Below are 56,183 nucleotides of genomic sequence, written 5' to 3'. Positions count from 1 at the left end.
AATCCGCTGAAGAGGGCGGAGTGCATGCTGTCGCCGCCCACCTCGTCGTACACGTTCAGGACGATCTCGCGAAGGATCATCTCGTCCCGGGTCTTGATCGCCATTCCGGTGATGTAGAAGGGGAGATGGCGGAAGAAGTAGTGACACTCGCTGTACATCAGTCGTTCTTGTTCGGGGGAGAGTCGCGTGGTCCGATAGGCGTTCAGGTACGGGTGCTCGACACCGCGGTGCCCGGCGATGCGGGCCAGCATGCCGTCCAGGTATTCCTTGATCGCCGGGTCCTCGACGGCTATCCGGCGGCGGATTCCCGGTTCGACGTTATCGAAGTGGTCCCAGACAGCTGTGGCGGAGGAGCCCGCACTGTTCAGCTCGGTCATGGTCGTCTCCTTCGTGGGCGGGAAGCGGAGTGGGATGCGTTCACTTCTTGATGGCGGATGCCGCCGAGACGCCGGCGTTGTCCCACCACCGGTCATCAGCGTCAAAGTTGCGCGTCAGGTCCCGGTCTCCTGCCCACGTCATGTTCAGGATGATGCGGGTGGCGTCCTCACGAAGCGGAATCGTGCGGTGCAGAGTGGTGTCGGTCCGCAGGAAATACACGTCTCCCGAGCCGAAGTGATAGGTGTTGATGGGGTTTTCGGCGAGGTAATTGTTGATTCGTGGTGACGCCTTGTCCCATGCGGTGTGGGGTACGCACTGAAGCAGGCCGCCGACGTCGATCGGCGGTGCCAGGAGCACCCAGATGAGGGCGAAGCTGAAGTCGCCCCAGTGCCATCCGTGCGTGTCCCCGCGCTGCTCCTGGCGAGTGATCAGGAACTCCTCGTCGGCCTTGGGGCAGGGGTGTAACTTCTCGCCGGCGAGGGCTTCGAGCGCGCGTATGAGGTCGGGGTTCGAGTAGACCGAGGTCACCAGTTCGCTGTTGGCCGCGATCATCTCGCTGGGCACCACGGACATGGAGCGGCGGGTGTAGCCGGTGGTCTCGAGGCGCAGATCGCGTCGCTCGGCGTGCTTCTCGAGGAGACGCTCCGCTTCGGCGCGCACCAGTTGACGTGTGTGCGCTTCGATCAGGTCGGTCACGGTGGCGATGCCGTACCGGTGGTATTGGTGGGTCATCCGGCGGATTTCGCTGTTCTCCAGCGGGACGCAGATGTTCTCGGATCCAAGTCCGTTACCGCTCACGAGGGGTCTCCGATGCTCGACTGGTGAATGCGGGATCGGCCGCAATGATCAGAGGCGGTGCCTGGTGGAACGCACGGTCGGACCGTAAGTGCGTCTCCTGGGCCTGATCAACCACGCAATCGTTGGGGTCGTGAATTCCGGTCAACTGCGGAGTCACATTCGACGCGTGTTATGGCTGATTGAAGGGTGGGGCTGACCTGAGGACGCAATAATCGCGGTGATCGAGATTCGAGGTAGGAGCAGGCGGGCGTTCGAGATTCGACATGATGGATCTTCCGGCCGCTCAAACGGTCGTCGTTCCATCAACGTGGCGCGAATCGAATGACGGCCGATTCGCCCTCTCGACTGGCCGGCGAGCGCGTTCTATCGGGAACACATTGCGCCACACTGACCACTCGCCTACTCGCCTACTCGCGCGAATAATCAGCGGGGCATACTGTGGGGCCGACATCCACCAGGCTTCTCATGCTGAGCATTGACGGCTGTCCCGTCGTCACCCCGTGCGCAGCCAGCATCAGGCGCCCGTACACCCCCGCGTGCGAAGACGCTGCTCTGCCTGGCCCTGCCATTCCCCGTCCCGGCACCCATTCTGACATCGGATATGGAGACGTGATGCCCAGCACAGCGCTCGACCCGAGGTTCTCCGTCGTGGATGTTTCCGCCTTTTCCAGACGGCACATCGCCGATATCGCTGCGCGCAAGCTCGCCGCGGCCCGCATTCCCGGCTGCTTCGACCGGGCGGCACTCGACAGCATGACGGCCGCACTGCACCGTCTGCCCACGGTCGACTACCACCCGGTCCGGGTCGCCATGACGAGGTTCGGCCCGGCCCTCAACGACTACCGCACCCCCCAGGGGGTGCTCGAGGCGGAGCGCTACTGGGCAGCCGCCGACGCCGCGGAGCGGATGTGGCGGGAGGCCGCCATGGAACCGGACCCGGCCCGGATGTCGCTGGACATGCTCGGCAAGGCATGGGGCGCGAAGGTCACAGCCGCCACCATCGGTGGGCGGCCCGCCTTCGTGGGGATGATGCGCGAGATCAACGCGGGCACCCTCCTGCACTACGACGACATCCACCTCGAATACCCGGCCGGCCTCTTCGACCAGGAGATCGTCTCCCAGCTCACCTACAACGCCTACCTGGCGGTGCCGGAAGAGGGAGGCGGGACGCGCCTGTGGCAGCACCGCTGGGAGGCGTCCGACGACACGCATCGCCAACGGTATGGGTACGACCCCTGTGTGGTGGACGGCTGTCGGCGCGTCACCATTGCCCCCGGCCACGGTGACGCCCTGCTGTTCAATCCGAACCACTACCACCGTGTACTGCCCAACGGGCAGGGTGAGGAGGGCCGGCGGCGCGTCACCGTGACGTTCTTCCTCGGTCTCACCCCAGCAGGCGATCTGGTCGCCTGGTCCTGAACTCCGCCCTGCCACCCGACCCAAGGAGCCGAGGCCCCATGGACGTCATGACCGCGATCGTGACCCGCAGGAGCGAGAAGATACGTACCGAACCCGCCCCGGGCGACGAAGAGTTCCGCTACCTCCTGCGCGGCGCGGCCGCAGCGCCCGATCATGGAAGGCTGCTCCCCTGGCGCTGGATGCTGGTGCGCGGCGAAGCGCGCGCCGCTGTGGCCCGCGCGGTGGCCCCAACGGGATCCCGCGCCGTCGAGAAGCGTCCGAACAGTCTCCCGGAGCCGCTGCTACGGGCCCTCCTGGTGTTCGCCCCCGTTCCGGGACACAGGGTTCCCGGAGGGGAGCAGCTCGCCGCGAGTTGCTCCATGACGCACGCGCTGATGATGCTGCTGCACGCCCGTGGTGACGGCAGCGTCTGGCGCACCGGGCAGCTGTGCACCAGCCCCGGCTTGCGCGTCCTGTTACCCATGGCTGAAGGGGAACGATTACTGGGCTCCCTGGACATCGGTACGTCTCCGGAGGGCCTGCGGCAGCGCAGACCGCTTCCCGACATCTCGCACCGGGTCTCCGACGTCGAGGCCTTGACCGGCGTGCGGCCTGCGCACGGACTCCGGGAAGCCGTCGGTGCCGAATGAGCGGCGGACTTCTCGTACAGGCCGGGGTGTTGCTGGCCACAGCTCTGGTGCTGGGGCGGCTGGCCGTACGCGTCGGGATGCCGCCCGTGGTCGGTGAACTGTGTGCGGGGATCCTGCTGGGCCCCTCGGTGCTCGGGCACGCCGTCCCCGCTCTGTCGTCCTGGCTGTCCCATGCGGCCGCGCCGCACGGCCCCTTGGACTCGATCGGACAGCTGGGCGTCGTGCTTCTGGTGGGCACCACCGGTATCGAGATCGACACGAAGATGCTCCGCCGTAGAGGAGTGGCGACCCTGACCGTAGGCGCCACCGGGCTGCTGGTACCGCTGGGCCTCGGGGTGGCGGCGGGGTTCCTGCTGCCGTCGTCGCTGGTCGCCGAGGGCAGCGGGCAACCGATGTTCGCCGCGTTCCTCGGCGTGGCCCTGTGCGTCAGCGCCATCCCCGTGATCGCCAAAATCCTCGCCGATATGCGCCTGCTGCATCGCACGGTCGGGCAGCTCATTCTCGGGGCCGGCATGGTGGACGACGCCATCGGCTGGTTCCTGCTGTCGGTGGTGTCTGCCATGGCCACCAGCCAGATCCGGGCCGGCCACGTCCTCCTGTCGGTCGGGTACATGGCGGGTGTGGTGATCCTGGCACTGACCGTCGGCCGGCCCTTGGTGCGCCGGGCACTGGCCATCGCGGAGCGGGCCGACGATGCCGCGCCCACCATCGCCGTGGTCACGGTGATCCTCGTACTGGGCGCCACCGCCACGCAGGCGCTCGGGCTTGAGGCCATGCTCGGAGCGTTCATCGGCGGCGTTCTCATCGGCTCCGGAAGCGACGTCGACCTCAGGAAACTCGCTCCGCTCCGGGCGGTCGTCATGGCGGTGTTCGCCCCCCTCTTCTTCGCCACCGCGGGCCTGCACATCGACCTGGGCGCCCTGGCCCATCCGGTGATGGCGGTCGCCGCACTGGTGGTGCTGGCGGTCGCCGTGCTCGGGAAGTTCGCCGGAGCGTTCCTCGGGGCGCTGCTCGCCCGGCTCGGCGTGTGGGAAGCGCTGGCCATGGGCGCCGGGATGAACGCGCGCGGTGTCATTCAGATCGTCGTCGCCACGGCGGGCCTGCGCCTGGGCGTACTGACCCCGGCCACGTACACCATCATCGTCCTGGTCGCGGTCGTGACCTCGGTGATGGCTCCTCCCGTCCTCCGCATGGCGATGCACAGGATCGAACAAACCGAGGAAGAGGAACTGCGCCGCCGCGACCTCGCCGCGTTCTCCGAGCCGAGCCTCAAGGGCCCGCCTCCTCAACGTCAGTGACCCGGCTCAGCCGGTTCCTCACAGGTCGGCGCGGGGTCTATGGGCTCGTCTTGCGGGCTCCCGATTCGGCGGCCAGGCAGGTGCGGCGAGGCTGGCGCCCGTCGAGCGAGTGCTGACCGCCCGGTGATCTTCCCGTCGACGGCGGGGACCTGACTGCGCCCGACCTGTCGGGAACGAGCCATGACCGCGCGGACATCCAGGAGGGTAGGGACGTCCGCGAGCCAGGGCCAGCCGGCTCAGCGCGCCGACGCGCCGACGCGCCGTCCGAGGGCGAGCGGCGGGACAAGGGATCCCCCGACCTACCCCCGGTGAACACAGTCGGCCACGCCACACCCTTCGTCGCCTGTCCGGGCCACTACGCGGCTTGACGCTCGAAGGAGTGGAGAACGGGGCAACGGGCGTGGGGTCGCATAGGTGCCGGTATGCAAAAAGCATGACTCTCGACTACGGCACTCACGTGACAGAAGAAAAGCTGGTCTTCGACGGCCGCCGGTTCGTGGTCCGCACCGCTACCGCGGGGGCCTCCGCGACCGACCCTCTCATCGTGCTCGGCGGCTCCTCGCAGGACCGGTTCTCATGGCAGCGCTACGAACGATGGCTTCTGCCGCACACCACCGTGCTGACACTGGAACTGCCCGGCTACGGGGAGGGCGACCCGCTGCCCGTCGAGTACGGCATGGACTTCCTCGCGGACACCGTCCGCCATGCCGCCGAGGCCCTCTCCTTGGGCCGGGTGAACATGTTCGGCGCCTGCTTCGGCGCGTCCATCGCCCTCCGCTTCGCCCAGCGCCATCCGGATCGGATCGCGCGTCTGATGCTGGGAGGCACTGCTGCGGATATTTCACCCGAGTACGCCGCAGCGGCCCGACGATGGCGCCGAATGGTGGACGAGGGGCTGTTCGACGACATGGCCCAGGACATGGTCGAGCAGTTCATGGCCACGCCCGATCACGGAGTCGTGCGCCGCCGGGCCGCTGTCGCGCGCCTGATGCGCCAGAGGTTCGCGAACCTTACCGAGCGCGAACTGGCGATGGACATCACCCACCACGAGCGTCTCCTGACACACCCGTGGAGCCGGCCCCACCCGGCTGTCACCGCTCCCGTGCTCGTCTTCACCGGCGAACACGACACCATCACCCCGCCCCCGGAGGGTCGGCGCGTCGCCAAGGACCTTCAGGCCCGGTTCACCACCATCAAGGAGGCCGACCACCTGGTTCAGATCGAACGCGACAACGACCTGGCAGACCTGATGGCCCGCTTCTTCACCGACCAGCCCCTCGACGACCTCCCCTACCTCAACCCGGTCGAGCGCTTCGGCAGCCGGTAAACAAGCGGTGTGCTGCTGAACCACAACCGTGTCCCAGATGGTGAGGTTGCGGAAGCGCGCTTGTAGCAGGAGACGGTGGCGTACAGCCCGAGAAGGGCCAGGTAGGGCACTGTCCTGGGGTCGCTGCCTCGGCGAGCACCGCGCCGTTCGGCCGGCCGGCCCTTGGTGCGATGCACCGAACTCGTCAGCCCGCCCACCCACGCCCACTCCCCTGCCAACGGTCCTACGCATGCACCGCCCGACTCCGAGGCCGACGATCGGCACCTCCCCGACCCCGTCACATCCGAGGTGACCCGGCGTCACCACACGTGAGGACGGCCGCGGCAAGGGCGGAGGGCCGTGCCGGCAGCGGCAAGCACTCCACCGCGTACGCCGACAACACGTCAGCCCTGGGCCGGATGGCGATACCGGGCTGCCGGATCCGTGAAGATCGTCGTCAAGGCCCGGTCCGCACGGCGGCCGACAGGCGTGACGACGCCGGGAACGGCAAGACGATCGGTGTGATCACCGCACACTTCAAGGGCAGGCAGAAGCGCCTGCACTGGGCACATCAGTGACAGACGAGCACGACGAGATCGTGGAACAGCAGGCCGACATCACGGGCCTGCTGTTCCCTCACGTTTACGCCCCTCTCCTCGATGACCAGCACGTACGGGGCGTCCTCCCCGTACCTCCCCCTACGGACGCCGTGCGCGTGGTCCTCGGCGACAAGGACGAGTACGCCCCCGACCAGCTCACCGCCTACGAGATCCCCCTCCGCACGGGCGACGAACTGCGCACACCGCACGACGTCGCCGCCCTCCTGCGCACCGTCCACACGGGCACCCACATCTACCCCAGCAACAGGGTCAGCACCGTCATGGGAATGACCCTGTTCACCGTGGACCCCGCGACCGTGACTCCAGCCCCTTCACCAACGAGGACTGGACCTTCACGCTCCTGCGCTGCCTGGCCTTCCCGTCCACCGAAGAACGCCCACAGGCACGCCTGTGCGGCTTCCTGTTCCTGGCCCCGGACCGGCTCCGTCTCTACCTCGACGCCGAGGAGGTCCGCCCCGGGACAACTGCCGCCGACGTACGCCCCGGCGGCGCCCTCACAGCGCTGCTGGCGGTCCTGCCATCACTGCTCGACGAACAACGGCTCACCACGACCGACGCCGACGACCCGCACTGTTCACACGTGGTCGACCTCACCGACTGGTGACCCCCGGCTACAAAGGGGCCCGCACCCGCTGAAGACGAGGTGCGGGGTGATGCATGTCGATGGGTGCGGGGCAGGCCAGCGCCTCGCGCCTGCGGCGACCGGGTTGCCTGCCCCCGTCCGCTGCCTTCAGGGCGCCGTGAAGAGGGCTGGGAAGCGGGGAGCGAGCATGGGCTTGCGGCCCCAGGTGAGGATGTGGCCGCGGGCCATGGCGCTCCACTGGTTGCGGCGGCCCAGTGCCATGAGGAGGAAGGTCACCGGCTCGGTGGCGATGGTGCAGTCCGGGCGGGCCGGCGGCTGCACGCCCACGGACACCGCGCCGTCGGTCACCGTCACCCCGAATCGCGTACCACCCCACAGGCGGATCGCGTAGCGGGCGGTCAGACCGGCCGTGCGGGCGGTGTCGGTCACCCGTGGCATGGCCGTGATCATGAACGGCAGGGTCAGCTCGACGCGGGCGCGGTTGATCATGTGTGGACGGCCGAGTGCGTGGGCGAGGTCGTAGCCGTGGCCGAGCATGTGCGTGAGCAGGTAGGACCCCAGTACGGCCTGGCTCATCGGTCCCAGCGGGGTGATGACGGTCTCCTCCGCGGTGCTTCCCTGCACCGCCTTCAGGTAGGCATCGGCCTGCGCCACGATCATCGCCGCCAGCGGCTCGGCGCCGCGCTCGTCGAACGCGGCGAGCGCTCGCTCATTGGCCGCGGCGAGGCTCTGCGGCGTGCCGTCACCGTAACGACGGGCATGCCCTGCGGCGATATCGGCCATCAGCTCGTTGGCCTGCGCCAGATGCGCTGCCGCCTCCCCGACGTTCCACTCCGACCCGGGTATCGGAAGGTCCATGTCGGTTGCCTCGCGCAACAGCGCGGCGATCTCTTCGGCGGTCTCGCGGACGGCCGCGCCGAGCCCCTCGGGCAGAGTGCCGCGGATGTCCTGCCCGGCCGCTGATGCCACGCCGCTCTCTCCTCCGCTGTCCCGTGTCGCTGTCGACTGTCCGTAGCCCTGCCGGCTGCGCGGGCAACCGGACCGCGTACGCGCGACGGGTTACCAGGGGTACAGAAGACCAGGCAGCGGAGGCTGAGACAAGACCTTGAGCCGGGTGCGGTGGAGGTCACCGGGCGGCAGGCAGGCGGCAGGGGCGGACAGCCCCGACACCGGATACCCGACCCTGCCGTCGTGGAATGTTGCCCAACTGCGGTCAGAGACTGAAGATCCATCGTGCGTTGCCGGACAGAAACTGCTCAGTGGCTTCCTCGTCCAGGCCCAAGTCCCCGAGGTGTTCCAACGTCGCGATGCTCAAAGGCCACACCCGGGGACACAGCAGGTGGCCGGCGCTCACTCAGCGGGCCCCGTTTGACCTTGACACAGTGACAAGGCCTTCACTGCTCACCAAGGAGGTGGTCACGATGACGATCACGAGACAGGACCCGGATGCCGTACGAGTGCTCCAGGGATTGGAGGACGGCCGTTCGTCCGTGCGGCTGCGGGCTGCCATGGCGGTCGGCACGACGCCTGACCCGGGCTTCGTCGACAAGCTCATCGAGCGATGCGCGATCGAGCCCGAGTTTCTCGTCCGCGACATGCTGACCTGGGCGCTCACTCGCCACCCGGTGGCCGTGACGCTTCCCGAGCTGCTCCGCGAAGTCCGCTCGGAGCGTGCGCAGGCACGGAGCCAGGCGTTGCACACGCTGTCCAAGATCGGGGACCGGCAGGCGTGGCCGGCGATCACACGGACACTGCTGTTCGACGCCGACGAGGAGGTGGCGCGGAGCGCCTGGCGGGCCGCGGTCGTGCTCGTGCCGGAAGGTGAGGAGTCCGCGTTGGCCACGGTGTTGGCGACGCAGCTCGGTCGCGGTGGGCGGGAGACACAGCTGAGTCTCAGCCGGGCGCTGGTCGCCCTCGGTGAAGTGATCGTGCCGGCTCTGCATGCCGCAACGACGGCCCCTGAGCCGCACCTGCGCGCGCACGCGCTCGCCACACAACGGCTGCTGCGCGACCCGGACGCAGGATTCGATTTCGCGATCGAGGAGGCGAAGCGCATCGTGGCCCTCGGCGGGTCCGGCAAGGAGGGGCGATAGGGCATGTTGATCGGCGAGGTGGCGCGACGGTCCGGGGTCAGTTCCCGCATGCTCCGGCATTACGAGTCGCTCGGTCTGGTGCGTCCTTCGGGTCGTACCGGCTCCGGCTATCGGGAGTACTCCGGGGAGGACATCCGGCGGATCTTCCATATCGAGAGCCTGCGGTCGCTGGGTCTGTCGCTGCGTGAGATCGGACGCGCCCTCGACGATCCCGGCTTCACGGCCTCGGCTCTCGTAGGCGACCTTGTCCGTCAGACGCGCGAACGCATCGCGGCGGAGACCGAGTTGCTCACGCGGCTGCGCCGGATCGATGCCGCGGAGCCCACCGGCTGGGACGACGTCCTCCAAGTCGTGGCGCTCCTCCAGGCACTGGGGTCGAAGAGCCCCGACGCGCGCCAACGCGCAGCTCTTTCCGCGGCCGACGAGGTCCCGGTGCCGGTGGAGGCCTTGGCCGAGGCGGCCCTGAGCGAGACGGAGCCGAACGTGGCCGGGGCCCTTCGATGGGCGCTGGCTCGATCGGGCGACGGCGGCACGGCACTGCTGGCGGAGGGCCTCGGCTCACCGGTGGCCGCGGTGCGGGAGCGTGCCGTTCAGTCCCTCGCCGAGATGCCCGGTGGCGAGGCCACCGCGCAGCTGCGGGTTGCTCTCACGAACCCCGACGTCGTGGTCCGGGGGTATGCGGCTTTGGCGCTCGGGACACGTGGGGTGGCCGATACGGTCCCGACGCTCATCGACATGATCGTGGAGGGACGGAACGACACCGATGCAGCCGATGCGCTGAGCGTGCTGGCGAGCGACAGTGTGACGGCGGATCAGATCGCGACCGCGCTCGTCGACCGTCTCGCCCACGACACCGCTGAAGCGCCCGCACGCGGGCGGCTGACCCAGGCGCTGGCGGGCATCCCGGGGACGAGGGCGTCACGTGCCCTCGTGGAGCTGTCGCATGACGGGGAGCGTGCCGTTGCGCTAACTGCGACGTACCTTCTTCGGCTACGCGACGCACAGTGACGGGGCTCCCCCGGGGTGCCGCGTACGCGGCCTGCGGGGCCGGAGGGGCCGGACCTACCACCGTCCGCTGAAGGGGGACGGTGGACCTCCTGGCAGGGTGTGCTTGGAGCCTCAGTTGAGGCATGCGGAGGAGGCAACGTCCCCTGGCAATGGGCACTGCAGCCGCACCCACCGGCGGCGGCCCCGTGCGCATGCCGGTCACTGGCCTCGTGCGCATGCCGGTCGCCGGCCTCGTCCACACGCTGCCCGAGGAAGGGCTGCGGGACCAAGCGCGCTACGGCGAAGTCCTCCCCGCCTCAGCCCTTCACCGAGCAAGTGCGGGCACCACACCGGGCGGGCATCTCGTGCGCCACGGCTGAGGCGATCGTCGAACCAAGGCGTGGCACCCTCTTGCATGTTCTATGCCATACCCCATAAGTTACCGACAGGTAGCTGGTCCTGGTGGACCGCACCGGCATCGGGAAGGGTGGTGGCAGGTGAGCCCGCGCAGGAGCGACAGCCGTGACCGCATGATCCTCAGCGCAGCTGCTCTGCTGCGCGAGTACGGGGCGAGCGCGACCAGCATCGACCGGGTCCTCGCGCACAGCGGAGCCCCTCGAGGCTCGGTGTATCACCACTTTCCCAGCGGGCGGACGCAGCTCATCGGCGAGGCGGTGGCGCTGGCGGGGGACTTCATCGCGGGCCTGATCGACGCCGCCATGCAGGCGGATGATCCGGTGGAGGCCATCGACGCGTTCTTCGTGCTGTGGCGCGACCGGCTCCTGGAGAGCGGCTTCCGGGCCGGCTGCCCGATCGTGGCGGTGGCCGTCGAGACCAACGATGACGCCCCCCAGCTTGCCCGCGCTGCAGCCGCTGTCTTCGTCCGCTGGCAGGACGCCCTCGCGGCCCTGTTCGTCCGACACGGGCTGCCCGAGGAACGCAGCCGGAGGCTTGGTGCCTTCATCATCGCGGCGGTGGAAGGGGCGGTGATCATGTGTCGGGCCGAGCAGAGCACCGCCCCGATCGAGGCAGCCGCCGCCGAGATCCACGACCTGCTCCTCTACACCTTGGGTGACCGCCCCGGTGCCGCGTCCGGGCCCCGGTCGTAGTCCGCGGCCGCCTGCCCCACTCAGCTCAGCTCGAAGGAGTCGCCATGCCCTCGCTCGACCGACAGGACAACCTCTTCGTTCTCGACCTCGGAGACGGAGAGAACCGCTTCCACCCCGACTGGCTCACCGCAGTCGGCGCCGCGCTCGACGAGGTGGAGAAGGCAGAGGGGCCCCGGGCCCTGGTCACCGCCGCCACCGGCAAGTTCTACTCCAACGGGCTCGACCTGGACTGGCTGTTCGCCCACGCCGACCAGCACCAGGACTACGTCGTCTCGGTCCATGAGCTGTTCGCGCGCATGCTGTCGCTGCCGGTGATCACCGTGGCCGCGCTGCAGGGGCACACCTTCGCCGCCGGCGCGATGTTCTCCCTGGCCCATGACTTCCGCGTCATGCGCGCCGATCGCGGCTACTGGTGCCTGCCCGAAGCGGACATCAACATCCCCTTCACCCCCGGCATGTCCGCGCTGATCCAGTCCCGGCTGGCGCCGCAGACCGCGCACGAGGCCATGATCACCGCCCGACGCTACGGCGGCTCCGACGCTGCGGCCGCAGGCATCGTCGACCAGGCGGTCAGCGAGGACGCCGTGCGCGCCACCGCCATCGAGATCGCCCAGGCGCAACTGAACAAGGCCGGCGACACGCTCGGCACCATCAAGGCCCGGATGTACGCACCGACTCTGGCCACCCTGCGCGACGCCACCAACCCCCTCGGCTGACCAGCACCTCACTGACCGCACCACCCCGCGCCCCGGGCACCTCGCCCCGGGGCGCGGGCTGCCCCAGCTGCCCACCGCATGAGGAGACAGGGCCGATGACAGCCGACACCGCCTGGCACAAGAGCGCGTGCATCCTGTGCGAGAACAACTGCGGCATCCGGATCCAGACCGACGGCCGCCGCTTCGCCAAGATCCGCGGTGACAAGGAGCATGTCGCCACCGCCGGCTACACCTGCAACAAGGCCCTGCGCCTGGACCACTACCAGAACGGCGGAGCCCGGCTGACGACACCACTGCGGCGGGAGGCGGACGGCAGCTTCACCCCCATCGACTGGGACACCGCCTTCCGTGAGATCGCCGCCCGGCTGAAGTCCGTGCGGGACACCCACGGCGGCGAATCGATCTTCTTCTACGGGGGCGGCGGACAGGGCAACCACCTTGGCGGCGCCTACAGCGGCGCCCTGCTGCGCGCCGTTGGTGCCCGCTACCGCTCCAACCCGCTCGCACAGGAGAAGACCGGCGAGGGCTTCGTCGACGCCCATCTCACCGGCGGCCACACCACCGGCGACTTCACTCGCGCCGAAGTGTCCCTCTTCCTCGGCAAGAACCCCTGGCAGTCCCACGGCGTCCCGCGGGCCCGCACCGTGCTCAAGGACATCGCCAAGGACCCTTCCCGCACCATGATCGTCATCGATCCGGTGCGCACGGAGACCGCCGACCTCGCCGACATCCACCTCCAGGTGAAGCCCGGTACCGACGCCTGGTGCCTGGCCGGCCTCCTCGGCGTCCTGGTCCAGGAGGATCTCCTCGACCACGCCTTCCTCACCACCCGCACTACCGGCGCCGAAGCGGTGATCGAGCAGCTCAAGACAGTGGACGTCACCCGCTGCGCGCTGACCTGCGGCGTGGACGAGGATCTGCTGCGCCGGACGGCCCGCATCATCGGCACCGCCTCCAGTGTCTCGACGTACGAGGACCTCGGTGTGCAGCAGGGGCCCAACAGCACGCTGGTGTCCTACCTCAACAAGCTGACCTGGCTGCTGACAGGGAACTTCGCCAAGCCCGGCGCCATGCAGCCGCATTCGTGGGTCGCCCCGCTGGCCGGCTACTCAACCCGCCCGCGCCGCACCCCCGTCACCGGCGCGCGGATGCCCGGCGGCCTGGTTCCCTGCAACGTGATCGCCGAGGAAATCCTCACCGACCACCCCGCCCGCTTCCGGGCGATGATCATCGAGTCCGCCAACCCGGCGCACTCCCTGGCCGACTCCGCCGCCTTCGCCCAGGCACTCGCCGCGCTCGACCTGGTCGTTGTCATCGACATCGCCCTGACCGAGACCGGCCGCCAGGCCGACTACGTGCTGCCGGCGGCCTCACAGTTCGAGAAGTGGGAGGCGACGTTCTTCACCTTCGAGTTCCCGCACAACACCTTCCACCTGCGCGCCCCGGTCCTCGACCCGCTGCCCGGCACTCTGCCCGAGCCCGAGATCTACGCCCGCCTCGTCCGCGAACTGAACGCCGTCCCCCGCAGCAGGCTGACCCTGCTGCACACGGCGGCCCGCCTGGGCCGCACCCCCTTCACGCTCGCCTTCGCCGCCTTGGCCGCCATCGACAAGAGCACCTTCGCCCTGGCCCCGTATCTGCTGTACGAGACCCTCGGCCCGACCCTTCCCGCGGGCGGCCGATCCGCCGCGGTGCTGTGGGCGCTCGCGCAGCGCATCGCCAAGGAGTACCCGACCGCCATGCGCCGGGCCGGACACCGAAGCGCCGATGCCCTCTTCGACGCGATGCTGGGCGGCCGCTCCGGCATCACGTTCACCGAGGACGAGTACGGCGACGCCTGGAACTACGTGCCCCACCCCGGCCACCGCATCCCGTTGCCCATCCCCGAACTCCTCGGTCTTCTCGCCGACTTGGACACCACACCGACCGTGCACACCAGCGACGACTTCCCGATCGTCCTGGCCGCCGGCCAGCGTCGGGCCTTCACCGCGAACACCATTTTCCGCGACAACACCTGGCGCAAGCGCGACCAACAGGGCGCCTTGCGCATCAGCCCGCACGACGCCGAGCAGCTCGCTCTGTCCGACGGCGGCCTCGCCCGGATCACCACGTCACGAGGTACCGCTCAGGCGGTCGTCGAGATCGACGACCGCATGCAGCCAGGGCACGCGGCCCTGCCCAACGGCTTCGGCCTCGACCTGCCCGCCGACGACGGCGCCACCGAACGCTCCGGCGTTGCCCTCAACACCCTCACCGACCTCGCCTGGCGCGACCCGATCGCGGGCACCCCCTGGCACAAACACGTCCCCGCGCGCATCCAGCCCCTTCGCGCCTGACGACACCCCGCCCCGCGCGCCGGTGTCACCGACCATCAGCACCAGCACCCTGCAAGGAGAACGACCCGTGACGACCACCGACTTCACCACCATGACCGGCCTGGAGCTGATGCGCTGGGTGCAGACCGAACGCCCGACCGACATCCCCTCCATCGGCAGCTTGCTCGGTATGCACTTCGACGAAGTCGACCACGGCCGCATCGTCATCTCCCTCGACACCCGCCCCGACTTCGCCAACCCCCTCGGCAGCGTCCACGGCGGCATCGCCGCCACCCTCCTCGACTCCGCCATGGGCTGCGCCGTCCACACCACCCTCCCCGCCGGCGCCGGCTACACCACCCTCGAACTCAAGGTCAACTACATCCGTGCCGCCCGCACCGACGGACAGACCCTCACCGCCGAGGGCACCGTCATCCACGCCGGCCGCCGCACCGCCACCGCGGAGGGAAAGGTGCTGGACGACCAGGGAAAGCTGATCGCCCACGCCACCACCACCTGCATGATCCTTTGAGCCGTACCCCCGCGAGAGCAGCACCAACGGACGCACCTCAGCTCCGAGTTGCCGGGTCCGGGGGTGGCGTGAGCGGGCAACGCGAGGATGGCGGGGCGCTGACGCGAGCGGCGTTATTGAGGGCGAGCCGCCGGACGGCACCGGCCAGGCCGGCGGCCGGCCAGAAGCCTCAGCAACACCGAGCAGTCAAGGCCTTCCCCCCTCCAACTGCGCAGCCGCAGCTCGCTTGGGGAGCCGCCGATCGCACCCCCGCAGGGCCGTACCGGGAGTGGCAGCGCCGGGCCACACGTGACACGAACGGGGTGCTGCGCCAGCGCCTATTGGCGCTGAGCTTGATGTATGGACTGACGCCCGAAGGCATAAGACAAGGTCAATATCCAGCCCCTGGGTAGGGTTGTGGCCATGGCCAAGGGAATGGGGCGGCGGCACAAGGTGGGTCTGGACAGCGGCGTCGAGGACGCGACGCTGCTGATCCTGGAATGGCTCGGCGAGCAGGGTGTCAGTGCCATGATCCGGGTCGACGCAGAGCGCCTGCGTCACGGTCAGCCGGCGTGGACATTCGCAGCCTCTGGTGGGCCCCTGGATGGTGGGATGAGGGCCGACGGCGCCTCGGCAGCCGAGTGTATGGGCAGGGCATTGCTTGGATTGCGAGAAGCCGGGCTGGTCGTCCCCCTCTGAAGCCGTGTTCACCACCTGAGCTGGCCGTGTTCGGTGACGCTTTCGGGGCGTCTGGGGTGCTTGACGACGTCGTAGCGGGCGCCGGTTCTTCGAGGCGAGCGGCCGCCGGAGCCGGACGGGGTTGGGTTTGGGCGCGCCGACCGGACAGGGCAGGTTCGGGCGGAGGTTCTACCCCCCTGGGGGTCGGGGCCGGGGCCGGGGCGAGCATGCCGGGCTCGGCCGGCTTCTCCCTAGGACGACGAAGGTAGGCGACGGGGTCACCATCGGGCTTCTGGAGGGCCGGGGGTGCGAACCACTGCCCCCCTTCGAGCCGTCTTCGGCCGACTCAGGGCTCAGCAATCCGAGCGTCAGGCGGTGCTCCCATCCTGCTTCCTGACTGATCGGCGCTTTGCCCCGTAGAGATCGACCGAGGGAGACGCGCCGTCGGCCACATGTCGGGACTGTCGGCGCGATATAGGCAGGCTGTTGGCGGGGGCCGGGAGCCTTTCCAGGATCTGCCGGGTGCCTATCCGGCAGGCGTGCGACATGTAAGGAGCTCCCATGCCCACCCCTGTCACGATCATCGGCGCCGGACTCGGCGGCCTCACGCTGGCCCGCGTCCTGCACGTCCACGGAATTCCGGCCACGGTATACGAGGCGGAGCCCTCCCCGACCGCCCGCGCGCAGGGCGGAATGCTCGACATCCATGACTACAACGGTCAACCGGCCCTTGAGGCGGCGGGCTTGATGGACGAGTTCCGCGGCATCATCCTGGAAGGCCGCCAGGCGATGAGGGTCCTCGACCGGGACGGGACCGTCCTGATCGACAAGGCCGACGACGGCACGGGTGGCCGCCCCGAGGTGCAACGCGGCGAACTGCGACAGATCCTGCTCGACTCGCTCCCCGCGGGCGCCGTCCGGTGGGGCCACAAGGTCAGCGCTACCCGCTCCCTCGGCGAGGGCCGTCATGAGGTGACCTTCACCGACGGCACCACCGTGGTCACAAGCCTGCTGGTCGGCGCCGACGGCGCATGGTCACGAGTCCGACCACTGCTGTCCACCGCCACGCCCGAGTACACCGGCACATCGTTCGTCGAGACCTACCTGTTCGACGGCGACGCCCGCCACCCTGCCGCCGCGAAAGCCGTCGGTGGCGGATCCCTGTTCATCCTGGATCCGGACGCGAACGCGAACGGGAACGGGAACGGGAAGAAGGTCGGGGCTCACCGGGAGAGCGGCGGGAACCTCCACACCTACGTGATTCTGTCCAGGCCGCAGGACTGGTTCGCCGCCATCGATTTCACCGACCCCGCCGCAGCCACCGCGCGGATCGCGCAGGAATTCGACGGCTGGGCACCGGAACTCACCGCCCTGATCACCGACAGCGATACCCCGCCGGTCCTGCGCCCCCTCCACGCCCTGCCGGTCGGGCACCGCTGGGACCGGATACCGGGGGCGACCCTGCTCGGCGACGCTGCCCATCTCTCGCCCCCCGACGGCGAAGGCGCCAACCTGGCCATGCAGGACGGCGCCGAACTCGGCACGGCCCTCGCCGCACACCCCGACGACATCGAGGCCGCCCTCACCGCATACGAGCAGGCCATGTTCCCCCGCAGTGCCGCATCCGCCGCCGAAGCGGAAGCCATCAACCACCTCACACCTCAGGACATGATCGACTTCTTCGTCCACCCCAAGCAGACCTCATGAGCCGCCCGCAGACGCCATGGGCCGCCCGGGCCAGTCTGCTGCAGGCGGTGCTCCACGACATCAAGTTGCGCGATCACCCAGTCAGACGGACTCCCGCCGGCCGGAGGCGGAGCCCCTGCTCGGCGAATGCGGATAAGGACCGGAGCCGGGAAGGATTCCAGCCCGGGATCCTCTCCAGGGCGTCCCGCCTTTCCTGACCTTTGAGCAGGAATTACTCAGCTCCGGCTGGACGACATCGGCGAAGATTCCGTAAAGCGGCTGACATTGCACGTGAGGTGCTCTGCGGACGCTTCAAGAACAGAAGGTCTCCATGTCTCTCAAGAAACGCGCCGTTGCCGCATTGGTCACCACGGCCGCCTTGTCCGTAACACTCGGAACCGCCACTACGGCGGCGGCCGCGCCGGGATACCAGCACATGGATACGTGCACTGGCGAATACCAGCTCGTGAGCGTCTTCCACAACGCCCTCTGGCACTACAAGATCGAGTATTCAATTCGCGGCGGCGCCAATGACCATGCCGAATGGTACGAAAATTCGCTGGCCATTCCGTTCCATGATTCCGGTGAATTCAACACCTGGGGCGACGTACTCATCCTCCCTACTCCTTCCGCATGGGTCTACATAAAATGTGCGAAGGGTGCCGAAATCTACTCCCGGGACTCCGTCAATCACGTCTGACCAGTGTCCGTGATTGACCTCTGATCCGTCCGGAGCGCGACCGGTTGTTTTTCGCGTTCGCTCTTCCTGCCGCATGAATCACAGCGACCACTCCCGGCCAAGGCCCCGGACGGACTTCGCGACATCGCATGACCAACGGCATCGGCACCGCACATCGAAAAGGAACACCCATGAGGAAGCGCACTCGCATCAGAGCCCTGCTCACCACCGCAGTGGTGGGGACCGGCATCCTGCTGGGCACAGCCGCACCTGCCCAGGCCGCCGACACGGAGGGAAAGTGCACCGGCGGCTGGGCCTACGCCGGCGACTACCACAATCTCGCGTGGGCGTACTTCGCCACCGCATCGTCGTCCGACGACAATGCCGAATGGTCCTACATCTCCTTGGCTGCTCCCTTCTACCAGCAGGGAAAATTGGTAGGAGCAACGCACATCATTTTCCCGCCCACCCCGGCCGCCACGCTGTCGGTGAAGTGCGCGGCAGGCGAGACATTCTTCGTTCAGAATCTCTGAACTTTTGGATGTGGACGCCGTACTGAGCACCGGCTGAAACGAGCAAGCGCGCCCGGCCGGGCCGAGGGGGGCGGTCCTTCTGCTGAGGACCGCCCCCCTCGGGGGCAGGGAGAGCCCGGGCCCTCCCTGCGTGCGCCGGGGGACCCGTCAGGCGCACGCAGGGCGCGGCGCCGCAAGCAACCAAGACCCACCGGTCTGACGTAGAAATCTCGGCCCTTGCCTTGCCGCCCTCACCACCACAATGCCCGCACACGCCGCCGAGCCCCTAAGCCTCCACGACGCCATCGAAGCCCTTCCCCCGAGCCGCAGAAGTACGAGGGCTACGAGCGCACCCAACCGTCGGAGCCGTCCGCAGGCGCCACGCCCACACCGACCAGCTCGGCGCCGAGCTGGTCGAGTACCTCACCCGGCACTTCGGATCTGGCTGGACAAGCTGGAGAACAGCGTGGAAGAAACAACTCAAGAGGGCCCGAAAAAATCGCGGGGTGAGACAGTCGCAGACAACATCGGAGCGTCCCCGCCCTCTTCAACTTCCTTGCGTTCCTCGGCTTCTTCCTCGCCGAAACGCAAGAAGGCGAACACGGGGAGTGGTACATGTACTCCGCCGGCTGGGTACCGCCCCTCGCCATGCTCACCAAGGCGGCCATCACGCGGAAGAAGCCCGAAATGGGCACCCTCGTAGGGGTCGCACTCCTCGTCATATCCGGCCTTCTGTTCTCGTTCACCCACCGGGATTCATTCCCGTTCTGAAGGCACTGGGTCAGCAGCGAGCCCCGCCGGACCTGGCCATCGACGCAGACGAACGCACCGCGCTTCAGGAGCTGGCCACCAACTGCGCCGAACGGCGGCGGAGTTCGAGCTGGTACAGCTTCGCTGCTGTCTGCGATGACAGTCAGGTAGGCGTAGCCGCTGTACGTCTTGATGCCCTTTCAGCAGGGTCTCGGCGGCTGGCACTTGCCGCCCCATGACGTTCCGCTTGCCGACTCAGTGGCGATGCTTGCGCCGGCGGCAGCCCTTTGAGGAGAACCGGGTTGTGATGAGAACCGGTTCACGCGGCGGCGTGCTGTGTGTGGGTCGGAGCCTCGGCGGTGGTGCCGTGCTGCTCGCCATCGGGGCGTCCCTGCTTGGGCAGCAGGAAGGTGATGGCCAGGAACGTCATCAGCAGACACGCCTGGACGATCAGCGCACGGTGGAAGCCGCCCGTGAAGTCACCGGTCTTGGCCTGCGCGAAGAACACCGAGCCGAAGATCGCCACGCCGACGGAGCCGCCGACCGCCTGCACGGCCGACAGGACGCCGGATGCGGAACCGATCTCGTCGTCGTCGACCGCGGCGAGGATGAAGCTGAACAGAGCGGCGATCACCATGCCCGCTCCGACACCCGCCAGCGCCGCCCCGGGAACGATGTCCCCCATCGAGAACGAGCGGGCGTCCAGCTCGAACCACAGCACAGTCGCACCGACCAGCTGGACCAGCGGGCCGATCTGCAGCACCTTGCGGCCGATCTTGTCGGCGAGGAACGCGCCGCTCACGGCTCCGCCGATCGCCGTGCCCACTGCGAGCGGCAGGTTGCCCAGGCCCGCCTCTCCGGCGGTGAAGTGCTGTCCGATCTGCAGGAACAGGGTCAGCACGAGCTGTGTGCCGATCAGTCCGCCGAAGAACAGGGCGATGCCGCCGAGACCGACGGTGAAGGCGGGCTTGCGCAACAGGCCAAGGGCGACCAGCGGTTCACGGCCCGCCGCGGCCGTACGGCGCTGCTGTACGGCGAACAGGGCGAACCCGATCGCGGACGTGGCCATGCACAGCCACGTCCACAGCGGCCAGCCGTCCTCCTGCCCCTGGTTCAGAGGGAGCACCAGCAGGGCGCACGAGGCCACGACCAGGCCCGCACCGACCACGTCGACCCGCACGGTCCGGTCGCCCTGCTTCCTGGGCACGAACTTCGCGGCGACGATCAGGGCCGCGATCCCGATGGGCAGGTTGACCAGGAACACCGACCGCCAGCCCAGACCGAAGAAGTCACCCTCGATGAGGAAGCCGCCCAGAACCGGGCCGATGATGCCGCCCAGGCCGAGGACTGGGCCGAAAATCGCGAAGACCTTGGTGAGTTCGGGCCCGGAGAAGTTTTCCCGCAGCAGGCCAAGGCCCTGGGGCAGGAGCATCGCCCCGGCGGTGCCCTGCAGCAGCCTGAAGGCGATCAGTGACCCGATGCTCGGCGCGGACGCACACAGCAGCGAGGCGGCGGTGAAGGCGGTCAGGCCGAGCAAGAACATGCGGCGGCGCCCATAGCGGTCGCCGAGCCGACCGCCGAGCACGAGCCCGGCCCCCAAGGTGAGGGCGTAACCGCCGATCACCCACTGCAGGCCAACAGAACCGGCACCGAGAGATTTTTCCAGGTCCGGCCCGGCGACGTTGACGATCGAGGCGTCCAGGAGATCCATGATCTCCGCGACGATCATCGCCACCAGGATCAGCCATCGCCATCGATAGGGCTCAGTGGACTCGACGGTGGTGGGGGACGGGTCACGCACGTTCGATACCTCCATGGTGAAGTAATTCCATCATGAAGGTAAAGTGATGGCGATAGGTTGTCAACGCGGGCTGCCGACGTGGACCGCGCGGCAGGAGTGAAAGGTGGGCAAGCCTCCATGGAGGAAGCGATGCGCGACGGCGTTGCGGCGCAGCGTGAACGGCTGATGGAAGGACTGAGGATCTACGGCGGCCACTACGCCGAGCTCAGCCGACGCTTCGCCGCCTGGCTGGGACTGCACTCCACCGACGCGACGGCGGTACTGGAGATCGCCGCCGCCGAAGAGCGAGGCATGCCCCTGTCACCGGCGCGGCTGAGCGAGCGCATCTCCCTGTCCACGGGCGCCACCACCGCGCTCCTGAACCGTCTCGAAGCGGCAGGGCACATCACCCGCACCCGCGAACACTCCGACCGACGCATCATCACCCTGCGCAGCGGCACACACATCCAAGAACGCGCGGACGAGTTCTTCGGCCCGCTCGCCCACCGCCTCGACACCGCGATGTCGCACTATCCGCAGGACCTCCTGGAGCAGTTCGAGTCGTTCATGACCGACCTGAACTCCACGATGGACGCCCACCTCACCGAGCGGCGGACCACGACAACGCCCCACTCCCCCGGCACCCTTGGTGACCAGCCGCGCTAGCCGGCGTGGTCGTGCGGCGGGGCTTTGGTAGGCCGCGCCTCGGCTCCCGATGGAGCCTCATCGCCAACTGACCGCCGCAGCCGCCGAGCAGGGTAGACGTCGCGACCGGGCTCGAGAGACCGGGGCCGTCGCAGCGACGGGAGGTGGCCCGGCGGCGAAGAAGAGGGGCCGGCAAGGTCCTCTTCTGCCCCCAGCCGAGGCGGAGGAGGAAATCCGCAAGCGCATCGCCCTCCTCCAACCTGGCCCGAGCCGTGCGGGATATCCGTCAGTGGCAGAGGAGGACGATGAGGCCGCTGCAGTCGTCGTCATCGTCGTAGCCGTGGCCCCAGTCGTCGCCGTGGCCGTGGCCCCAGCCACCGCCGTGGTCCCAGCCGCCACCATGGTCGCCGATGGGGCTCGACTTGGCGGCGTTCGTGGCGGCGTGACGGGCGGGCGCCGCAGCCGCGGCGGACGTGACCGTCGCCGCCCCTGTGGCAAGAGCGATGCTCAGGGCAGCGCTGACCGCGAATATTCGCGAGGCCGTCTTCTTGGAGCGAACAGTTTCCTTCAGGCGATTCACCTGTGCAGTGTCCATGCCCGCACCCTGCCACGCCGATACAGCCGACTTCCCCCCGAGCGCAGCTGATCGGGTGAGCCACGCGGAACCCAACGATTCGGGCTTTCGGAAAGCCCACTTCGGTTCCCTTCGCAGCCTTGAGCTTGTTCTTTGTCTACCACCACTTTTCCGGCTTGCCGATGGCCTTGGGAGTTCGGGGCGTGTGACGGTCTTGCCCCTGGCCTGGGGCTATAGGCGGTCCCCTGCTGTCGCCGGCCGGGGCGGGACCGCAGCCCCGATGCCACGGCTGCGGTCCCGCCCCCTCTGCCGTTCCTCAGCCCAGCGACAGGTCGCCCTGATCGTCGTTGATCTTCACCTTGACCCAGGCACGGCCACTGCTGCTGCCGTCGCCGACGCCGACGACTTTGCACTCGAACTCCCGGCCCGCCTCGACGGGGATGGAAGCGGGGCAGCTGACATCGTCGATGGTCGGGGGCTTGGCGAAGTCGTCGGCGGATTCGACGTTGTTGAGCACGGCCCGCGCCAGCGCGTCCTGATCCAGGACGCGCTGCGGCTGCACGGCGGGACTCCCGGCCAGCAGCATGATGGTGAGAGTGAGCGCACAACAGGCGATCACGGTCAGGGAGAGCGCGATGACGGTACGGGCGAAGCTGCGTTGGTCGGTCACGCGGACAGTCATATCCGGTTGTCCGTGCCCATACAATCCCCCTGTGGTGACGTGAAGTTGCCTCTCGGACTCTGCGGAGCGCTCCCGCACGACTGCCTGCGCGGCCGGAGGGGAGCTGGTGCGCCCCTGCAGGGCGAGGAGTTGGGCGGCCCCGGTTCTGGTCAGTTGTCTTCCGGCATCCAATGACGTCTCGAACTGGGCCGCTCACCCGAAGGTTCGCCGGAGGTGGGGGCGACCTTCGGGCGACCTTCGATGTACGGCGGCCGGATGGGAGACGGCGTCGCAGTTCATTCCAGGCCGGCCGCACACCTGCGTGGCCGTGCTGGAGCCGGGTGCCACGTCCTGGACCGCGATCCGCTTCGATGCTGCACACGCCCACCGCAATGAGAAGAGGAGCGCGGGGTTTCAGCCTTACGGCTGCGACGGCTTCGGCAACGTGAGGATTTCGGCTCCGTCCTCGGTGATGGCGATCGTGTGCTCGCTGTGTGCCGTACGGCAGCCCGTCGTGCTTCGGAGCGTCCACCCGTCGGCGTCGGTGACGAGTGTGGCGGTGTCCGCCATGACCCACGGCTCCAGCGCCAGCAGCAGCCCGGGGCGCAGTTTGTATCCACGGCCAGGCCGTCCGGTGTTCGCAACGTGCGGGTCCTGGTGCATCGTTGACCCGATGCCATGCCCTCCGAATTCGGTGTTGATCTCGTATCCGGCCTGGCTGAGGACTGTGCCGATGGCGTGGGAGATGTCGCCGATACGAGCTCCGGGTTTGGCGGCGGCGATCCCTGCAGCCAGTGCGCGTTCGGTTGCCTTGATCATCGCGATGCTCTCCGAGGGCTGCGCATTGCCCACGACGAAGCTGATGGCGGCGTCCGCAGCGACTCCGCCCTTGGAGACGGCCAGGTCCAGTGTGAGCAGATCGCCGTCGGCGAGCGTGTAGTCGTAGGGCCGGCCGTGGAGCACGGCGTCGTTGACGGCCGTGCAGATGTAGTGGCCGAACGGGCCTCGCCCGAATGATGGTGCGTAGTCGACGTAGCAGGACAGCGCTCCCGCCTCCACGATCATGGTCTTGGCCCACTGATCGATGTCCAGGAGATTCGTGCCGACCGTGCTCCGGCCCTTCAGCGTCTGCAGGATCTCTGCGACCAGGGCGCCTGTGTCTTTTGCCCGGGCCAGCAGGGTGGGGTTCAGGATCTCGATCATGTGCCACTTTCCTCGTGGAGCCAATAACTATACCGGTCGAACTATACCGGTACTAGAATCGGCGGCATGGTCAGACTGCCGCTCACTCCCGCAGAGGTCGCACGCGGCCAGCGTCTCGGTGCCCTCCTGCGTCGGGCCCGGGGGGAACGCTCGATGCTTGAGATTGCGCTCGACGCACGTGTCTCACCGGAGACGCTCAGGAAGATCGAGTCGGGCCGCGTGGCCACCCCCGCCTTCCCGACCATCGCGGCGATCGCCGATGTCCTCGACCTCTCCCTCGACGCGGTGTGGGCCGAGATCAGCAGGTCCGACAGCGACGTGAGATCGGCGAACGCCGATCACTGCGCACGGGAGCGGCTGACCGCGTAGGCCTCCATCCCGCAGCTGCGTGGGGGGCTGGTCGGGGCGCGCCCGGCGACCGCCGGCCGCCGAAATCCCACGCGGCCACCTCTCCGACTGCGTATCCACCAAGCTCCGCTGGAGGCTCACCAGCGACAGCACCGAATGCACCACCCTCCACGAGCCCGCCACCACCTGCACCGGCACCGGCACCGGCACCGGCACCGATGCTGGCACCACCGTGGACTATGAACCGGGTATCACCACCTCCGCTCGCCCGTGGCCAGCGGCCTTACGGGCAGCCGAGGCATGGAGGTGCGCCGCAGGCACTGCCTGCGGCGCACCATGCGCTGTGCTCAATGTGCGCCCGCGTGGCCCAGCTGAGGCCGCGCTTGGCCGTGCGGGCTCAGGGGGTGACGAGTTCGCGGGGCAGTGCGCTCTGCTGGAGGAAGGCTTGCAGGCTCGTGTCCCAGCAGCGGGCGAAGCCGTGCGCGATGTCCGTTGCCCCGCGCACGGGCTGCGGTAGGTGGATGTCAGGGGTGAAGCCCATCATCCGCGCGATGGCGCGCCAGGCCCGCGCGTCGGTTCTGTGTCCGACCGCGGCGTGATGGACGGCCAGGAGGTGGGCTGCGAGTTCGTCGTCGGCACCGGCGGCGAAGCGCCACCAGTACAGGGCGCTGTCCCATTTGTTGAGGGTGTAGAGCAGGCAGGCGAAGGTGCGGGCTCCGGCCGCGTCGTAGTCGGCGGCGAAGTCGCCCAGGGTGTCGATGTCGTCGGAGCGCAGGACGATGTTGCACAGTCTTCGTGCCTCCGCCAGGACGACGGCCGGGTCGATGGCCGGTTCGAGGATGGGTGTGGGGCGCCTTCTGCGCCGGCGGCCGTGGTGGAGGGCGGGGCGTACGGGGGCGGGGCGGATGCCGTTGACGGCCCCGCGGGTGACGCGGTCGGGCTCCCGCCCGGTGCCATCGGCGATGCGGGCGGCCAGGCGCTCGGTGAAGGCCACCGGGTCGTGATCGGCGAAGTCCGCACTGAGGGCCTTGGCCTGGCGTTGGAGCAGGTCTTCGAGCATCACTCTTCCCCACTGGTTCCGCAGGAACCGGTCGTCATGATCGATTTGAGGCGCTGGAGTCCGATGCTCGTGCTGGATTTGACCGCGCCGGGAGTGGTGCCGAGCCGCTCGGCGATCTGGTCGTAGGACAGCCCCGCAAGGTGGCGCAGACGCACCGAATTGGCCTGCAGGGGCGCGGCGGATTCCAGCTTCTCCAGGGCAAGGTCGAGGCATTCGTGGCTGCGCAATTCCTGCAGATAGGCGGTGTCGGGCGGTTCGGCGTAGGGCTGGACGCGACTGTTGCGGACCTCGCGGCGGTAGAAGTCGACGATGACGCCGTTGAGGATCGCGTAGGTCATGGCCTCGGGATTGACGTGGGCCAGGATGCGTTCCCACTTGGCGTGCATGCGGTGGCCGGCCTCCAGGACGGCCTCTTCCGCATCCCGCCGGTCGCGCAGGCGGGATGCGGCCAGGGTGAGGAAGGCGCGCTGCTCGCGCTGGAAGAAGACCTCGAAGTCCAGCGGCAGGCCGATGGGGCGTGCCACGGGAGAGTGCTCGTTCATCGGGCCTCCCCGCAGCGGGGGCCCGACGGCGGCCGCTGCACCGGCGGCCGGGGGTTCGCCGCACACACCGCGTGCCCGGAGTGCTGTATCGGCGGCGTGGTGACGTCTTCATGGGCGTGGTGGTGCTCGGCGCAGGTGTGCGAGGCGGTGCGGGCCACGCGGCGGACAAGGGCGTCGAGTACTGCGGCGGTCAGCCGGTAGACGCCGACCAGGGCCAGCGCGGACCAGGGCCATGAGTGCCCCAAGTGCTCCACATGCCCTCCCTTCAGATGAGTACGATCCCCGCTTCGTTGCGGATGGGAAGGAACGTGCGTTCCTGCCCCTCTCACCGAAGAAGGCACCGTCAGGGTTAACCACCTCGCGCACATAATCGGCAGAAAGTGATCGATCACTTGCAGACAGTGGGCCTGACCTGCGGATACCGAAATCAAAAGTGATCAAGGCCACATTCATCGAAGGTTTAACGATCGGTAACTACCGTTCGAATACCGCTAGTTAGCGATCGCAACACATGCAACAAACCGTCAGCACCCCGCACCCGCACCTCACTCCGCCATCCCAGTCACCACAGGCAATCGCACTCATCACAGGCATCGCACTCATCGCAGTCACCACGCCCGAGAGTCCGCTGTGCGGTTGCCTGCCAACCGGTTCTCCATACCGGGTGCTTGACGCGCCGACCCAGCTCGGTATGGCACGGCCGGGTATCGCACGGCCCCGTCGGCGCGGCAAGCACCCGGGCGTTCCCCCGTGCCGTAGCCGAAGCCGTCGCCTCTCGCTCAACGGTGGCTGCCCACCCACCGGGTCACCCCGCGGCCCCGCACCCCGCACCCCGCACCCCGCCTACGGTGAGACCATGCCGCCCGGACCTGCCCCAGCTCAACGCGTACGTACTCACCTCACCGCCCCCGACGGCAGACGCCTCTCCTACCTCACCTTCGGGCCCGTCAAAGGCAGCCCCCTGCTCGCGCTGCACGGACACCTCGGTGAGGGCGCCGACTTCGCCGAGCTTGCAGATGCCCTAGGTCCCCACGGATGGCGGGTGATCGCCCCCGATCAGCGGGGGCACGGAGACTCCGACCGGGCGGAGCGCTACGACCGGGACGGATATCTCAGCGACCTCCGCCTCCTCCTCACCCACATCGGTCTTGACCAGCACGCCCTACCCGTCCTCGGCCACTCCCTCGGCGCCATCAACGGCTACCACCTGGCCGCGGGCCAACCCGGCGCCGTGAGCGCCCTGATCAACATCGACGGGCCCGCGTATCTACCCCCCGTCGCCCCCGCCCCGCTGTCCTTCCTCCTCGATGTGCCGTACACCGCCTCCACGCGCGAGGAACTCCTCGCCGCCTGCGGCCCCCTGGCACCCCTGCTGGAAGGCGGAATGCGGCCGCAGCGCGACGGCTGGCGACTCGGAAGCCACCCGAGGGACATGGTCGACTCCGACACCCGGGTGCTCGGCGACCACTGGCACCAGTGGCTGGGCACCGACTGCCCCGCACTGCTCCTGCACGGCACCGCCAGCACCGTGCTGCCCACCGCACAGGCCCACGAGATGGCCTCCCGGCGCCCCGGCACCACCCTGGTCGAGCTGGACGCCGACCACTGGGTTCATCTGCGGCGGCCTGAGGAATCAGCGGCCACGGTTCGCCGCTTCCTCGACACCTGGTCATGAACGTTCCGCCGCCCTCGCGCTGACCCGTTCACATTCAGCGGGCCGCCCGGCTTCCACGGCTTCCACGGCTTCCACGCGTACTCCGTCACCCGGTCAACGCCGAGCACACAGCTCTGCGCCATACGCTCGCCATGCGGGCCCGCGGCCGGCCCGGCTGACCTGGCTGCCGGCCTGGCCGCTGACCTATCGGTACCTCCACGAGCCGTCAGATGCCGCGCACGATGCACGGCATCACGCAAGCAGCGGGCCGGCAGTGCGCCGGAGGTAACTCCCTTGCGTCAGAGCCGTCTTCCCTTCCCCTCACCTTGTATCGAGCATTTGACACAAGATCTCGATCAAGGCATCTTGTACCCACTTCTTAATACAAGATGATCTGGGGGGATCTCCATATGCTCGACACCGCCCCGCTCCAGTCCCGGTTCCTCGACCACGCCGACTACTACGCCCGCTGGTCCGGCCTGGCCATCGGCACGGTGGCCGCACAGCAGTTGATCACCGTGCAGAGCGGCGACATCACGATGCCCCTCGTGCTCGCCATCACCGCTTTCGGCCTGTGCGCGGTGGGAGGTGTCCTGCTCGGCGACGCCCTGACCCTGCGTCCCCAGGAAGCGGTACGCACCGCGAGCATCACCCCCCGCCTGGTCAGAGACCAAGTGCCGCCCCGCATGGCGCCCCTGCTTCTTCTGCAGGCGGCGTCCCTCGGCACCCTGCTGGTGATCGGTGCGGTCACGGCCTCCTCCGACCCCGCCCAAATAGGCAGAGCGGGTCATGTCATCACCGTCGCCTGCGACGGGGCGCGCGCATCCCTCGGCCCGTGGCCCGGCCTGTACTACAGCGGCCCGATGTTCGCCGCCCTCGCGGTCGGAACGCCCGTCTGTGCCTGGGCCCTGCGCCGTATCGCCCACGGCCCGGGCGGCGAGCAGCAGCGCCGCGACCGCGCGTGGGCGATCACCGGAGCCTGGGGGCTGCTGGTGTCCAGTCAGATACTGCTCGTCGTACTGATGATCTTCGTCGCGCTCACGGAGAAGGAGAACTGCGCCGGTCCGTTGGGCGCCGCGACCATCGTGGCGATCTGCCCCCTGGGCCTGCTGAGCCTGTTCACCTTCGGATGGTCCCTGATCACGGTGGTGGCACCGCGGGCGGTCGACGACGAGGCAGCCGACGATGGCTCTTTCGACGATGAGTGACCCCGCCGTCCGCGTCGACACCACCAGCCAGGTACCGCCGTACGAGCAGATCCGCGCCCAGCTGGCCGCGCTGATCCGCACCGGCCGACTGGCCGAGGGCGAGCGCCTGCCGACCGTGCGCCAGCTCGCCGTCGATCTCGATCTGGCGCCGGGCACCGTGGCTCGCGCCTACCGCGCGCTGGAGGCCGCCGAGCTGATCCGTACCCGCCGTGGCGCGGGCACCCGGGTCGGCAGGATCCCGTCCGAGCCGTACGCGCACGATGCGGGCCAACTCACCACTCTGGCACGGGACTTCACTTCCGCCGCCCGTGCGCTCGGCGCCGACACCGAGGACATCCTGACCGCCGTCCGTGACGCCCTGGACACGTGACCCTGCCCCACCCCCTCCGACGCATTTCTCGCCACGGGTCCCGCTCCCCCGGCGCTGTTCGTCCACAACGACCTCGCGGCCCTCGCCGCGCAAGATCAGTGCCTGCGTTCCGGATTGCAGATTCCTGAGGACATCTGGCTCATCGGCGATGACAACACCTCACTCACGGAATGGGGCATGGATGAGCCGCAGTTCACCACGGAACCGATCGTCAGCGAGCTCGTCAACGACGCCCTCCGGCACGGCAGCGCGCCCATCCGCCTGCTACTGATGCCGATGCGCTCGACAGTGGCCGACGACCCTGGTCATCACACCGGAGTCCATCCGCAACGAGACGCCCGGTGGCGCCCGGTGAGGGGAGCTACGCCCCACAATCACACAGCGCTGCATGTCCGTTCGCTGTAGCTGTACGAGAACCGGGCCGTGCCGAAGAGGGCGAGGCGACCGGCACCGCAGGTGCGCCCGCTCCGGCGTCACCGCGCTCCGTCCCCCTGCTCCGATCCATACGCTCAGCGTATAGGTAGCCGCGTAGATGCATTTTGCGTATCGCGGCGAGGCTTCCATCGTGGAGCCATGGACCTCGACTCCCCTCCCTCTCCAGCCGTCGTACCGCAGGCTGCCGCGTCCGCTGGTTCTGCCGCCTCCCGGCAATCGGGGCGATGGGGCGGGGTGGCACTGATGCTGGCCAGCGGTCTGTCCAACCAGACGGGGGCCTCGATAGCGGCGCTCGCGTTCCCGGTCCTCGGCCCGGCCGGGGTGGTGGCGGTTCGCCAGTGGGTGGCCGCCCTCGTGCTGGGGGTCGTGGGCAGGCCGCGGCTGCGCCACTTCACCGCGGCGCAGTGGCGCTTGGTGTGGGGTCTGGCGCTGGTGTTCGCGGGGATGAATCTGTCCCTGTACGCGGCGATCGAACGGATCGGGCTCGGCCTGGCGGTCACACTGGAATTCCTCGGTCCGCTGACCGTGGCGCTGGCCGGCTCCCGCCGCCGTATCGACCTGATTGCCGCGGTGGCGGCTGCCGGCGCGGTGGTGGTCCTCACCCGCCCCACGCCGTCCACCGACTATGTGGGCATCGGCCTGGCTCTGCTGGCCGCGACGTGCTGGGGCTGCTACATCCTGCTCAACCGGACGGTCGGGGCCCGCCTGCCCGGCCTGGAAGGATCGGCCGCCGCGGCGGCCGTGTCCGGCGCCCTCTACCTGCCGGTCGGCGCGTGGGTGCTGTGGCGACACCCGCCCACGGCCGGGACGCTGGGCTGCGCGCTGGCGGCCGGGGTGCTCTCCTCCGCGGTGCCTTTCCTGGCCGATCTGCTGGCCCTGCGCCGGATACCTGCGCCCTTGTTCGGGGTGTTCATGAGCGTCAACCCGGTCTTCGCCGCCCTGGCCGGCCTCGCTGTTCTCGGCCAGCACCTCGACGCCCTCGACTGGCTCGCCATCGCGGTGATCGTCAGCGCGAACACCGCCGCCGTGACCACCGCACTCCGTCCCACCACCCAGCGGAGCACCACATGAAGGTAGCGACCCTCGCACTCCCCTCCCGTGTCAGCGCAGGTGCAGGCGAGTTCGCGCGGCGTGACGCGCTCATCGGTGTCGAGGATCAAGGGTCAAGGATCAGCGGAGCTTGGTGCTCGCCCAGTCTGTGAGGGAGGTACAGGTGACGTCCGGGCGGGCAAGCCGAGCGGGCCCTCTGCGCCGGTGGCGGACTGCAGGTCGTTGTCACTTGTGGTCACGAAGGAAGGTGGGGATCTCGCTGCGGGTCGGGTAGTTCGGCCGGGGTGCGGGCCTGTCCTCAAGAAACGCGGTGACGGTGGCGGCGGCTCGGTTGTTGTTGTCGTCGAGGCCGTTCCACATGTGGTGTCCGACGCCGGGCATGTACTGCGTGCGCTGGAGGGCAGGGTCCTTGGCCAGGATGGCGGTCGCCCATTGACGGACCTGGGAAGAGCACTCGGCGACCATCAGCATCGCGGGGGTCCGGGAGTGCCGCAGTCGCGGTGCGATGGAGGCAGAGTCCTTGATCGTCTCCTGGACGCGGAGGCTGGCGGCGGCGCTGAAGGAAAAGTTCTGTTCGGTGTCCTCGACGGGGATGCGGTGCGCGTCGCGCGCGCAGTAGCCGGATGCGGTGTCGCTGCCGAGATCGGCGGCGGTGAATGCGTTGTCGCCCTCTGCCTGTCCGATCAGCCCGGAGTCGGGGGCGAGGAGCCCGAGTTGCAGGAGGCCGAAGGCGACGGCGTACCGGGGGATGCGTGTCGACCGCGGTCCGGTCATGGTCGGCGCAAGGCCGCGCGCGGACTCCCGGCCCGTGTGCCCGGTGATGTGCGCGGTAGGGCCGTCCATCGGGCCGGGCTCGGCGATGACCGCCCGGTGCAAGCGCGCCGCGACGCGCGGGTCGGCCAGGGCTCGTGTGAGCACGACCCCGCCCGAGGAGAACCCGAGGATGTCGACCCTGCCCTTGCCCAGGCGATCGACGAAGGCGGCGAGATCGCGAACCGACCTGGAAATCGTGTACTGGTCCATGGGAAGCAGGTCGCTTCGTCCGCCGCCGGCCTGCTCGTAGGCGTAGACGTCGTAGCCCTGTCGGGCCAGGAGCTGCAGGAACCGATGGTCAAGCACCGAGATGCCGCGAACTGGCCCGCCGTTGAGGTACACGAACGGAACGGGGTGTCGGGCGCCGTCGTTCGCGGGCGGGTAGTGATACACCGCGACCCGGCTGCCTGTGGCCAGGCTCCAGTGCTGCGTCGCCACGAAAGGCAGGTCGGTCGGATACCGCCGTGCCGTGGGCACGGTCGGGAGACAAACCGACGCTGTCAACGCGGCCGCGACGACCACCGGCAGGAACGGCACGAACCGCGCCGGCCAGGTACGGCGCCGACCCCACCACAGTGCGGCGGCAGTCGCGATTCCCAGGGTTGCCCACCACGCGGCGAGCCCCGAGCCTGCCCCGTCCGTGAGAACGATGAGCGCCAGGAAGAGGACAACTGGCCCGGCTACGGCAGCCAGGGCCGGCACCAGGCGGCCGGCCAAGCGGGCCGGACGTATTGCGGACGTGGGCATGAGGGTCCCCCAGAGTTTCAAAACACTGTTTCAAAACGACGTTATCAGGGACGGTACGCTGTTCGTCGTGGGTAGGCCAAGAACGAACGACGAGACCGTCAAAGACCGGCTTGTGGCGTGCGCGATCGAGATGCTCGCCACCCGTCCACGGGAGTCGGTCACCGTCCGCGCCCTGGCCACTGCCGCAGGGACGTCAACGACGGCCGTGTACTCCTTGTTCGGCGGCAAGGACGGGCTGATCGGCGAGGTACGCAACAGAGCCGTGGCCGGCCTGTTCCAGGAAGTGTCGGCAGTGCCGACCTCCGAGGACCCCCTTGCCGACCTCTACGCACTGGCCGCCGCATACCGCCGATGGGGACGCGAACACAGCCACCTCTACACGGTGCTGTTCGGCGGCGTGCAATCCTTCGACCCGTCCGGCACAGTCGGCACCAGTGACCCCATCCGGCCGCTCCTCGCGGCGATCGACCGCGCCCTGACGCAGTCCGTCCTCGCCGGCGAAGCGACGCTCATCGCCCTCTCGATCTGGGTGACCCTGCACGGACTTGTGACTCTCGAACTCGCCGGAGCCCTCGACGCCGCCACGGCCGAGGCCACATTCCGCTCGACGATTCACGCGACGCTGCGCGGCTGGGCGACCCCAGAGGTGTTCCGCAACCTTCGACACGTCGAGCCCGCCGAATAGCAGTGACAGCGACCAACGTCGCGGTGCCGCCAAGGTCAGCCCAGGAGCCAACGGTTGCTCTTCAGGTGTAGCGCTTCCGTCGGGCGGCGAGGGCGCGCTCGGCGAAGTGACGGGCGACCGCGCCGGCGCCGGACCCAGGGCAGGCGCACTACCCGAGGGAGCGGACGGGCCCGACCCGGCGCCAACCGTTACTCACCACCCCAGTCGGGAGTGCTGGGGCGGCCGTAGCCGTCGAAGGTGGAAGAGACGTCAAAGGTGTAGGTGGCGGTCATGACGCTCTCCTCGGGTGTAGTGGAGTGAGTACCTGGATTCAGACGGGACGTCACGGCGAAACTCATCGCTGTTCCGGCCGCACCGCACAGCCAAAGGGTGTGCGGCTACCGCCTCACTCGGAGGCCTGGGCCGCACCTGCGCCCCTCCGCTCCCTGGCCCCGAACAGGCGCGGCTACCTTGGTTTTGTTCGGCCCGCCCCTCACCTACAGAAGGTATGGCCTCAACTCCGCCACTGTTGGGCCGTGTTACGAGCCGCCGCGATCACCCCTTGGTTGCCGCATTTGGAGGAGGGTGACACCTTCTTTTTCTTTGTCAGAATAGCGTCGGACTGACCTCGTTCCTGGAGACTGCATGAACACGGCCCTTCTCGTGATGGACGTTCAACAGGACATCGTCGACATCGCCGACGATGGCTCCGGATACCTGCCACGCCTGAGCAGGGCGATCGACGGGGCCCGTGCGGCAAACATCCCTGTGATCTACGTGGTCATCGCGCTACGCCCCGGCTTTCCGGAAGTCGGCACGCGCAACAGGGCTCTCACCGCCATCGCGCGTGCCGGCCTCTTCGTCGAGGGGCACCCAGGAACCGAGATCCACCCCGAGGTCGCGCCTCGGCCGGGCGACGTGGTGGTCTCCAAGAGACGGGCGAGCGCATTCTCGGGCAGCGATCTCGACGTGGTTTTGAGGGCGCGCGGCATCGACAGCCTCGTGCTCACCGGCATCGCCACCAGCGCTGTGGTGCTGTACACCCTGTGCCAGGCGAACGACCTGGACTTCGGCCTCACCGTCCTCTCCGACGCCTGCCTGGACACCGATCCGGAGATGCACCGGGTCCTCATCGAGCGACTGTTCCCCCAGTGGGCGGATGTCGTCACCGTCGACGACTGGCTCACTGCGATCGCACCGCGATAGCGGAGACCAGGTGGATAACACCTCACAAGCCATCAGGCGGCGCCGAGGGGAAGGCGCGGAAGGGAAGTGCGCGGGCGTACTTCGGCAGCAGGCCCGGGAGAGTCCCCGGCGCCAGGCGTACTTCGGCAGCGGGCCCGGGAGAGTCCCCGGCGCCATGCTGCTCCACGGTGAATCCCCGGACGAGCCTCAGAACCAGACGACGATGGTGCTGCTGGGCGCCCCACCGCCGACGGGAGTCAGGCAACACCCCTCGCCGCGCCGAAGGACGCACCAGCCAAGAGGCGGCCGCGGGCCAGTAGCCGCCGGACCTTCGCAAGGCCGACGGCCTGGGCCAGGAGGAAGAGGGTGGCGAGGAATACCAGCAGCAAGCTTCCCAAGTCAGCGAAGTTTGCGCTCCATGGCCTCCGCCTGCGGAAGCACAGCTAGGGCGGGGCCACACTGGCACCATGAGCAAACCACAGACCATCGACGAGTACATCCAGGGCTTCAGCGGACCGAGCCGAGAGCTGCTTGAGCAGTTGCGCACGCTGGCCCGTGAGGCCGTCCCCCAAGCGACCGAGGCGATCAAGTGGGGCAGCCCCGCATGGGTGCACTCATCCGGCACGATCCTGTTCATGGTCAGCGGGCACACTAAGCACGCGAACGTCGCCTTCACACCCAGCACCCGCGAGGCCTTTGACGCCGACCTCACCGACTTCTCCACCGGCAAGGGCACGGTCAAGCTTCCCTACGGCCAGCCCGTGCCAGGCGACCTCCTACGCCGGATGATTGCGTTCCGCGTGCGCGAGCACGAGAGGGACGGCGTGCTGTGGAGGTAACGACCCCGGCCGCCCTCTTCTCCTCCTCCTGACGTGTGCCGCCACCGCGGCAAGCGACCGTCCGGAGGGGCACCACACCCCTCACAGAAGACCAGCTCGCCCCGTCCTGGCTGATTGCCCGTCACCACACTTCCCTGCCCAGCACGGTGTGACCACGAGTGCGTCCACCCACTGCGGTATGACGTGGTGCTCCTGCTCGGGATGCCGTCCGGCGTCCGCGGCGTCGTCTTCGCCGACACTCACGGTTCCCTGCGCAACATCGTGCAGATCACTTCGAAGCCATGCCGTGCAGACCACCACCCGTCCCCGAGGGCAGGCCACCGCCGTCCTCGCACTCACTCGGCCCCCACGTATCACCGAAGAGGAGTGGCAGGCGGGCGGCGAGGACGGTGACACGACGAGGGCCCGGCGAGGACTCGGGTGACGGCTGGATCTCTCAGATGCCATGCCCTGCCTTCCCACAGGGAGACGCGGCGAGAACTACGAGGCGAACAGGGCCTGTTCACACGGCCCGAGCAGTCGGCAGGTCGCGATGGCTGGATGGCATGGGCCGCCCATTGCGCCCAGGCCGGTCGTCACGTACGCCAAGCAGGGCGAGCGCGCCGAGCAGCGGGCCTGCCGCGAGGACAGCGAAGGCCGTGTAGAAGGAGCCGGTGGCACCGAAGACCGGGCCGATCACCGCCGGGACGGCGACACTGCCGAGCTGCCACACCGCGTTGACCGCACCCGCCGCCGAGCCGGCAAGCCGGTCGCCGGACAGCACGGGGATCATGGCGGCGGTCAGCGGGCTGTAGGCGTAGGCGCCGATGCCGAGCACCGGTGCGACGACCACAAACGCCAAGTAGCTGTCCAGGGCGCCGAAGACCAGCAGGGTGAAGGTGAAGAACAGCAGGATGGCCAGGGTCGGCAGACGCATACCGAGACCGAGCCGGTCGGTGACCCATCCCATGAGTGGCTTCACTCCGACCGCCACCGCGGAGAAGATCACCACGACGATCCCTGCATCTACCGGAGAGATCCCGCTCCCCTTGATCATCAGGGTGTTGGACCAGGTGACGAATCCGTACGTGCCCCACAGGCCGCCGAATCCCGCGGCGCCGAGCAACAGCAGATCCCTGTTGCGTGCCAGCGGCCGGACATCGGGCAGTGCACGGTGCCAGGAGGGTTCGGCGCCCGCCTCACCGGTGGCCGGTCCATTGCGCAGCAGCGCCGCGCACACCACGGCCAGCATCATGGTCGCCGCACCGAAGACGTGGTACGAAGCACCCCAGCCGACCCGCTCGCTCAAGGTGGGGACGACCGCGTTGGCGACGACGGTGCCCAGCGACGTCGCCGTCATGAAGATTCCGCTGGCCCGGCCGATCTCCCGCGCAGGCATCCAGCTCGTGATCAGCTTCATGCCCGCCGAGAACTCCACCCCGGCGAACAGCCCGATCCCGCCCTGCACAACCAGCCCGACCGGGACGGAAGTAGCAGAACCGAAGGCCACCATCAACGCGCCCGAGGCCAGCAAGCTGATGCCCAGCACGACCCGGCTGCCGAACCAGTCCGTCAGGAACCCGCCCGCCGCATTGGAGACCACGTAGCCGATGTAGTAGCAGGTGGCGAACACACCGAGGGCGGCGAGCGGAACGCCCCAGGAGTCACTGATCGCGGGCGAGGCAGGACCCCAGGTCGAGCGGTCGATCGACGTCATGGTGAACCCGGCCCAACACAGGAGCAGCACGACCCAGCGGTAGTGGGGAGGCTGCGCGGGCACAACACCATCCGGGAGGGACGCGGCGGCCCGGGGTGTGGATCTCATCATCGAGGCTCCGATGTCATGGGGACGAAGAGGGGGAAGGGACCACCGGCCGGGGCCGGTCAAAGTCCGCGGATTGGACGATCGCGTCCTGGCGGGGAACTCCGCACGGATCGCGGCCAGGTGGCGCGGGAGTCCGCCTGCGTGCTGGGTGGCGGCCACCCCGGCCGCGTATCCAGTGTCCAAACCAGTGTCCAAGGCGGGTGTCCAAACCGGTGTCCAAAGCGGTGCCCGTGGCCCTGCCGGAGGCGTAGGCCTCCGCTTCGGCGCTGGTCGGACGGCCAACGGCCCACAGGTTATCGGTGTCGAGCGGGCAGACGGCACGGTAGGGCGCGTCGCACCGGCTGTCCCGTCTCACCCCATCGAGCCGTTTCTCGGAGTCGTCGACATCAATCCGTGCGGACGGGCGGATCGAGCCGACGGCCGCCGAAGCGTTCGAGGTGACGCGCCTGCTCTGCGCCCAAGCCGGGGGGAGGTTCGACCGGCTGGGATACCGGACGCGATGCTGCTTGCGCATGTTCGGCGGCTGTCGCGCTACCGGCTCCCACGGTGTCCGCACGGCCCGGAGGCGGACCGGCTCCGGGCATCCCCCGCCACGCAACCCCGGGGAACCGACGCTGAGACACGACAGAGCCTGGTCGCCCCCCACTTGCGCTACTACTGAGGTGGAGATGGTGCTGGCCCCAGGGCCGCCGTTGCTAGTACTCCGCGGTATGCGTCGAGCAGGCAGCAGGCGTGGAAGCAGGTTGAGCCCGCCGACGGCTCATGACAGGCTCATGGCCCGTGATCGATGATTTCGCGAAAGAGTACCTGCACAGCGATCTCCGAGAGATCCGCGAGGCGATGCTCTGGAAGCTCGACGGGCTCGGCGGGTACGACATCCGCCGCCCCCTGACCTCGACGGGCACCAACCTTCTCGGCCTGGTCAAGCACCTGTCGATTTTGGAGTCCAGATACTTCGGTGAGGTCTTCGACCGGCCGTTCCCTGAGCCTCTGCCCCGGTGGGACGACGCCGGGGAACGCGGTGCCGACATGTGGGCGACCGAGCACGAGACGCGCGGCGCGGTCGTCGACCGTTACCGTCGCGCCTGGGAGCACTCAGACGCGACGATCACCGCCCTCGCCATCGACTCTCCCGGCCACGTGCCCTGGTGGCCACGCCCCGACGTGAAGCTGTTCAACATCCTGGTCCATATGCTCACCGAGACAAGCCGGCACGCTGGACACGCCGACATCCTGCGCGAACAACTCGACGAGTCGACAGGCGCAACAGCCCGGTACGCGACGCCACATCGCGACGCGACCTTCTGGGAAGCCCAGTGCGCGAAGATCGAGCGAGCCGCCAAAGCAGCCGTCACCAAACCCGATCACGCCGGTTCCTACGACTCCACGCTTTGAAGGTCAGTAACTCCCCATCGGTCCAGGCCCCGATCTTCCCGACCTTGCAACCGTGACAGGCGTCGCCGCCGAGGACGCCAGGCGCCCGCGCCGAGGCACTGGCGCAGGCGCGGGCGCGGGCGCGGGCGCAGCAGTGCCAGTGGCCGCTGTGCCTCCTCCAGCACGCGGTGGAACAGGGCGGCAGCCGTCCCAGTGAGCGCCTTGGGGGGCCTGTGTGAAGGTCAGCCCTTCCTCGTGGACGTCAGCCCTTCCTCGTGGACGTCAGCCCTTCCTCGTGGACGTCAGCCCTTCCTCGTGGACGTCAGCCCTTCCTCGTGGATGTCAGCCCTTCCTCGTCGGTGGCTTGATCAGGTAGAGCCGACGGGCGAGATCCAGTGCGGTCAGCAGCACGTGGGCCCCATTCCAGTCGTATTCACGGCGCTGCTGCCACACTTCGCCATTGCCGCTCGGGTCGTTGGCGCGTGCCTGAAAGACGACCCGGGACCGCTGGTCCCAGTTCCTGATCTCGTCCGCGTGGTTGCCCACGACCCAGGCCGTCCTGCCACGGATCGCCTGAGCGATCTGCGCGGGAATCGCCTGGAACCGCGCCCCTTCGGCCAGGGCCACGGCCAGCGCCTGGACTCCGGCCTCCAACGTGTGGGTGCTCGTGTTCGGGTCGTGATGGAAGATGGCGAGCACCGCCTCCCGCAGGCGGCTCCGGCTGATAGTGGTGGCGGGGAGGCCTTGGTACGTGACGCCCCAGCCGAAGTGCTCCCTGCGGACGCCCGGGTACACGTTGCCCGGGACCATGTCCCTCGTGCGGCCGTTCACCTGCTCGGTGAAGGTGTAGAAGACCCGGCGGCTCGCGTCCCGGTTCTCCACATAGAAACCCAGCAGATAGCTGTCGGACCGGCGGAAGACTCCTCGGACCATGCCGCCCAGGATGAACTCGTCCTCGGTGAACCGTCCGATGTTGATCGACTGAAAGACGTCGGGGTCGGGGTTCTGGATCAGGTGGCCGGCACCGGGCCGTCGGACGCTCTGCTCCCCCAGCATCGCGCCGCGGACGTTCGCGACCGTACGGGTATAGAGGTCGGCGAAATCCTCGTCGTCCGTCACCGCCCTCGGCTGCGCCTGCGCCTGGAGCTGGGATGGGGCGCTCTGGCCCTGTCCGGGCCGGGCCGGTGCGCCGTAGGTGACCGCCTCTCCCGCGCCCAGGGTGCCCGCCAATACGGAAACCACCACCGCCGCGCTGACCAACCGCCGCCGCACCGACCCGCGTTCGTGCCCTTCGGCCCGTTCCACCCTTCGCTTCATCTGTGCTGCGTCTCCCATGTCAGGCCCAGAACTCGAACTCGGCCTGCAGGTGACCCTTGGTGACCCGGCCCCCGTCGCTGAAGTAGAGGGCCTTGTACTTCGCGCCCTTCGTCAGGTTGGCATCGATCAGGGTCGAGCCGTACGCGCCACAATTGGCATTGCCACAGGCCCAGTCCCACGTGACGCGCTTGCCGTTGCTGTCCTGGATCTCGATCCAGTCCCAGCCGTTGTACGGATCCCGCCCGGAGGGCGCCACCCACGTGACACTGACCCCCTTGACGTGGGACTGGTACCAATAGCCCCTGAACTGCGCCGGCGATACCTCACTGATCAGGTAGTCAGTGTTGATCTTGCCTGGCTGCGGGTCCGCGGGGCCATCGCTCCGGACCGTCGGCGGCTTCCAGTGCTCACGCACCGAGTCGGTCGCCGGAGCCGCCTGCACAGCGGCCTGCGTCGGCTCCTCCGAACCCTGCGACGCCGCGGACGCCGTACCCAGCGCCACCACGGACACAGTCACGAGCGCCCCGGCCATGACCGCCGTTCGCCACCGGGGGGCGTTCGCCCCGGCGTATAAGGAAGAGAGCCTGCCTTTGCCTTGGGTGCGGGACAACATGGGCACTTCACCTCGCTGTTGATCGGAGATCGTCTATGCGCCAGAAACGCTAGGGAGCCGCGATCAACGTTCCATTGACGATCGACCAACGCGAGCCTTCACGCATGCCAGGCATGAGGCCGAGATGCTTTGGCGCGACTCCGCGACTCCGCGACTGAGCGGCTCAGCGGCTGTCCGACCGGCCGGCTGTCCGGCTCTCCGGCTCTCCGGCGGGGCACGACCGAAGCCGGAGGCGGATAGCAGCGACGGGCGCGGGGGACGTGGATGACGCACGCCGGCCCTGCCGTCACGAGCGGCGCAGTACCGCTCCGCCCGCATACCTTGCCGAGGCACCCAACTCTTCCTCGATCCTGATGAGTTGGTTGTACTTCGCCGTACGGTCGGACCGGGACAGCGATCCGGTCTTGATCTGGCCGCAGCCCGTCGCGACCGCCAGGTCCGCGATGGTGGTGTCCTCCGTCTCGCCGGAGCGGTGCGACATGACGACGGTCCAGCCCGCACGGTGCGCGGTGGCGACCGTCGCGAGGGCTTCGGTCAGGGTGCCGATCTGGTTGACCTTGACCAGGACGGAGTTGCCGACGCCAGTGCGGATGCCCTCGCGCAGCAGACCCTCGTTGGTGCAGAAGACGTCGTCGCCGGTGAGCTGGCAGTGATCGCCGACGCGGGCGGTCAGCTCCCGCCAGCCGTCCAGATCGTCCTCGGCCATCGGGTCCTCGATAGAGACGATCGGGTACGCATCCATCAGCTTGGCCAGGTATGCGGCGTGCTCGGAGGGCGTGCGACGCACACCCTCCCCCGCGTACACGTACGTACCGTCCTGGAAGAACTCCGACGAGGCGGGATCCATGACCAGACCGATGTCCGTGCCGGGCCGGTATCCGGTGCGGTCGATGGCTGTCATGACGAAGTCGAGTGCCTCCTCCGCGGTGCGCAGCGCGGGCGCGAAGCCGCCCTCGTCGCCGACGCCCGTGGCGTGCCCGGCGGACAGCAGGTCGCGACGGAGCGTGTGGAAGACCTCAGAGCCCATGCGGACGGCTTCCGCGAAGTTCTCGGCGCCCACCGGAGCGATCATGAACTCTTGGAAATCCAGCGGGTTGTCGGCGTGGGCGCCGCCGTTGACGATGTTCATCATCGGCAGCGGGAGAAGGCGGGCGTCGGCGCCGCCGAGGTAGCGGTAGAGGGGCTGGCGGTGGGCCGCCGCGGCGGCCTTGGCGGCGGCGAGGGAGACGCCGAGAAGTGCGTTGGCGCCGAGGCGGGACTTGTCCGCCGTACCGTCGAGTGCGACGAGTGCGGCATCGAGGCCCGCTTGATCGTCGGCGTCGCGTCCCTTGACCGCTGCCGCGATGTCGCCGTTGACGTGGGCGACCGCGCGGTCGACGCCCTTGCCGTGCCAGCGACCGGGGTCCCCGTCACGCAACTCCACGGCTTCCCGTGCGCCGGTCGAGGCGCCGGACGGGACCGCGGCGCGGCCCAGGGACCCGTCGACGAGGAGGACATCGGCCTCGACAGTGGGGTTGCCGCGGCTGTCGAGGACCCTGCGGGCGGTGACGGACTGAATGACGGTGGACTCAACTGCTGTGGAAACCATCGGAGTTCCTTCGCGTTGATGCACGCCGCGGCCCTGCTGCGACAACGCTGGCGCGTGCCGCGACAACGCCGACTCTACAGCAATGCTGTTCAGTTCAGCTGTTCAGTTGTGCTGTTCAGTTGTGCTGTTTAGTTGCGCTGCCCTGTTCATCGGTCCAGTTCAGCTGTACAGACAGGGTGCGCAGTCTCGCTGGTGACCACCGGTTAAAGTGCCTTATGCGCACCCCGGAACCCGCCGCCGTCGCCACCGAACTGCGTACCGCGATGGGGAAGCTCACGCGGCGCGTGAAGCACGAGGATCGGATCCCACACGGCCAGGTCTCCGTGCTCGGCACCCTTGATCGCGACGGGGCCATGACCACCAGCGATCTCGCCGCGGATCAGCGCGTACGGCCCCAGTCCATGGCCCGTGCGGTCGGGCTGCTCATGGAACAGGGCCTGGTCGTCCGCCGCGCGCATCCCACGGACGGCCGCAAGGCCCTGGTCGAACTCTCCCCTGCGGGGCAGGCCGCACTCGATGCGGAGCGCGGGCGCAGGGCCGGCTGGCTCGCCCAAGCCATTGAGATCGAGCTCACCGGCGAGGAGCGGGAAGTGCTGGCGCGCAGCGCCGCCCTGATGGAGCGGCTCGCCGCACGCTAGGTGTAATTGCCCTGTGAGGTGAGGGACGCGGCGTGGCCGGCGTGCACCGGCCCCGGGTCCGGGGCCGGCGTTGGTGTCAGGCGGTGGAGTCCGCCGTGTCCCCGGCACATCGAGGAGAGCTACCGGGCGCGCGCAGGTGGTCGTCAAGGACCGCGAAGGCCGTGCAGGTGAGGGGAAGGGTCAGGGCCGCGGTGACCAGGATGCCGACGGCGACCGGGGCAAGGATGCCGGCGTAGTAAGCGGCGAAGAAGTTACCCGTGGCCTGTTCGAGGAACGTTCGCACGAGGGGGCGCAGCGGTAGGGCGAGTTGCACCGTCAGCCGGAGCACACCGGCCGTGAGGGCGGCCAGCGGGAGCGCGAGGGCGAGGACGCGGGCTCCTCCGGCGCGCGTCCACGTCAGTGACCAGGAACGGCGCAGGGCCGCGCGGGGGCCGAGTCCGCCGGCTGCGGCGGCCGGGGCGAGGGCGAGCGCGAGGCGCAGCAGCACGGCGACGAATGCAGCCGCCGCCGGAGAGGCCGCGACCAGTGTGTAGGGCCACGACCCGCGTTCCAGAAGCTGGTCTTCGGTGTCGAGCTGGGACCCGGTGAGACTGTTCGCCACAACAGCGACGAGCAGCGGAAGGGGCCATACGACCAGGCTGCGCAGCGTGTACACCGCGAGCACCGGCCGCAGCCGTGTGCGGACCGAGGCACGCAACCGTTCGTCCTCCGGCGATGCTTGAGGCCGTGCCGTGAGCCCTGCCGTCACGGCCCGGGAGTACACACTCTGCAGAGCCGCGCTGCCGGATCCGAGGAGGAGCAGGAAGAGCGGGAGCGTGCAGAGGGCGACCATCACCAGGTCGCTACTGTCGTGGAGGTAGGGATCCTCGACGTGGTGGTACCAGATGCGTTCGTTGCGCATACGGGTGAAGACGGGCCAGGCGAGCGCGAAAATCGCGACCGTCGTCAGCAGCCCGGCCAGTCCGGACAGGCCGACGACGCGTACCGTCGCACCCGCCAGAATCCTCCGGTTTCGCCGCAGGACGGCGAACGTCGTGGCGGTGACGCCGCGTTGCGGGTTTCCGCTCGTCGGTGGCGCCTTGAGGTCGTGCTGAGTGGTACGCGTCACGGGGCGAGCTCTCTGTACGTTCCGGATCCGTTCCCTGGTGGAGACGCGGGACAGACCAGGTGCGGTTCTCCCACAGTGCCCCTGCCTTGGTGGCTCCGTAAGACTCTCCACGAGGTCCCGCCATGGCGCCCCCGTCTCCCCCGGACGATGGCCCGAGTCATGCGCCCGCACGTGGGAGAACAGTTCCGCCCTCAACATTCCTATCGCCGGCCAGTGGCAGACGTGCCCCCGCGCTCGCCCGCCCACTGCGACTACGAGGACGGCCGAGGACCGCCGTTGCGCCTACAGCGCGTTCGTCCGGCCGGATGGGGCCTCATTGGCGTGGATCCGTGCGTGCTACTGGTGGTCCAGTTCACCAGTTCAGACAGCAGGTGTTCGCTCCTTCGAGAGGCACCCGATCGAAGCGGATCCTGATCGACACTGTGCCGCGTTCGATGGCCACGAGAAGGGACAACACTGGGCCGCCCGCCATCGCCTCGGCTGTACTCGACCGAGCAAGCGCAGGGCCAGGACCAGGGCCAGGGCCCTCACGGCCTACTGGATGCTCCAGCGGTGCGGATGTGAGGGGCCGCCGGGGCAAGCGAAGACATTCAGTTGACCCCAACGGCCTACGGTGACCTCGGTCGGTGTGGCGGAACGGTGCGCGGGCAGGTCCCGTTCCTCGATGGGTTTCCAGCTGCCGCTGCCGCCGTCCCACTCCCGGCTGTCGATCGTCAGCAGCAGGTCCATCGGTGCCGCGCAGACGCGGCAGTCCATGGGAGAGGGGTCGGTCAGGTGCCACGACGCAAACCCTCCGACGCGCCAGCCGGGCGGAATGGACAGGTCGTACTGATAGGCGGGCGGCTCGGGCATGTCAGCGTCCGCCGCGTCGTCGGCCTCCTCCTCAAGGGATTCCTCCCAGGCATCGATTCGGGCGCACAGGTCCTCGGGGAGCAAACCGGCGTACGGGTACGTGGTCACCTGTTCCGGGTGCAGCACGCAGGGCTCCGGCACATACCCCTGGTAGCCGACGACCTCCGGTCGGGGCGGTGCGGCCAGGGCCTCGGATACCTCGGAAGAGCGGCGCCAGCGGAGGTCCAGCGACATGCCGTACCCGGTCCTCCCGTGCCGGTCGAAGGGACACCAGAACACCTGGAGCAGGTCGCAGCCGTCCGGGCCCGCCAGCAGGTCGGGGAGGTCCCGCCGGTAGAGCTGGGCGACGCCGATCATCGGCAGCGGGTCGGTGTCGGCCACCCCGGCCGCGCAGTGTTCCCGCGACAGCTCCACCAGGAGTGCCCGCTCCTCCGCCGTGGGGCCGGAGCCAGGGTCACGCTCCCAAGCGCCCGCGAGGACCTGGCGCTCCCGGTGGATGTCCGCGGGGCGCCGTCCGGTCCCACGCGCGTGCGGCTCGGTGCACACCGGCCACGGCTCGTCCGCCGGCCACAGCAGGGGCCCACCCACGGAGCTGGAGGATACCGACGGGCTGCCCGGCCGCGGGTGCAGCCGGGTGGTCGTTCCGCGGTAGGCGGCCAGCTCTGGGAAGAGCGCCTCAACATCGAGCGGGCGTGGCGGCGTGGTCCTCGTCATGGAAGCGACCCTAAGCATCTGCTGACCTCGGTGGCCCAGCGCCCCTTGACGTCATCCTCAGGAGCACCGATCCGTGGCTGCAAAGGAGTTCTGGGCAGAGTCCGCCCCGGGCCGGTGCTGTCGACACTCATGAGCAGTTTGATTCACTCATTCCCGGTCGTCGTCCGCCTTCCGAACCACAGATTCCGTGAGGCCGAGCGCGTCCGGGCGTGACGGAGCGGTCCGGAGGGGCTGCGCACCTCGGGAGCCGGTGACGAGGGGCTCACGCGGCTGCGAGGGTACGGAGCCGAGCCTGCACCCAAGCCCACTCCCCCTGAACAGACGTCACGCACGACCCGCCGGCATCCCCAGTCCTGCCGTGCTCGCTCGCCGACTGGTCGGTCACGGCGTCAAGTCGAGGAATTCCCAGTGTGCTTGGGGCTGGGCGCCGCTGAGCCACTTCCCGCAGTTCTGCAGGACCGTGGGGCTTGAGGTGACGTGCTGGGAACCTGTGGCGAGATCACGCAGGAACCGGTCGATCGGGCCGCGCCGGATCGCTGCCGTCCCCGCCCATCGGTGCACCGTCTGACCCACGTCCTGGACGGTCCACGTCGCGTGGTTGAGCGTCAGTCTGAGCAGCGTGTCCTGCTCGGTGCTCAGCACCTCGCCTGCGTCCAGAGTGGCTTCGATGCCTTGCCATACCTCCCTCGCCCACGCCCGCGCCGAACGAAGCTTGGCTTCGGCGGTCGCGTACTCCGCATGGAATTGCGTGGTGTCGACGGCGGCGTTGCGTGTGCCGGACTTGGCTGCGGCGACCACCCCTTCAGTTCATCGAGGAGGCGCCGCCCCACACCCAACGCCCAGCCCGTGTGCCCGATCGCAGACATGTTGACCAGGCCGACGCGGTATATCGCGCCACCGTTGGCCGGGTTCGTCGTGGTGGCGAGGTACGTGTGCGTCGCCGGGACGTGCACATCGGCGCAGTGGTAGTCAATGCTGTGCGTCGCACGCAGCCCGAGCACATCCCAGTTGTCGACGAGTTCCACCTGCGACTTCGGCATCGCCAGCACCCGCAGCTCACCGGTGCCCTCGACTTGGATCGCGCTGTGGATATGGGTGGCGTGCGCCATACCGGAGGCGAACTGCCAACTGCCGCTCACCAGATAGCCGGCCTCCACCGGGACGGCCCGGCCGGGCCGGGTGCCGTGCCCAGCCAACAACGCGTGTCCCCCGCCCGCGACATCCGGGAACAATTCAGCCGCCGCAGCGGCATCGAGATAGGCCGCAGTAGTGCCGGTCATCAGCTGCAGCGCCATCATCGTCCAGCCGGCCGCGGCCTCGTGATAGCTGACCCGCTCGACCGTCTCTATCAGTTGGCGCGGGGAGAACTCGTAGCCGCCCAGGCTCCGCGGCAGTGCGGCCCGCACGACCCCAGCGCCCAGCAACGCCCGCGTGGTGTCCTCGGTGAGCCTGCCCAGCTCCTCGGCCGCGTCCGCCTCCGCGTCGAGCGTCCCGCCGAGTGCGTCGATCCGCTGAAGCATCGCGGGAAATTCCGGGCTCACGTGCAATCCAGCCGAGACCGCCATGGGTCGTCACTCCTGTCCATCAGTACTGGGTCAGTGTCACCTTGAGCGAGAAGCCTTACCGCTCCGCATCTTCGCCTTGGTCTTGGTCTTGCTCTTGGCCTGGCCTGGCCTGGCCCAGGAGTTCTCCCGCTGCGGCGCGGAGTGACAGGTAAACGTACGTCGTGAGCCGCCAGTTGATGACGGCGAAGGCCTCCGTGTGTGGTGATGGTGTCGCGTTTTCACCACACACGGAGGCCTTCGTGTCCACCGCAACGCCCGGCTGCACTGCTCCTGTTCACCCGGCGCCCCGTGAGTCGATGTGGGCGAGCACAGTAGCGGCGCCGTCCTCTGCGGCGATGCGGTGGGCGAGTGCGGACGCGCGGCGGCGGTAGTCCGGCTCGGACACGCACGCCTTGATGGCGGCACCGAGGGCTTCGGCGGTGAGGTCCTGGAACGGCAGAGGCCGGGGGCCAACTCCTAGCTGATACAGCCGAGACGCCCAGAACGGCTGGTCCGCCATGACGGGTACCGGCAGGGCGGGCACTCCGGCCCGCAGTCCGGCCGCGGTGGTACCCGCCCCGGCATGATGGACGACGGCGGCGGTGCGGGGGAACAGCCAGTCGTGCGGGACGTCGCCGACAGCCAGGACGTCGCCACCGCGCCCACTCAGTCCGGCCCACCCCGCCTGCACCACCGCACGTACGCCCGCCCGCTCCACCGCAGGGGCCACCAGCTCACTGAGCTGTTCCCCCTGCCCCGGCGCCATGCTGCCGAACCCGATGAACACCGGAGGCGGACCCGCCTGGAGGAAATCGACGAGCTCGGCCGGGGGCTGCCAGCGGTACGGCCGCGCGGGCCACCAGTAGCCCGCCACTTGGACCCGGGACGGCCAGTCCTCAGGACGCGGCACCACCAGCGGGCTGAAGCCGTGGAAGACCGGCCCGGTGTCCCCCGGTGCAGAGGAAGCGTCGGCGGGCAGCCCGAGTCGGTCGCGCAGCAGAGTCACGGCGCCCGCGAAGAGCCCTGCCGCCCGCTTCTCCACTGCACGGCCCGCGGTGAAGTTGCTTTCCGGTCCGAGGCACTCGGCGTCCCGTGCGCCGGGCAGCGGGAACTGGCCGGTGGCGAACGCCGGTACGAGGTAGGTGCCGATGACGGGGATGCCGAACGCCTTGCCGGCGGTCCGGCTGAGCGGTGCCGGGCCGGCGGCGGTCAGCAGCAGGTCGGTTCCGCCCGCCACGGCCTCCGCCACCCCGTCGGCGAGTCCGTCCGCGTACGCCCTTGTCAGCGCGCGGGACTCCTCCCGCGACGCTGCCCGGGACCAGGCCCGAAGCAGCCCCTGCGGGTCTCCCGGCACAGGCCGGTGCTCAAGGCCGCACTCGCCGATGAGTGCGGCGAATGACGGGTGCGCGGCCACGGCGACCTGATGGCCCGCGTCCAGCAGGCGCCGCCCCAGGCCTGTGAACGGCGCAACATCACCCCGCGAACCCGCGGTGATGATCAGAACCCGCATGCAGCGATCCTCCTCACGAATGCCACCCGGTCACCGGCGCCGGCAGGGTGATCCCTCAGCGTACGTACCTGCTTCTCCAGCGACACCCCGCCGCCCGGCCCGCACGCCTCTGGACGACCTCCTCCCACAACCTGGCACCGGCTCCTGCAGGTATCCCTTCCTGCGGACCTGACCGGCCTGCCCGACCTCATCGCCCTCGCCTACCTCGCCCGGAGGAAGGGCCGCAGGCTCTCCCGCGTTGGTCCCGCAGGTCTCCCCTCGACACACCAACGACTTCGGCGCCCAGTAGCGCGACACGGACCTCGTACGCGCGCTCCTCGCGTTCGCGGACGCCACCACCTTTACTCCCTGCACGGCGTCGACGAAGAGCCCCGGAGCAAACAGTGTTCACCGGGAACCCGCACCATCATGATCTTCGCCGAAGGCCCCCAGAAGTCCGCCCGCGGGTAGGCACCGCGGCCCCCTAGGTGATCAATTCCAAGAGTGCGCCTGAGCGTCGCGTCTGGCGACTGAAGGGCTTGAATCGGCGGCGCCGCGTGCTCCAGTGCGCGTTCGCGGCGCTCCTGCACCTTGCAGCGGTGGCGGCGGGCGCCGCGATGCTGCGAGCGCTCGTTCGTACGCGGCTGGTGTCATCGACGTCGTGGTCGATTCTCTCCCGCGTGCGTCGCTCGACGGGCTGAGCGCTTCAACGGACAAGGCCGGCTGCTCGGGACAGTGCGTGGCATCAGCGGGCTTCGGCCGTCCGGCAGGCGGCAATGTCGCTGCCGTCCGCGAAGACGCGCCGCAGCACGACCCTTGAGGTGACGCCCACATTCCAGGGGGCTTCTTGCTGCGGGGCGGGCAGGTCCTTGATCGGCTGGTCGCGGATCAAGCCCCGGGCGGCCGGAAGTCCACCACCTTGCGTGCCGCCGCGTCGATGTCGGCCACGCTCAACAGCGGGACAGCTGTGGACTGCACTGCGCCGGTGGCCCGGACCGCCATCGACGTGGCAACCATGGCGACCTCGTCCGGCATGTCGAGCACCAAGTACAGGTCGTCCTCACCCATCGCGAAGTACATCCAGTCGAGCGTGCCCCCACAGGACCTGAGGACCTGTTCCACGGCCTCCTTGCGGCCCGAGCCGCCCTCCGCGAGCAGCCCTTTGGTTCCCTCGGTTGTGTAACTCGCCCGGACCAGATACTTCGGCATGCGCCACTCCTACTTCCACAAGACGGGCCGCGGTGCAGCCCAGCTTGAAAGAGCGATGCCGTCCGCGCCATCCGGGAACGGCTGAGTGGGGACGACACGCGGAACCAAGGTGGCCGGACGGGCGAACCGGCGCAGCAGGAGAGGGGTGATCGGCTGACTGTTCCACCACGGCGGGGTCGCTCGTACGTGAGGGCGGGCGCCGGCGAGGCGGCAGGGTGGCAGGGGTACGAGCCATCGAAATTTGAGCGCCGCCGATGCGATCAGCCTCGCTGCCGCCACCGGCCTTAGCCAGGCTCATGAACCGCACCTTCGCGTACCGCTACGGCCACGGCCACGGCCACGGCCACGGCCACGGCCACGAAATCAACTTCACCAGCACGCTCCACGCGGACGCGTAGAGCGTGCTGCGGCTGACAGTCGTTCACGTGGGCAAGGGCGGATCAATGTGGTGCCGCTCAGCTTGGTGGCACGCGGCTACCACCGCCCCGGCCGGCCCCCATGGGAGGGCCCCGTCATCACCAGCATCGTGATGCCATCGAGCGCCCCCGCCCCCGGGGCCGGTCGTCAGCGGGGGAAGCCTGAGCCCAGTGCCGCGCCCGACTCCGGGCCACCGAGGGCGCCGGGGCCGTACGAGACCGCGCCGGTGGTGGTCAGGCCGGTGGGAGAGCCCAGGAGGGACCAGGCGGCGCCGGTGTCCTTGAGGGTGGTGCCGTCCTCGCCGGGGGCGCCGGTGGTGAGGTCGGCCTTGCCGTCGCCGTTGGTGTCCAGGAGGGCGAGCGCCTCGCCGTGCCGGTCGCCGGGCTCGGCGACGCCCGGCACACCCGGGGTGTCCTGCGTGAACGCCTGGGAGCCGGCGCCGGTAAGGCCGCCCTTGCCGCCCTTGAGGAGGACGGTGCTCCCGGCGTCCTTCAGCGCCCGGCCCGAGGAGCTGGTGAGGTCCTCGAAGGGGATGCCGACGGCGACGTCCGCGTAACCGTCGCCGTTGACGTCACCGGCGCTGAGCGTGTAGCCGAACTGGTCGCCCTCCTCGCCGACGCCCGGAACACCGGCACTGTCCTGGGTGAGCGTCGTGCTGCGCGTGCCGGGGCCGCCGGCCGCGCCGTACAGGACCTTGACGGTGCCCTTGTCGTACGGCAGGTCCTCGACGACACCGTTGGGCACGGGGCGGAAGACGAGGTCGCCGTAGCCGTCGTTGTCGACGTCGCCGACGGTGCCGGCTGCGGCAGCGGGCAGGGCGGTGGCCTTGCTGTTCAGGCCCTCCGCGGTGCCTCGCCACAGCTGGCTGCCCTCGGACATCTCCTCGAAGGCGTGGAAGCTGACCAGGTCGTCCTTACCGTCGCCGGTCACGTCGCCGGCCACGAGGTCGACGGAGCCGAAGGTGCGTCCGGTGTTGATGGTCCCGGTCGAGGCCGGCTGGCCGGCGCGGGTGAACGGGCCGTAGGCGACGTGCAGTTGCGGCTCGTCGCCGTCCTTGGCGTCGGAGACCAGGTCGGTGTGGCCGTCTCCGTTGAAGTCTCCGGCGGTGGCGTTGCGGCCGATGCCGGGCAGCGTCGCCGCGCCCCCCTTGCCGTCGGTCGATCCCCAGAGCACGGTGACCTCGGAGGCGTAGCCGGTGTCTATGACGAGGTCGTCGCAGCCGTCGCCGTCCAGGTCGCGCGCGACCGTGCGGTATCCGAAGCCGCCGTCCTCGGTGGGTTCCCCGGGGACGCCCGGGGTGGCCTGGCTGATCACCTGGCGCTTCGTGGTGTCGGCGCCCTTCGCGGAGCCGTGGACGACGGTGACGTAACCGGCGCCGGGCTTGCCTGCGACGGTGCCGTGCGGCGCGGTGGCAACGATGTCGGCATAGCCGTCGTTGTTGAAGTCGGCGGTCACGGCGGTGGGGCCGGCCTCTTCGCCGTCTGCCGCGGTGGCTACGGGGCCACTGACCGCAAGCGGACTGGCCAGCAGAGCAGCCACCGCGATGCGACGCGCGGCGGTGGAACGGGAGCGGTGACGCACAGGTCCTCCTGGGGCCGATGGGGATGTGCGCGCACGCCGCGTGCGCGACGTCGCGCACCCACGGTCAAGCACCCGCACGCCGGTTATGACGTAGCACCCGGGCACGCGGTTCTGCCGTTCACCATCCCGTTACCTTCAAGCCTCCTTGAGCGACCGGCCAACTCACATGCCACCCGATTCCCACACCGATATCACTGCCGGTGTCACTCTCACCGGCAGCCAGGCAGCCCTCTTTCCCGACGGCGGGACAGACCGAAACTGACCAACCGTCGGCGGCTACCCGCGGAGGTCAGACCTCCGACGAGACCGTGATGAGGATCAGGCCCGAGAGTCCCGTCACCGCCCGGATCGAGTCGGCGAAGACCTCCGTCGTCCACGCGGCCACATCCGTGGACCACTCGCGCACCTCGCAGCGGAAGGCGATCTCCCGGCGCATTCCCTCGGCCTGCACCACCCCGGCGAGGGGACGGGCGAGCCCCGGAGTCATCACGCCGGCGGGCTTGAGGGGCTCCACCGTCATGTGGTGGTACGTACGTTCAAGCGCTGCCTCGCGGATCTCGGCGGCCCGCCCGGCGAGCTTCGCCGACGGCAGGGCGGACACGGTGACCGTCAGCGAGGCCGCGCCGGAGGGGTCGGCGAGGGCGAACCAGTCCGCCACTTCGGCGAGTTCGATGCGGGCGTCTCCGGCGCGGTGCAGCGGCACGAGGGCGTGTGCGCCGGTGAGGCGGACGGTGCCGACACGGCGTAGCGCGTCCGAGAGGACCGTGATGACGGGCAGGACCGGGAGGCGGCGGGCACGCTGCTTCTTGCCCGGAGTGTTCACGGGCTTGGGAAGCGACGAGTGCAGCCAGGCCAGCTGGCGGACCTGGCCGTCCTGCGTCCAGTCGCCGTCCGCCTCGTGGTGGTCCCAGAGGTTGTCGGCGGGCTTGTCCGTAAGGGCGGTGGAGCTCCAGGCGTAGGCGGACGCCCGCTTCACGGCGAGGCTGAAGACGTCCTCTTCGAGGTCGAACTCGGCGCTCACCCGCTCGATCCAGGGATGCCGGTCCAGGACCCCGTGAAGTCCCACGATGAGGGTGGCGCCCGGACCGGTATCACTCATGGTCGTACTCCTGGATCAAGCGGATGACATGGCAGAACTAGGAAATCAGACGCCGCACTTGACCGTAACCGGCTTCGTGTAGGCCTTCTCCGGCGAGTCGGCCACGCCGATGAGGTCGACGTCGATCTTGGTGCGCCACTGGTGCTTGCTGTGGTTCGTGCACTTCTTGCGCGCGACGACCCGACGGGCGCTGCCGCCGTTGCCGGACTTGAGGTTCTTCGCGTTCTTGGCGACCGAGTGCCACTTCGTGCCGGACTTCATCTGCAGCCAGATGGTGACCTTGGCCTTGGTGCCGGGGCCGCTGACGTGGGTCCACCAGGCGTGGGCCGATGCCGTGCGCGGCGGGGTGCTCGAGATGTGCACGCGGTCGCCATTGGTGATGAAGGTGCCGGGGCCGGGCACGGCGGCCGGGGCGGCGGCGGGCGCGGCGGGCGGCGTGGCGGCGGGCGCGGCCATCGCCGGGACGGCGGAGCCGCCGATCAGCGCGGTGGCCAGAGCCGCCGACGTGATGAAGGTGCGCATGCGCATGGTGTGGTGTCCTCCGTTGGTCGTGATGCTGTGTGCGCGAAATTCGCCGACGGTGGACGGAGCTGACACGCGCATGCCATACCAGCGCCGGTCAAGCGCGGGCGTGTGACATGACGTCAGCCCCGAGAGCATCCCCGTGATCCCCGTTCCCCGTGGGCGGTCGGCAAGATCATTGCCGTCCGCGCGCACCGCACGCTACGGGGGTCGCCCGCGTTGCGCAATCACATATTCGATTTATGGTGATTCCGCGACTCTTCCTACGAGTTGCTGGTCGGTTGGTGGACCGATCCGGTCGAATGCGGGATCAGCCGCCTCAGGAGGCCGGCACCGCGCCGTCGCCACTCGATATGACAGCTCGCGGTCCGCTACGAGGCGACCGTCCTCATCGCGGCCATCAATGAGTGCTGTGATCGAAACTCGTCGCTAGACCTCGTGGTCCTGGGCCAGTTCCTCCCAGCGAATGCTGCGCAGCGCAAGGTCGGCGTCCTCGCCTGAGGGGGCATCCACAACGGCCTGGAACCAGACCACGATGAGCGCGGAACGGTGTAGCACCGGATCGAGCTCAGGGGCGATCACTGTCGAGTGGAAGGCCCCGATGCAGGCCACGGAAGGCAGCACCTCGACCGGGCCGAAAGCGCCGGCGGTCTGATCCGGGTACTCGCGGGTCGGGGGAACCAGATGGACCGGCGTGGTGGGAAACGCACCTTCAGCCTGCCGCCAGAGGCCACTGACCTTCCTGTCATTGACGGGCTTGCATGGGTAGCCCTCCAGCATCCCTCCGTAGGTCGAAGACATACGCAGCTCGGTGAGCTCGATCGAACGGCCGGACGAGAGGACTATGTGGCTCAGCGACATGGCAAGACCCTATGCGCCGATTCCCTTGCGATATGCGGCCCAGGTCGTTTCCTTCGGATCTTCTGATCGCTGGTTGATGTGTGCCGTTGACTGACGCGCAGTGGGCGCGGATCGAGCCGTTGCTGCCGGACCGGACCCTCGGCGGGGTGGCCGGTGGCGTGATCACCGGCAGGTGATCGACGCGATCGCGTTCAAGTACCGCACCGGGATGCCGTGGAGGGATCTGCCCGAGCACTTCTGGTTGTGGAAGGGGGCCCATAATCGGGTGCGGATGTGGGCCGAGCGGGCCTACAACCGGTCCACCTGGCCGGGCATGATGAACCATCACTCAACTGCACTGCCCGAAGGGGCGTCCCGGAAGAGAAGTCCTCTTGCGCTCGCCCCCCTCGCCGTACGTCCGGGCGACGCGATCGATGTCCGTCGGCGGCGGCCATGGCAGGGCAGGGCAACCGACGCCTCACCTCTCGCCGACTGCCGATCACATACCGGCCCTTGGGGAAGGGCAAGGCCGTTTCCTTGGGATCAGGTGGCTGACCAGAGGTGAAGGCCTTGTCCCAGGTGCCGTCGGCGGCCCGCATTCGCAGCTGGTTGTGGCCCCGGATCCGGAGGAAACGGCCTACGGCCGCTGGCCCCTGCCGAGGGCAGCGCCCCCAGAACTGAGCGAAGTCACCGTGGGCGGCCGCGCGTGAGAGCACCGCATGAAGTCGGCTGAACCGTTCGATCCGCTCCCCAACAGGCGTCGCACGCTGCGTTCGGTTGGCTTCGTGAGGTGATCGCGGCGGATAATCCGTATCCGGTGCGAGCGAACGGGACATGACGTCAGGTCAGTCCAGCCGCACCGAGAGGGAGGGAAGTCATCGTGAGCCCCGCCGACCCCGCATCCGGCCTGTTGGCACCTGCCGCGGTGCTGGAGTTCTCCGATGACCTTCGCTACGCGGACGTCGAGCCGCTACGGGACTTCCTCGCCGCCCGGCTCGGCGAGATCGCCGACGCCACCGAGGAGGGCACCGACGCACAGTTCACCGCGACGCGGCTGCGCGACATCACCAGCGACGACTGCGTGAGCCTGGCAGATCAGCTCTCGGAGTGGGAACAGGTCGTGGAGGCCGGCCAGGTCCGCCGGCCCGGCCGTACGCAGACGCTCCGCCAGAACCTCGGCCGTGACTGGCGCAAGCTGACGGTCACCGCGTCCCGCTTCCGCGACCACGCGGACTTCAACCCGCGCTGGCGGCCGCTGCGTTACAGCTGCGTTGAGCACGCCGAGTTCGTCGAGCAGGCCATGCACGGTAGGAGCAGCGGCAGCTACGAAGACGGCCCGCACCCCTGACGACCATGAGCATCGCGAAGGCGGCCGCCGCCGACTTCCCGAGCACCAGCAGCTCACCAAGTGCCGATGGCGGCGCCCTTGGGGCGGGTGAATCCGTAGCGGCCCCAGCCGTTCGGCCGCGTCGGGGGAACGCCTTGCCGGCGCGAGGGCAAGGAGAGGACTCAGCCGCTGGATGACCCGACACGCCATCGTCGACGAGCAGCCGAACAGCTGCGCGAGCCGGCGGCATCGTGAGGGTCGTGCGGTAGTACACGGCCACCAGCAGTACCCAGTCACGCCAGCGGCGGACACCACGGCCGCCCGCCACCGGGGCCGTACTCACCCCGCTCCCCCCACGGCCCTCAGCACCCCGCCCCTGGGCTTCTGGAAGGAAATGCCGTCCCGCAGCCTTCTGCAACACGCTTCAGCGCGCCACGCGGTAGCGGAGGTAGACGAGTTTCGAGCTGAAGGTGCGGGTCTCCACGAGTTCGAGATCCACCCGGCGCTCGCGCTGGGGAAAGAACGGAGTGCCACCGCCCACCAGCACCGGGTAGACCCGGGCCCGGTACTCGTCGAGCAGACCCAACGCTGCCGCCTCGGCGGCGAGAGTCGCGCCGCCGATCGCGATGTCGCCCTCCCCCGGCTCGGCTCGCAACCGCTCGATCTCCTCCGCCAGGTCGCCAGAGGCCAGGCGGGCAGTGCCCTGCACCGCCGACAGCGTGGTCGAGAACACCACCTTGGGGAGCGGCTTCCAGATCGCGGCCCACTCGAGCATGGAGTCGTCGAGCGAGGGATCCTGGTCGGCCGTCTCCCAGTACAGCATCGTCTCGTACAGCCGTCGTCCCATCAGGTGGGTGCCGACCTGTCGAATCTCGTCGGTGACGAAGCGAAAGACCTCCTCATCGGGCGCCGTCCAATCGAAGGTGCCGTCCGGCCCGACGATGTAGCCGTCGAGTGAGACACCCATCGAATAGGTCACACTGCGCATCAGAAGTCCTCCTCGGTGCCGGCTTCGACAGTACGACCGCGGGACGCCGCAAGACTCATTACGGCGCGCGGGATCCCTGGGCTTACGTCTCCTGACAAGCGGAGGCTCATGAGGTCGCCGGCCGGCCATGGGAGCTCGATGACGAGTTGTGGGCGCGATTTCGTGGCGATGTGAGCGGGGACGGCTCGGCGAGTGCGTTCAGTCGACGACGGCGCCGCCGGTGACATTGAACTCTGTGGCGGTCATGGTCGGCGCGCGGTCGGAGGCGAGGAAGGCCGCGGCGTATGCGACGTCTTCGAGACGGGGCCGGCGGT

General features: G+C 68.9%; 56 protein-coding genes and 2 pseudogenes (2 of these 58 running past the window's edge). 29 read left to right on the top strand and 29 right to left on the bottom strand.

Going from position 1 to position 56,183, the window contains the following annotated elements; translation table 11 throughout:
- Together besC and besD are read right to left on the bottom strand one after the other, a co-directional pair.
- Positions 1-377 carry the beginning of a 4-chloro-allylglycine synthase BesC gene (gene besC / locus ACIRQ7_RS29845; RefSeq protein ID WP_404265737.1) on the bottom strand. It extends 397 nt beyond the left edge of the window, so only the first 377 of its 774 coding nucleotides appear in the window; it begins with the start codon at positions 375-377; the stop codon falls past the left edge of the window.
- 40 nt (positions 378-417) lie between these two features.
- Complete coding sequence (gene besD, locus ACIRQ7_RS29840; RefSeq protein ID WP_404265736.1) at positions 418-1,176, bottom strand: L-lysine 4-chlorinase BesD; 759 nt, start codon at positions 1,174-1,176, stop codon at positions 418-420.
- A gap of 612 nt (positions 1,177-1,788) precedes the next feature.
- Between besD and ACIRQ7_RS29835 the strand changes: the two genes are divergently transcribed.
- The 4 genes from ACIRQ7_RS29835 (at position 1,789) to ACIRQ7_RS29820 (ending at position 5,849) form a co-directional block, all read left to right on the top strand.
- Positions 1,789-2,595: a proline hydroxylase gene (locus tag ACIRQ7_RS29835; RefSeq protein ID WP_404265735.1), complete on the top strand. Its 807-nt coding sequence runs from the start codon at positions 1,789-1,791 to the stop codon at positions 2,593-2,595.
- 38 nt (positions 2,596-2,633) lie between these two features.
- Complete coding sequence (locus ACIRQ7_RS29830) at positions 2,634-3,224, top strand: nitroreductase family protein (protein WP_404265734.1); 591 nt, start codon at positions 2,634-2,636, stop codon at positions 3,222-3,224.
- Positions 3,221-4,522, top strand: a complete 1,302-nt coding sequence (locus tag ACIRQ7_RS29825) for a cation:proton antiporter (RefSeq protein ID WP_404265733.1) — start codon at positions 3,221-3,223, stop codon at positions 4,520-4,522. Before ACIRQ7_RS29830 ends, ACIRQ7_RS29825 begins: the two co-directional genes overlap by 4 nt.
- Positions 4,523-4,979: 457 nt before the next feature.
- Positions 4,980-5,849: an alpha/beta fold hydrolase gene (locus ACIRQ7_RS29820; RefSeq protein WP_404265732.1), complete on the top strand. Its 870-nt coding sequence runs from the start codon at positions 4,980-4,982 to the stop codon at positions 5,847-5,849.
- 550 nt (positions 5,850-6,399) lie between these two features.
- Here ACIRQ7_RS29820 and ACIRQ7_RS29815 read toward each other — a convergent pair.
- Positions 6,400-6,666 (bottom strand): hypothetical protein, encoded by a 267-nt coding sequence (locus ACIRQ7_RS29815; protein WP_404265731.1) that lies wholly within the window; start codon positions 6,664-6,666, stop codon positions 6,400-6,402.
- Between the two features lie 512 nt (positions 6,667-7,178).
- Positions 7,179-8,000, bottom strand: coding sequence for a maleylpyruvate isomerase family mycothiol-dependent enzyme (locus ACIRQ7_RS29810; RefSeq protein ID WP_404265730.1), 822 nt, complete (start codon positions 7,998-8,000; stop codon positions 7,179-7,181).
- Between the two features lie 452 nt (positions 8,001-8,452).
- On the opposite strand from ACIRQ7_RS29810, the gene ACIRQ7_RS29805 reads away from it, so the two are divergent.
- From ACIRQ7_RS29805 to ACIRQ7_RS29755, 11 genes are all read left to right on the top strand, one after another.
- Positions 8,453-9,124 (top strand): HEAT repeat domain-containing protein, encoded by a 672-nt coding sequence (locus tag ACIRQ7_RS29805; RefSeq protein ID WP_404265729.1) that lies wholly within the window; start codon positions 8,453-8,455, stop codon positions 9,122-9,124.
- 3 nt (positions 9,125-9,127) lie between these two features.
- Positions 9,128-10,132, top strand: coding sequence for a MerR family transcriptional regulator (locus ACIRQ7_RS29800; RefSeq protein ID WP_404265728.1), 1,005 nt, complete (start codon positions 9,128-9,130; stop codon positions 10,130-10,132).
- A 476-nt stretch (positions 10,133-10,608) separates the two neighbouring features.
- Positions 10,609-11,220: a TetR/AcrR family transcriptional regulator gene (locus ACIRQ7_RS29795; RefSeq protein WP_404265727.1), complete on the top strand. Its 612-nt coding sequence runs from the start codon at positions 10,609-10,611 to the stop codon at positions 11,218-11,220.
- 44 nt (positions 11,221-11,264) lie between these two features.
- Positions 11,265-11,936, top strand: coding sequence for an enoyl-CoA hydratase-related protein (locus ACIRQ7_RS29790; protein WP_404265726.1), 672 nt, complete (start codon positions 11,265-11,267; stop codon positions 11,934-11,936).
- A gap of 95 nt (positions 11,937-12,031) precedes the next feature.
- Positions 12,032-14,272 carry a molybdopterin-dependent oxidoreductase gene (locus tag ACIRQ7_RS29785; RefSeq protein ID WP_404265725.1) on the top strand — a complete coding sequence of 747 codons (2,241 nt, stop codon included), beginning with the start codon at positions 12,032-12,034 and terminating at the stop codon, positions 14,270-14,272.
- A 67-nt stretch (positions 14,273-14,339) separates the two neighbouring features.
- Positions 14,340-14,783, top strand: a complete 444-nt coding sequence (locus ACIRQ7_RS29780) for a PaaI family thioesterase (RefSeq protein WP_404265724.1) — start codon at positions 14,340-14,342, stop codon at positions 14,781-14,783.
- 402 nt (positions 14,784-15,185) lie between these two features.
- Positions 15,186-15,461, top strand: coding sequence for a hypothetical protein (locus tag ACIRQ7_RS29775; protein WP_404265723.1), 276 nt, complete (start codon positions 15,186-15,188; stop codon positions 15,459-15,461).
- Between the two features lie 540 nt (positions 15,462-16,001).
- Positions 16,002-17,147 carry an FAD-dependent oxidoreductase gene (locus tag ACIRQ7_RS29770; protein WP_404265722.1) on the top strand — a complete coding sequence of 382 codons (1,146 nt, stop codon included), beginning with the start codon at positions 16,002-16,004 and terminating at the stop codon, positions 17,145-17,147.
- Positions 17,148-17,457: 310 nt separating this feature from the next.
- Entirely contained in the window at positions 17,458-17,826 is a 369-nt protein-coding gene (locus tag ACIRQ7_RS29765) for a hypothetical protein (RefSeq protein WP_404265721.1), read from the top strand.
- Between the two features lie 170 nt (positions 17,827-17,996).
- Positions 17,997-18,338: a hypothetical protein gene (locus tag ACIRQ7_RS29760; protein ID WP_404265720.1), complete on the top strand. Its 342-nt coding sequence runs from the start codon at positions 17,997-17,999 to the stop codon at positions 18,336-18,338.
- A gap of 594 nt (positions 18,339-18,932) precedes the next feature.
- Entirely contained in the window at positions 18,933-19,088 is a 156-nt protein-coding gene (locus ACIRQ7_RS29755; protein ID WP_404265719.1) for a hypothetical protein, read from the top strand.
- Between the two features lie 298 nt (positions 19,089-19,386).
- On the opposite strand, the gene ACIRQ7_RS29750 is transcribed toward ACIRQ7_RS29755, so the two are convergent.
- Positions 19,387-20,883, bottom strand: a complete 1,497-nt coding sequence (locus tag ACIRQ7_RS29750) for an MFS transporter (protein ID WP_404265718.1) — start codon at positions 20,881-20,883, stop codon at positions 19,387-19,389.
- 102 nt (positions 20,884-20,985) lie between these two features.
- Here ACIRQ7_RS29750 and ACIRQ7_RS29745 point away from each other — a divergent pair, with 102 nt between their 5' ends.
- Positions 20,986-21,513, top strand: a complete 528-nt coding sequence (locus ACIRQ7_RS29745) for a MarR family winged helix-turn-helix transcriptional regulator (protein WP_404265717.1) — start codon at positions 20,986-20,988, stop codon at positions 21,511-21,513.
- A 265-nt stretch (positions 21,514-21,778) separates the two neighbouring features.
- Here the strand turns inward: ACIRQ7_RS29745 and ACIRQ7_RS29740 are convergent, their stop codons facing one another.
- The 3 genes from ACIRQ7_RS29740 to map form a co-directional block, all read right to left on the bottom strand.
- Positions 21,779-22,087, bottom strand: coding sequence for a hypothetical protein (locus ACIRQ7_RS29740; RefSeq protein ID WP_404265716.1), 309 nt, complete (start codon positions 22,085-22,087; stop codon positions 21,779-21,781).
- Between the two features lie 295 nt (positions 22,088-22,382).
- The gene (locus ACIRQ7_RS29735; protein WP_404265715.1) at positions 22,383-22,736 is read right to left on the bottom strand and encodes a DUF4333 domain-containing protein; all 354 of its coding nucleotides are present in this window, start codon (positions 22,734-22,736) and stop codon (positions 22,383-22,385) included.
- A 411-nt stretch (positions 22,737-23,147) separates the two neighbouring features.
- Positions 23,148-23,930 carry a type I methionyl aminopeptidase gene (gene map / locus ACIRQ7_RS29730; RefSeq protein WP_404265714.1) on the bottom strand — a complete coding sequence of 261 codons (783 nt, stop codon included), beginning with the start codon at positions 23,928-23,930 and terminating at the stop codon, positions 23,148-23,150.
- Between the two features lie 66 nt (positions 23,931-23,996).
- Here map and ACIRQ7_RS29725 point away from each other — a divergent pair, with 66 nt between their 5' ends.
- Entirely contained in the window at positions 23,997-24,299 is a 303-nt protein-coding gene (locus ACIRQ7_RS29725; RefSeq protein WP_404265713.1) for a helix-turn-helix domain-containing protein, read from the top strand.
- 376 nt (positions 24,300-24,675) lie between these two features.
- On the opposite strand, the gene ACIRQ7_RS29720 is transcribed toward ACIRQ7_RS29725, so the two are convergent.
- From ACIRQ7_RS29720 to ACIRQ7_RS29710, 3 genes are read right to left on the bottom strand one after another with little or no spacing between them, the layout of a single operon-like run.
- Positions 24,676-25,338, bottom strand: coding sequence for a hypothetical protein (locus tag ACIRQ7_RS29720; protein WP_404265712.1), 663 nt, complete (start codon positions 25,336-25,338; stop codon positions 24,676-24,678).
- Positions 25,338-25,880 carry an RNA polymerase sigma factor gene (locus tag ACIRQ7_RS29715; protein WP_404265711.1) on the bottom strand — a complete coding sequence of 181 codons (543 nt, stop codon included), beginning with the start codon at positions 25,878-25,880 and terminating at the stop codon, positions 25,338-25,340. The genes ACIRQ7_RS29720 and ACIRQ7_RS29715 overlap by 1 nt, the downstream gene beginning before the upstream one ends.
- Complete coding sequence (locus tag ACIRQ7_RS29710; RefSeq protein ID WP_404265710.1) at positions 25,877-26,134, bottom strand: hypothetical protein; 258 nt, start codon at positions 26,132-26,134, stop codon at positions 25,877-25,879. Before ACIRQ7_RS29710 ends, ACIRQ7_RS29715 begins: the two co-directional genes overlap by 4 nt.
- Before the next feature lie 602 nt (positions 26,135-26,736).
- Here ACIRQ7_RS29710 and ACIRQ7_RS29705 point away from each other — a divergent pair.
- The 5 genes from ACIRQ7_RS29705 to ACIRQ7_RS29685 all read left to right on the top strand — a co-directional run bounded on the left by ACIRQ7_RS29705 (position 26,737) and on the right by ACIRQ7_RS29685 (position 30,618).
- Positions 26,737-27,555 (top strand): alpha/beta fold hydrolase, encoded by an 819-nt coding sequence (locus tag ACIRQ7_RS29705; RefSeq protein WP_404265709.1) that lies wholly within the window; start codon positions 26,737-26,739, stop codon positions 27,553-27,555.
- Positions 27,556-27,944: 389 nt separating this feature from the next.
- Positions 27,945-28,742, top strand: a complete 798-nt coding sequence (locus tag ACIRQ7_RS29700) for a hypothetical protein (RefSeq protein ID WP_404265708.1) — start codon at positions 27,945-27,947, stop codon at positions 28,740-28,742.
- Positions 28,735-29,112: a GntR family transcriptional regulator gene (locus ACIRQ7_RS29695; protein WP_404265707.1), complete on the top strand. Its 378-nt coding sequence runs from the start codon at positions 28,735-28,737 to the stop codon at positions 29,110-29,112. The genes ACIRQ7_RS29700 and ACIRQ7_RS29695 overlap by 8 nt, the downstream gene beginning before the upstream one ends.
- 54 nt (positions 29,113-29,166) lie before the next feature.
- Complete coding sequence (locus ACIRQ7_RS29690) at positions 29,167-29,517, top strand: substrate-binding domain-containing protein (RefSeq protein ID WP_404265862.1); 351 nt, start codon at positions 29,167-29,169, stop codon at positions 29,515-29,517.
- A 273-nt stretch (positions 29,518-29,790) separates the two neighbouring features.
- The gene (locus ACIRQ7_RS29685) at positions 29,791-30,618 is read left to right on the top strand and encodes an EamA family transporter (protein ID WP_404265706.1); all 828 of its coding nucleotides are present in this window, start codon (positions 29,791-29,793) and stop codon (positions 30,616-30,618) included.
- 204 nt (positions 30,619-30,822) lie between these two features.
- Here the strand turns inward: ACIRQ7_RS29685 and ACIRQ7_RS29680 are convergent, their stop codons facing one another.
- On the bottom strand, positions 30,823-32,127 hold the full coding sequence (locus tag ACIRQ7_RS29680; RefSeq protein WP_404265705.1) for an alpha/beta fold hydrolase: 1,305 nt from the start codon (positions 32,125-32,127) through the stop codon (positions 30,823-30,825).
- A gap of 97 nt (positions 32,128-32,224) precedes the next feature.
- Between ACIRQ7_RS29680 and ACIRQ7_RS29675 the strand changes: the two genes are divergently transcribed.
- The 3 genes from ACIRQ7_RS29675 to ACIRQ7_RS29665 all read left to right on the top strand — a co-directional run bounded on the left by ACIRQ7_RS29675 (position 32,225) and on the right by ACIRQ7_RS29665 (position 34,845).
- Positions 32,225-32,842 carry a TetR/AcrR family transcriptional regulator gene (locus ACIRQ7_RS29675; protein WP_404265704.1) on the top strand — a complete coding sequence of 206 codons (618 nt, stop codon included), beginning with the start codon at positions 32,225-32,227 and terminating at the stop codon, positions 32,840-32,842.
- 624 nt (positions 32,843-33,466) lie between these two features.
- Complete coding sequence (locus ACIRQ7_RS29670) at positions 33,467-34,027, top strand: cysteine hydrolase family protein (protein ID WP_404265703.1); 561 nt, start codon at positions 33,467-33,469, stop codon at positions 34,025-34,027.
- Between the two features lie 446 nt (positions 34,028-34,473).
- Positions 34,474-34,845: an iron chaperone gene (locus ACIRQ7_RS29665; protein ID WP_404265702.1), complete on the top strand. Its 372-nt coding sequence runs from the start codon at positions 34,474-34,476 to the stop codon at positions 34,843-34,845.
- Positions 34,846-35,347: 502 nt separating this feature from the next.
- On the opposite strand, the gene ACIRQ7_RS29660 is transcribed toward ACIRQ7_RS29665, so the two are convergent.
- On the bottom strand, positions 35,348-36,604 hold the full coding sequence (locus ACIRQ7_RS29660) for a nitrate/nitrite transporter (protein WP_404265701.1): 1,257 nt from the start codon (positions 36,602-36,604) through the stop codon (positions 35,348-35,350).
- A gap of 825 nt (positions 36,605-37,429) precedes the next feature.
- On the opposite strand from ACIRQ7_RS29660, the gene ACIRQ7_RS29655 reads away from it, so the two are divergent.
- Entirely contained in the window at positions 37,430-38,044 is a 615-nt protein-coding gene (locus tag ACIRQ7_RS29655) for a DinB family protein (protein ID WP_404265700.1), read from the top strand.
- 321 nt (positions 38,045-38,365) lie between these two features.
- On the opposite strand, the gene ACIRQ7_RS29650 is transcribed toward ACIRQ7_RS29655, so the two are convergent.
- The 3 genes from ACIRQ7_RS29650 to eno form a co-directional block, all read right to left on the bottom strand.
- Complete coding sequence (locus ACIRQ7_RS29650) at positions 38,366-39,340, bottom strand: ribosome-inactivating family protein (protein WP_404265699.1); 975 nt, start codon at positions 39,338-39,340, stop codon at positions 38,366-38,368.
- Positions 39,341-39,359: 19 nt separating this feature from the next.
- Positions 39,360-39,857 (bottom strand): hypothetical protein, encoded by a 498-nt coding sequence (locus ACIRQ7_RS29645; RefSeq protein ID WP_404265698.1) that lies wholly within the window; start codon positions 39,855-39,857, stop codon positions 39,360-39,362.
- Between the two features lie 382 nt (positions 39,858-40,239).
- Positions 40,240-41,541 carry a phosphopyruvate hydratase gene (gene eno / locus ACIRQ7_RS29640; RefSeq protein WP_404265697.1) on the bottom strand — a complete coding sequence of 434 codons (1,302 nt, stop codon included), beginning with the start codon at positions 41,539-41,541 and terminating at the stop codon, positions 40,240-40,242.
- Positions 41,542-41,756: 215 nt separating this feature from the next.
- Here eno and ACIRQ7_RS29635 point away from each other — a divergent pair, with 215 nt between their 5' ends.
- A complete protein-coding gene (locus ACIRQ7_RS29635) occupies positions 41,757-42,179 on the top strand; it encodes a MarR family winged helix-turn-helix transcriptional regulator (RefSeq protein WP_404265696.1) in 423 nt (140 codons plus the stop codon).
- Between the two features lie 76 nt (positions 42,180-42,255).
- On the opposite strand, the gene ACIRQ7_RS29630 is transcribed toward ACIRQ7_RS29635, so the two are convergent.
- The 10 genes from ACIRQ7_RS29630 to ACIRQ7_RS29585 form a co-directional block, all read right to left on the bottom strand.
- Complete coding sequence (locus ACIRQ7_RS29630) at positions 42,256-43,287, bottom strand: hypothetical protein (RefSeq protein WP_404265695.1); 1,032 nt, start codon at positions 43,285-43,287, stop codon at positions 42,256-42,258.
- Between the two features lie 534 nt (positions 43,288-43,821).
- Positions 43,822-44,853: a hypothetical protein gene (locus ACIRQ7_RS29625; protein WP_404265694.1), complete on the bottom strand. Its 1,032-nt coding sequence runs from the start codon at positions 44,851-44,853 to the stop codon at positions 43,822-43,824.
- 381 nt (positions 44,854-45,234) lie between these two features.
- A complete protein-coding gene (locus ACIRQ7_RS29620; RefSeq protein WP_404265693.1) occupies positions 45,235-45,651 on the bottom strand; it encodes a hypothetical protein in 417 nt (138 codons plus the stop codon).
- A gap of 1,041 nt (positions 45,652-46,692) precedes the next feature.
- Complete coding sequence (locus ACIRQ7_RS29615; RefSeq protein WP_404265692.1) at positions 46,693-47,907, bottom strand: glycosyltransferase; 1,215 nt, start codon at positions 47,905-47,907, stop codon at positions 46,693-46,695.
- Between the two features lie 724 nt (positions 47,908-48,631).
- Positions 48,632-48,778, bottom strand: a complete 147-nt coding sequence (locus ACIRQ7_RS29610; RefSeq protein ID WP_404265691.1) for a hypothetical protein — start codon at positions 48,776-48,778, stop codon at positions 48,632-48,634.
- On the bottom strand, positions 48,775-49,095 hold the full coding sequence (locus ACIRQ7_RS29605; RefSeq protein WP_404265690.1) for a GYD domain-containing protein: 321 nt from the start codon (positions 49,093-49,095) through the stop codon (positions 48,775-48,777). The genes ACIRQ7_RS29610 and ACIRQ7_RS29605 overlap by 4 nt, the downstream gene beginning before the upstream one ends.
- Positions 49,096-49,659: 564 nt before the next feature.
- Complete coding sequence (locus ACIRQ7_RS29600; RefSeq protein ID WP_404265689.1) at positions 49,660-51,093, bottom strand: FG-GAP-like repeat-containing protein; 1,434 nt, start codon at positions 51,091-51,093, stop codon at positions 49,660-49,662.
- A gap of 289 nt (positions 51,094-51,382) precedes the next feature.
- A complete protein-coding gene (locus ACIRQ7_RS29595; RefSeq protein ID WP_404265688.1) occupies positions 51,383-52,192 on the bottom strand; it encodes a hypothetical protein in 810 nt (269 codons plus the stop codon).
- A 45-nt stretch (positions 52,193-52,237) separates the two neighbouring features.
- A complete protein-coding gene (locus ACIRQ7_RS29590) occupies positions 52,238-52,720 on the bottom strand; it encodes a hypothetical protein (protein ID WP_403674067.1) in 483 nt (160 codons plus the stop codon).
- Between the two features lie 423 nt (positions 52,721-53,143).
- Entirely contained in the window at positions 53,144-53,575 is a 432-nt protein-coding gene (locus ACIRQ7_RS29585; RefSeq protein WP_404265687.1) for a hypothetical protein, read from the bottom strand.
- A gap of 80 nt (positions 53,576-53,655) precedes the next feature.
- Between ACIRQ7_RS29585 and ACIRQ7_RS29580 the strand changes: the two are divergent.
- A pseudogene (locus tag ACIRQ7_RS29580) lies at positions 53,656-53,855 on the top strand (transposase); the annotation flags it as partial.
- 579 nt (positions 53,856-54,434) lie between these two features.
- The gene (locus ACIRQ7_RS29575) at positions 54,435-54,902 is read left to right on the top strand and encodes a hypothetical protein (protein WP_404265686.1); all 468 of its coding nucleotides are present in this window, start codon (positions 54,435-54,437) and stop codon (positions 54,900-54,902) included.
- Positions 54,903-55,007: 105 nt separating this feature from the next.
- Here ACIRQ7_RS29575 and ACIRQ7_RS29570 read toward each other — a convergent pair.
- From ACIRQ7_RS29570 to ACIRQ7_RS29560, 3 genes and pseudogenes are all read right to left on the bottom strand, one after another.
- A pseudogene (locus tag ACIRQ7_RS29570) lies at positions 55,008-55,231 on the bottom strand (transposase family protein); the annotation flags it as partial.
- A gap of 74 nt (positions 55,232-55,305) precedes the next feature.
- Complete coding sequence (locus ACIRQ7_RS29565) at positions 55,306-55,869, bottom strand: dihydrofolate reductase family protein (protein WP_404265685.1); 564 nt, start codon at positions 55,867-55,869, stop codon at positions 55,306-55,308.
- A gap of 198 nt (positions 55,870-56,067) precedes the next feature.
- Positions 56,068-56,183, bottom strand: partial view of an SDR family NAD(P)-dependent oxidoreductase gene (locus ACIRQ7_RS29560; protein WP_404265684.1) — the final stretch only. The gene runs 616 nt beyond the window's last position; 116 of the gene's 732 nt are visible here — the last part of the coding sequence; its start codon lies off the right edge, out of view — the gene reads right to left on this strand; it ends in the stop codon at positions 56,068-56,070.

It is taken from the genome of Streptomyces sp. NPDC101393, assembly GCF_044767385.1.
GTDB lineage: Bacteria > Actinomycetota > Actinomycetes > Streptomycetales > Streptomycetaceae > Streptomyces.
This window is presented reverse-complemented; position numbering and strand designations above follow the sequence as displayed.

Coding starts and splice junctions, on each gene's coding strand:
- ACIRQ7_RS29835 (WP_404265735.1), top strand. CDS start 1,789: ATGCCCAGCACAGCGCTCGACCCGAGGTTCTCCGTCGTGGATGTTTCC.
- ACIRQ7_RS29830 (WP_404265734.1), top strand. CDS start 2,634: ATGGACGTCATGACCGCGATCGTGACCCGCAGGAGCGAGAAGATACGT.
- ACIRQ7_RS29825 (WP_404265733.1), top strand. CDS start 3,221: ATGAGCGGCGGACTTCTCGTACAGGCCGGGGTGTTGCTGGCCACAGCT.
- ACIRQ7_RS29805 (WP_404265729.1), top strand. CDS start 8,453: ATGACGATCACGAGACAGGACCCGGATGCCGTACGAGTGCTCCAGGGA.
- ACIRQ7_RS29800 (WP_404265728.1), top strand. CDS start 9,128: ATGTTGATCGGCGAGGTGGCGCGACGGTCCGGGGTCAGTTCCCGCATG.
- ACIRQ7_RS29790 (WP_404265726.1), top strand. CDS start 11,265: ATGCCCTCGCTCGACCGACAGGACAACCTCTTCGTTCTCGACCTCGGA.
- ACIRQ7_RS29785 (WP_404265725.1), top strand. CDS start 12,032: ATGACAGCCGACACCGCCTGGCACAAGAGCGCGTGCATCCTGTGCGAG.
- ACIRQ7_RS29775 (WP_404265723.1), top strand. CDS start 15,186: ATGGCCAAGGGAATGGGGCGGCGGCACAAGGTGGGTCTGGACAGCGGC.
- ACIRQ7_RS29770 (WP_404265722.1), top strand. CDS start 16,002: ATGCCCACCCCTGTCACGATCATCGGCGCCGGACTCGGCGGCCTCACG.
- ACIRQ7_RS29765 (WP_404265721.1), top strand. CDS start 17,458: ATGTCTCTCAAGAAACGCGCCGTTGCCGCATTGGTCACCACGGCCGCC.
- ACIRQ7_RS29760 (WP_404265720.1), top strand. CDS start 17,997: ATGAGGAAGCGCACTCGCATCAGAGCCCTGCTCACCACCGCAGTGGTG.
- ACIRQ7_RS29755 (WP_404265719.1), top strand. CDS start 18,933: ATGTACTCCGCCGGCTGGGTACCGCCCCTCGCCATGCTCACCAAGGCG.
- ACIRQ7_RS29750 (WP_404265718.1), bottom strand. CDS start 20,883: ATGGAGGTATCGAACGTGCGTGACCCGTCCCCCACCACCGTCGAGTCC.
- ACIRQ7_RS29745 (WP_404265717.1), top strand. CDS start 20,986: ATGGAGGAAGCGATGCGCGACGGCGTTGCGGCGCAGCGTGAACGGCTG.
- ACIRQ7_RS29740 (WP_404265716.1), bottom strand. CDS start 22,087: ATGGACACTGCACAGGTGAATCGCCTGAAGGAAACTGTTCGCTCCAAG.
- map (WP_404265714.1), bottom strand. CDS start 23,930: ATGATCGAGATCCTGAACCCCACCCTGCTGGCCCGGGCAAAAGACACA.
- ACIRQ7_RS29725 (WP_404265713.1), top strand. CDS start 23,997: ATGGTCAGACTGCCGCTCACTCCCGCAGAGGTCGCACGCGGCCAGCGT.
- ACIRQ7_RS29720 (WP_404265712.1), bottom strand. CDS start 25,338: ATGCTCGAAGACCTGCTCCAACGCCAGGCCAAGGCCCTCAGTGCGGAC.
- ACIRQ7_RS29715 (WP_404265711.1), bottom strand. CDS start 25,880: ATGAACGAGCACTCTCCCGTGGCACGCCCCATCGGCCTGCCGCTGGAC.
- ACIRQ7_RS29705 (WP_404265709.1), top strand. CDS start 26,737: ATGCCGCCCGGACCTGCCCCAGCTCAACGCGTACGTACTCACCTCACC.
- ACIRQ7_RS29700 (WP_404265708.1), top strand. CDS start 27,945: ATGCTCGACACCGCCCCGCTCCAGTCCCGGTTCCTCGACCACGCCGAC.
- ACIRQ7_RS29695 (WP_404265707.1), top strand. CDS start 28,735: ATGAGTGACCCCGCCGTCCGCGTCGACACCACCAGCCAGGTACCGCCG.
- ACIRQ7_RS29685 (WP_404265706.1), top strand. CDS start 29,791: ATGCTGGCCAGCGGTCTGTCCAACCAGACGGGGGCCTCGATAGCGGCG.
- ACIRQ7_RS29670 (WP_404265703.1), top strand. CDS start 33,467: ATGAACACGGCCCTTCTCGTGATGGACGTTCAACAGGACATCGTCGAC.
- ACIRQ7_RS29665 (WP_404265702.1), top strand. CDS start 34,474: ATGAGCAAACCACAGACCATCGACGAGTACATCCAGGGCTTCAGCGGA.
- ACIRQ7_RS29650 (WP_404265699.1), bottom strand. CDS start 39,340: ATGAAGCGAAGGGTGGAACGGGCCGAAGGGCACGAACGCGGGTCGGTG.
- eno (WP_404265697.1), bottom strand. CDS start 41,541: ATGGTTTCCACAGCAGTTGAGTCCACCGTCATTCAGTCCGTCACCGCC.
- ACIRQ7_RS29635 (WP_404265696.1), top strand. CDS start 41,757: ATGCGCACCCCGGAACCCGCCGCCGTCGCCACCGAACTGCGTACCGCG.
- ACIRQ7_RS29625 (WP_404265694.1), bottom strand. CDS start 44,853: ATGACGAGGACCACGCCGCCACGCCCGCTCGATGTTGAGGCGCTCTTC.
- ACIRQ7_RS29615 (WP_404265692.1), bottom strand. CDS start 47,907: ATGCGGGTTCTGATCATCACCGCGGGTTCGCGGGGTGATGTTGCGCCG.
- ACIRQ7_RS29605 (WP_404265690.1), bottom strand. CDS start 49,095: ATGCCGAAGTATCTGGTCCGGGCGAGTTACACAACCGAGGGAACCAAA.
- ACIRQ7_RS29595 (WP_404265688.1), bottom strand. CDS start 52,192: ATGAGTGATACCGGTCCGGGCGCCACCCTCATCGTGGGACTTCACGGG.
- ACIRQ7_RS29590 (WP_403674067.1), bottom strand. CDS start 52,720: ATGCGCATGCGCACCTTCATCACGTCGGCGGCTCTGGCCACCGCGCTG.
- ACIRQ7_RS29585 (WP_404265687.1), bottom strand. CDS start 53,575: ATGTCGCTGAGCCACATAGTCCTCTCGTCCGGCCGTTCGATCGAGCTC.
- ACIRQ7_RS29565 (WP_404265685.1), bottom strand. CDS start 55,869: ATGCGCAGTGTGACCTATTCGATGGGTGTCTCACTCGACGGCTACATC.